42 protein-coding genes (2 of these 42 running past the window's edge) are annotated in these 57,671 nt (G+C 66.4%); 19 read left to right on the forward strand and 23 right to left on the reverse strand.

Annotation, left to right across the window (positions count from 1 at the left end):
• Positions 1-270, forward strand: the final stretch of a protein-coding gene (locus tag LH19_RS22115) for a RelA/SpoT family protein (protein WP_054731872.1). Its footprint begins 1,824 nt before the window's first position; only the last 270 of its 2,094 coding nucleotides appear in the window; the start codon falls outside the window, past its left edge; its stop codon occupies positions 268-270.
• A 105-nt stretch (positions 271-375) separates the two neighbouring features.
• On the opposite strand, the gene LH19_RS22120 is transcribed toward LH19_RS22115, so the two are convergent.
• From LH19_RS22120 to gdhA, 5 genes are read right to left on the reverse strand one after another with little or no spacing between them, the layout of a single operon-like run.
• Entirely contained in the window at positions 376-4,677 is a 4,302-nt protein-coding gene (locus tag LH19_RS22120) for a hypothetical protein (RefSeq protein WP_407696686.1), read from the reverse strand.
• Positions 4,678-6,582 carry a hypothetical protein gene (locus LH19_RS22125; protein ID WP_234716001.1) on the reverse strand — a complete coding sequence of 635 codons (1,905 nt, stop codon included), beginning with the start codon at positions 6,580-6,582 and terminating at the stop codon, positions 4,678-4,680. It lies immediately after the preceding gene.
• A gap of 3 nt (positions 6,583-6,585) precedes the next feature.
• The gene (locus LH19_RS22130) at positions 6,586-8,565 is read right to left on the reverse strand and encodes a heme-binding protein (protein WP_054731873.1); all 1,980 of its coding nucleotides are present in this window, start codon (positions 8,563-8,565) and stop codon (positions 6,586-6,588) included.
• Positions 8,566-8,569: 4 nt separating this feature from the next.
• Positions 8,570-10,027, reverse strand: coding sequence for a multiheme c-type cytochrome (locus tag LH19_RS22135; RefSeq protein WP_054731874.1), 1,458 nt, complete (start codon positions 10,025-10,027; stop codon positions 8,570-8,572).
• 59 nt (positions 10,028-10,086) lie between these two features.
• The gene (gene gdhA / locus LH19_RS22140) at positions 10,087-11,442 is read right to left on the reverse strand and encodes an NADP-specific glutamate dehydrogenase (RefSeq protein ID WP_054731875.1); all 1,356 of its coding nucleotides are present in this window, start codon (positions 11,440-11,442) and stop codon (positions 10,087-10,089) included.
• 157 nt (positions 11,443-11,599) lie between these two features.
• Here gdhA and LH19_RS22145 point away from each other — a divergent pair, with 157 nt between their 5' ends.
• Positions 11,600-12,538 (forward strand): tetratricopeptide repeat protein, encoded by a 939-nt coding sequence (locus tag LH19_RS22145; protein ID WP_054731876.1) that lies wholly within the window; start codon positions 11,600-11,602, stop codon positions 12,536-12,538.
• A gap of 184 nt (positions 12,539-12,722) precedes the next feature.
• Here the strand turns inward: LH19_RS22145 and putA are convergent, their stop codons facing one another.
• Entirely contained in the window at positions 12,723-15,818 is a 3,096-nt protein-coding gene (gene putA / locus LH19_RS22150; RefSeq protein ID WP_054731877.1) for a bifunctional proline dehydrogenase/L-glutamate gamma-semialdehyde dehydrogenase PutA, read from the reverse strand.
• A gap of 97 nt (positions 15,819-15,915) precedes the next feature.
• Here putA and LH19_RS22155 point away from each other — a divergent pair, with 97 nt between their 5' ends.
• The 4 genes from LH19_RS22155 (at position 15,916) to LH19_RS22170 (ending at position 18,810) form a co-directional block, all read left to right on the forward strand.
• The gene (locus tag LH19_RS22155; RefSeq protein WP_054731878.1) at positions 15,916-16,386 is read left to right on the forward strand and encodes an Lrp/AsnC family transcriptional regulator; all 471 of its coding nucleotides are present in this window, start codon (positions 15,916-15,918) and stop codon (positions 16,384-16,386) included.
• 90 nt (positions 16,387-16,476) lie between these two features.
• Positions 16,477-16,908, forward strand: a complete 432-nt coding sequence (locus LH19_RS22160; protein ID WP_054731879.1) for a nuclear transport factor 2 family protein — start codon at positions 16,477-16,479, stop codon at positions 16,906-16,908.
• A 93-nt stretch (positions 16,909-17,001) separates the two neighbouring features.
• Positions 17,002-17,835, forward strand: a complete 834-nt coding sequence (locus LH19_RS22165; protein ID WP_054731880.1) for a ThuA domain-containing protein — start codon at positions 17,002-17,004, stop codon at positions 17,833-17,835.
• An 81-nt stretch (positions 17,836-17,916) separates the two neighbouring features.
• Entirely contained in the window at positions 17,917-18,810 is an 894-nt protein-coding gene (locus LH19_RS22170) for a hypothetical protein (RefSeq protein WP_054731881.1), read from the forward strand.
• 13 nt (positions 18,811-18,823) lie between these two features.
• On the opposite strand, the gene LH19_RS22175 is transcribed toward LH19_RS22170, so the two are convergent.
• Positions 18,824-19,690, reverse strand: a complete 867-nt coding sequence (locus LH19_RS22175; RefSeq protein ID WP_054731882.1) for an arylamine N-acetyltransferase family protein — start codon at positions 19,688-19,690, stop codon at positions 18,824-18,826.
• A 184-nt stretch (positions 19,691-19,874) separates the two neighbouring features.
• Here LH19_RS22175 and LH19_RS22180 point away from each other — a divergent pair, with 184 nt between their 5' ends.
• The 4 genes from LH19_RS22180 (at position 19,875) to LH19_RS22195 (ending at position 22,633) form a co-directional block, all read left to right on the forward strand.
• Entirely contained in the window at positions 19,875-20,336 is a 462-nt protein-coding gene (locus LH19_RS22180) for a glycine zipper 2TM domain-containing protein (protein WP_054731883.1), read from the forward strand.
• A gap of 104 nt (positions 20,337-20,440) precedes the next feature.
• Positions 20,441-21,331: a hypothetical protein gene (locus LH19_RS22185; RefSeq protein WP_054731884.1), complete on the forward strand. Its 891-nt coding sequence runs from the start codon at positions 20,441-20,443 to the stop codon at positions 21,329-21,331.
• 43 nt (positions 21,332-21,374) lie between these two features.
• Positions 21,375-21,947, forward strand: coding sequence for a hypothetical protein (locus LH19_RS22190; RefSeq protein ID WP_054731885.1), 573 nt, complete (start codon positions 21,375-21,377; stop codon positions 21,945-21,947).
• A 101-nt stretch (positions 21,948-22,048) separates the two neighbouring features.
• Positions 22,049-22,633, forward strand: coding sequence for a 2'-5' RNA ligase family protein (locus tag LH19_RS22195; RefSeq protein WP_054731886.1), 585 nt, complete (start codon positions 22,049-22,051; stop codon positions 22,631-22,633).
• Here LH19_RS22195 and LH19_RS22200 read toward each other — a convergent pair.
• On the reverse strand, positions 22,630-23,058 hold the full coding sequence (locus LH19_RS22200) for an OsmC family protein (protein ID WP_054731887.1): 429 nt from the start codon (positions 23,056-23,058) through the stop codon (positions 22,630-22,632). The genes LH19_RS22195 and LH19_RS22200 overlap by 4 nt on opposite strands.
• A gap of 28 nt (positions 23,059-23,086) precedes the next feature.
• Entirely contained in the window at positions 23,087-23,428 is a 342-nt protein-coding gene (locus LH19_RS22205; RefSeq protein ID WP_054731888.1) for a DUF962 domain-containing protein, read from the reverse strand.
• Positions 23,429-23,532: 104 nt separating this feature from the next.
• Between LH19_RS22205 and LH19_RS22210 the strand changes: the two genes are divergently transcribed.
• Positions 23,533-23,754, forward strand: a complete 222-nt coding sequence (locus LH19_RS22210) for a hypothetical protein (protein WP_054731889.1) — start codon at positions 23,533-23,535, stop codon at positions 23,752-23,754.
• An 86-nt stretch (positions 23,755-23,840) separates the two neighbouring features.
• Here the strand turns inward: LH19_RS22210 and LH19_RS22215 are convergent, their stop codons facing one another.
• From LH19_RS22215 to LH19_RS22235, 5 genes are all read right to left on the reverse strand, one after another.
• Complete coding sequence (locus LH19_RS22215; RefSeq protein ID WP_145923569.1) at positions 23,841-24,023, reverse strand: hypothetical protein; 183 nt, start codon at positions 24,021-24,023, stop codon at positions 23,841-23,843.
• Between the two features lie 149 nt (positions 24,024-24,172).
• Entirely contained in the window at positions 24,173-24,631 is a 459-nt protein-coding gene (locus tag LH19_RS22220; protein WP_054731890.1) for a YaiI/YqxD family protein, read from the reverse strand.
• Complete coding sequence (locus tag LH19_RS22225; RefSeq protein ID WP_054731891.1) at positions 24,628-25,386, reverse strand: sulfite exporter TauE/SafE family protein; 759 nt, start codon at positions 25,384-25,386, stop codon at positions 24,628-24,630. The genes LH19_RS22220 and LH19_RS22225 overlap by 4 nt, the downstream gene beginning before the upstream one ends.
• Positions 25,383-26,096: a uracil-DNA glycosylase gene (ung, locus tag LH19_RS22230; RefSeq protein ID WP_054731892.1), complete on the reverse strand. Its 714-nt coding sequence runs from the start codon at positions 26,094-26,096 to the stop codon at positions 25,383-25,385. The genes LH19_RS22225 and ung overlap by 4 nt, the downstream gene beginning before the upstream one ends.
• A gap of 42 nt (positions 26,097-26,138) precedes the next feature.
• Positions 26,139-29,210 (reverse strand): TonB-dependent receptor domain-containing protein, encoded by a 3,072-nt coding sequence (locus tag LH19_RS22235; protein ID WP_054731893.1) that lies wholly within the window; start codon positions 29,208-29,210, stop codon positions 26,139-26,141.
• A gap of 179 nt (positions 29,211-29,389) precedes the next feature.
• Between LH19_RS22235 and LH19_RS22240 the strand changes: the two genes are divergently transcribed.
• The 5 genes from LH19_RS22240 (at position 29,390) to LH19_RS22260 (ending at position 40,119) form a co-directional block, all read left to right on the forward strand.
• Positions 29,390-29,707, forward strand: a complete 318-nt coding sequence (locus LH19_RS22240; protein WP_407696746.1) for a phosphoribosyl-ATP diphosphatase — start codon at positions 29,390-29,392, stop codon at positions 29,705-29,707.
• A 17-nt stretch (positions 29,708-29,724) separates the two neighbouring features.
• Positions 29,725-30,102: a histidine triad nucleotide-binding protein gene (locus LH19_RS22245; RefSeq protein WP_054731895.1), complete on the forward strand. Its 378-nt coding sequence runs from the start codon at positions 29,725-29,727 to the stop codon at positions 30,100-30,102.
• A 107-nt stretch (positions 30,103-30,209) separates the two neighbouring features.
• A complete protein-coding gene (locus LH19_RS22250; RefSeq protein WP_234716002.1) occupies positions 30,210-36,077 on the forward strand; it encodes an alpha-2-macroglobulin family protein in 5,868 nt (1,955 codons plus the stop codon).
• Positions 36,078-36,302: 225 nt separating this feature from the next.
• Positions 36,303-38,447, forward strand: coding sequence for a penicillin-binding protein 1C (gene pbpC / locus LH19_RS22255; RefSeq protein WP_054731896.1), 2,145 nt, complete (start codon positions 36,303-36,305; stop codon positions 38,445-38,447).
• A gap of 106 nt (positions 38,448-38,553) precedes the next feature.
• Positions 38,554-40,119 (forward strand): amino acid permease, encoded by a 1,566-nt coding sequence (locus tag LH19_RS22260; RefSeq protein WP_054731897.1) that lies wholly within the window; start codon positions 38,554-38,556, stop codon positions 40,117-40,119.
• A 61-nt stretch (positions 40,120-40,180) separates the two neighbouring features.
• On the opposite strand, the gene LH19_RS22265 is transcribed toward LH19_RS22260, so the two are convergent.
• The 4 genes from LH19_RS22265 to LH19_RS22280 all read right to left on the reverse strand — a co-directional run bounded on the left by LH19_RS22265 (position 40,181) and on the right by LH19_RS22280 (position 47,066).
• Complete coding sequence (locus tag LH19_RS22265; RefSeq protein WP_234716003.1) at positions 40,181-41,419, reverse strand: multidrug effflux MFS transporter; 1,239 nt, start codon at positions 41,417-41,419, stop codon at positions 40,181-40,183.
• Between the two features lie 178 nt (positions 41,420-41,597).
• Positions 41,598-41,900, reverse strand: a complete 303-nt coding sequence (locus LH19_RS22270) for a hypothetical protein (RefSeq protein WP_054731899.1) — start codon at positions 41,898-41,900, stop codon at positions 41,598-41,600.
• Between the two features lie 25 nt (positions 41,901-41,925).
• On the reverse strand, positions 41,926-44,811 hold the full coding sequence (locus LH19_RS22275) for a M16 family metallopeptidase (RefSeq protein ID WP_054731900.1): 2,886 nt from the start codon (positions 44,809-44,811) through the stop codon (positions 41,926-41,928).
• Positions 44,812-44,909: 98 nt separating this feature from the next.
• Positions 44,910-47,066: an acylase gene (locus tag LH19_RS22280; protein ID WP_201258392.1), complete on the reverse strand. Its 2,157-nt coding sequence runs from the start codon at positions 47,064-47,066 to the stop codon at positions 44,910-44,912.
• 158 nt (positions 47,067-47,224) lie between these two features.
• On the opposite strand from LH19_RS22280, the gene LH19_RS22285 reads away from it, so the two are divergent.
• Together LH19_RS22285 and clpB are read left to right on the forward strand one after the other, a co-directional pair.
• Positions 47,225-48,799, forward strand: coding sequence for a leucyl aminopeptidase (locus LH19_RS22285; RefSeq protein ID WP_054731901.1), 1,575 nt, complete (start codon positions 47,225-47,227; stop codon positions 48,797-48,799).
• A gap of 81 nt (positions 48,800-48,880) precedes the next feature.
• Positions 48,881-51,463, forward strand: coding sequence for an ATP-dependent chaperone ClpB (gene clpB / locus LH19_RS22290; RefSeq protein WP_054731902.1), 2,583 nt, complete (start codon positions 48,881-48,883; stop codon positions 51,461-51,463).
• Between the two features lie 74 nt (positions 51,464-51,537).
• Here clpB and LH19_RS22295 read toward each other — a convergent pair whose 3' ends face one another.
• From LH19_RS22295 to LH19_RS22315, 5 genes are all read right to left on the reverse strand, one after another.
• Entirely contained in the window at positions 51,538-54,540 is a 3,003-nt protein-coding gene (locus LH19_RS22295; RefSeq protein ID WP_234716004.1) for a TonB-dependent receptor plug domain-containing protein, read from the reverse strand.
• Between the two features lie 234 nt (positions 54,541-54,774).
• The gene (locus LH19_RS22300) at positions 54,775-55,371 is read right to left on the reverse strand and encodes an aspartyl/asparaginyl beta-hydroxylase domain-containing protein (RefSeq protein WP_054731904.1); all 597 of its coding nucleotides are present in this window, start codon (positions 55,369-55,371) and stop codon (positions 54,775-54,777) included.
• A 23-nt stretch (positions 55,372-55,394) separates the two neighbouring features.
• A complete protein-coding gene (locus tag LH19_RS22305) occupies positions 55,395-56,018 on the reverse strand; it encodes a sulfotransferase family 2 domain-containing protein (protein ID WP_054731905.1) in 624 nt (207 codons plus the stop codon).
• A 3-nt stretch (positions 56,019-56,021) separates the two neighbouring features.
• Positions 56,022-56,975 (reverse strand): aspartyl/asparaginyl beta-hydroxylase domain-containing protein, encoded by a 954-nt coding sequence (locus LH19_RS22310; RefSeq protein WP_054731906.1) that lies wholly within the window; start codon positions 56,973-56,975, stop codon positions 56,022-56,024.
• 4 nt (positions 56,976-56,979) lie between these two features.
• Positions 56,980-57,240 (reverse strand): hypothetical protein, encoded by a 261-nt coding sequence (locus LH19_RS22315; RefSeq protein WP_054731907.1) that lies wholly within the window; start codon positions 57,238-57,240, stop codon positions 56,980-56,982.
• Positions 57,241-57,362: 122 nt separating this feature from the next.
• Between LH19_RS22315 and LH19_RS22320 the strand changes: the two genes are divergently transcribed.
• Positions 57,363-57,671 carry the 5' end (the start) of a 2OG-Fe(II) oxygenase gene (locus LH19_RS22320; protein ID WP_234716005.1) on the forward strand. The gene runs 411 nt beyond the window's last position, so only the first 309 of its 720 coding nucleotides appear in the window; its start codon is at positions 57,363-57,365; its stop codon lies beyond the right edge, outside the window.

Below are 57,671 nucleotides of genomic sequence, written 5' to 3' on the forward strand. Positions count from 1 at the left end.
GACTGGATCGACCTCAGGTGGCAGGAGGATAGCGAGGGCGGCAATGCGCGGCTGTGCGTCGTCATCCTCAACGAACCCGGCACCCTCGCCGAAATGTCGGGCATCCTCGCCGCCAATATGGCGAATATCACCAATTTGCGCCTGTCGAACCGCGAGGGCGGTTTCCACACCTACGACGTCGTCGTCGAGGTGCGCGACGTCCACCATGTGATGCGGATCCTGTCGGCGCTGCGCGCGTCGGACAATGTGGTGCAGGCCGAACGGCTTTAGGCTGGCCTCAAAATCCGTTCGTGTCGAGCGAAGTCGAGACATCCATCGCCATCGCGCGACCGATGGGCATCTCGACTTCGCTCGATGCGAACGGGATAGGGAAGATCAATTCGCGTAGAGCAGCGGCGGCCGCCAGCCGCTCTGATCGACTTCGTCGCGGACCTTGTAGACGATCCCCTTGCTGTTCAGGAACAGCTTCTCCATCTCGCCGCGCGTGAAGGGCCGCGATCCGACGCGGCCGAACACCGCCATCTGCCCGCCCGTCTCGTCGACCGCGCGGTCGCGGTCGAGGCCCTTCGACAGCGCGAGCGCCGGCGACGGCGTTTTCGCCCAGGCGATCAGTTCGGGGGTCGGTTTCGGCGAGAAGCCATAGAGGCCCGGATTGTCGGGGCTGGTCAGCTGGAGCACCTTGATGCCGTTCCGGCCGTCGGCGACATAGGCGAAGAGCGAGGCGTTGGTCGATCCGACGATCACGTCCTCGGCATCGTTCAGCGCCCCCCCGAAATTGAGCCCCGGCCAGACGATCGGCGCCGCCGGCCGCGTCACGTCGACGATGACGAGGCCGTCCGCCTTCGCCGCGACATACATATAGGTGCGCGCGACATAGATTTTCCGCGCATTGGCAAGCCGCACCGTGCCCGACGGCACCGCGACCGGCTGCGCGAGATTGGTGACGTCGAACAGCTTCACCCCCTCGGCATCGGTGACCCAGAGATAGCGGAACTGCACCGCGCTCGCGCGCGCGTCGGTCAGCGGCAGTTGCGCCGTCACCTTCGGCTGGAGCGGGGTGGTGAGGTCGAGCACGACGAGCCCCGCGTCGGTGGTGACATAGGCGAAGCTGCCCGCGAGCGTCACATGCCGCGCCCCCGCCAGCACATTGCCGTCGTTCCACGTCAGCGCACGGGTGAACTTGTTGTTGCGGAATTCGCCGTCGGCGAGCGTGTCGATGTCGACGAGCACCAGCCCTTCGACGCTGTCCGTGATCACCGCATAGCGATAGATGTCGTGCATCTTCTGCTCGTGGTTCTCGGGGAAATTCTTCACGATATTCTCGTTGCGCGACACGCTGATCGGCTGCGTCGTCGCGAGCGCCATGCAGGTCGCGTTCTTCGTCTTCACATGCGTGTCGTGGCCGAGCGGCGAGAAGGGCGCGCGGACGATGCGTTCGGAGAAACCCTTGTTGCCGATCGAAGCGACGTCATAGACGCGGAAACCGCCCTTGCCTTCCGCGACGAACATATATTCGCCGCGCTGCTGCAGGCAGTTCACCCGGCCGCTGGTGCCCTGGACGATATTGGCGAACTCCTCGAGCGCATGGGTTTCGCCCGAGCCCTTTTTGTCGAAGGTCTTGCCACGCACCCAGTTCTTGAGCTCGCGGCCATTCTGTTCGACGTGGAGTTTCCAGTAATCGGGATAGGCATATTTCTGGAGATAGCTGCCGATCACCGCCTGCGGCTCGTCCCATTCGGTGACGCGCGTCGCCTGGAAGCCGCCTTCGAGCCCCGACCAGACGTTGAGCCCGACGAAGTTGACGAAATTGGTGCCGAGCAGATTGAGCTGTGCCATGATCGCATTATTGTCGTCGGCCGCCGACAGATGGCAGTCGGTGCACTGTTTGGTTTCCGACCGGCGCACCGTGTGCGGGAAGTGCGGCGCGAACGCCTGGCTCGAATAGCCCGCCGAGCTGATCGGCGGCTGCTGCACATAGATACGCTCGCGGTTGATGTTGGTCGAGGAGAGGACAAGCGCCGAGGTCGATCGCACCGGGGTGATGATCCCGCGCACCTCGCCGTCGGGGCCGGGTTCGCCGGGCTTGGTGAGCTGGTGCCGGCCGAGCTGGAACATCTCGTCGCGCGCCACCTGCGGATTATATGTCGCGAAGTTGCGCGTCTCCTCGCCCTCGAAATGGTGCATCTTGGTTTTCCAGTTCGCCTCGATCGGCAAATGGCAGCCGCCGCAACTGGTGGTCCACGACAGGTGACAGGTGAAGCAGGTCATCTTGTCGTCGCCGTGCGCGCGATCCTCCTTCGCCACCCCGGGCCCCCACGCGAATGTCCCGTCGTCGGCGCCCGAACGCGCCATCAGCTTGGCACGCGCCGCCTTGGCGTTGAAATGCGGCCCCGGCGTCACCGCCTGCTTGACGAGACTGACCTGCCATTCGAGCTTGGGATCGACGATCGAACGCTGGATCAGCCCGATCACCTCGGCATTGTCGTCATACTGGAATTCGAAGCGCCGCCGTCCGTCGGGGTTGCGCAGCAGCGCGAGGTTGGTGCCCTGCGGCCGCGCCGCGACGTTCGAGGTCAGGAGGTTGGGCAGCGCGTCGGCGGTGCCGTGGCAATCCTTGCAGCTGATCTCGACCGCGTTCGCGACTTCGCCCTGGATATAGCCGTTGCCATGACTGTCCTGCGCGAAGTGGCAGTCGGCGCATTGCATGCCCTTTTCGGCGTGGATGTCCATCATATGGACCGCCTTGCCGGGGTTGATGCCGGGCGGCACGAACTTGCCCTCGACCCCCGGCTTGCCCGGATCGGCGCTCATCAGGCAGAGGTCGCGCTGCTTCGGGTCGCTGTAATGACTGCAACTCTTGCGCCATTTCTCGGGATCCTTGGGATCGATGATATTCGCGGTGTCGGTGCCATAGGTCGCCATATTGCCGTCGGCGGTCAGCAGATTGCCGTTGCGGTCGCGCTTGAAGATGCCGCGGAAGTTCCAGCCGTGGCCGTGATAGTCGGCGAACTGCGTATCCTTGTTCGTGTCGTTGACGTCATAGACGTCGCGCAGGAACTCGACATCGGCCCAGAGGCCGCGCGCCGCGGCGGCTTCGGGATTGCGTTCGAGTACCTTGTGGACCTCGGCGGCGGTCGGATAGCGCTGCTGCTTGTATTTCTTCTGATATTCCTCGTCGCTCATCCCCGGCGGGCGCGGCGCGGTGTTGTCGGGCCCCGGCCACATCTGCGGCGCGTCCGATTCATAATCCCACATCGTGTAGCCGAGGTAGGAGTTCAGGAAGATGTTCGGCTGGTGCATGTGGCAGCTCATGCACTGCGAGGTCGGGATCGCACGGGTGAACGCATGGCTGATCGGGTGCCCCGATTCGCCCCGTGCGGGCGAGCCGGGGCGTGCCGGCACCTCGGGATCGGCGGGATCGATCAGCGAACCATGACCGCCCCCGGCCTGATGACCGTCATCGGCGCCATGCGCGTCGCCGCCATGCCCGTCGCCGGCTTTCCGCTTCTTTTCCGCAATCGTCGGGTCGACCGTCGCCGTCTCGCCATCGCGGCCGAACTTGGCATAGGTCAGGCTGTGCCGCGGCTCGCGGTCGTTGGCGTAGATGACGTGGCAGCCCGAACAGCCCGAATGGCGATAATCGCCCGGCTGGTCGTTCGTCCCCATGAACCACATGAGCGGGTCGTTGAGACGCGTCTTGTGGATGTTGAGCACCGGGATCGAGACGCGCAGGCCGGTGCCGGGACCGCGGTTCGACTGTTTGAGGTCGGGGCGTCCCGGTTCCTCGAGCCGCTGGATGCTGCCCGTCGGGTTGGGCAGGCCGATCTCGGGGAATTGCGTGTTGATGTTGCGCCCGCCGCGCTCGAAGACACGGAAGACGTCGCCCGGCGGGATCACGCTCCAGCGCGGCAGCGGATACATTTTCGCGAGCGCGCCGCGCTTCTTCTCATCCTCGGTCAAGATCTTGTCGGACGGGAAGCTCGGTTTGCACGCCTCTTTATATTCCTCGGCGGTCAGCCGCGACGACGGCGACAGGATGCAGGCCGATTCGCCTGTGCGGGTATAGGCCTCGCCGAAAATATAATTCTTATAGGGGACGATGCCGTTGTTATACGCCGCCCCGCCCCACAGCATCGCACCGGTCGACATCATCGACCGCTCGGTCGCCTCGATCACCTCGAGGTGGCACGCCCCGCACGCCTCGCGCGCGACGCGATAGTCGCTGGGGTTCACAAAGCGGATGAATTCGGGCGATTCCTTGTTGAGCAACGTATAGCTCCGCTCGGGGTTCGCCGAACTGTCGTGCCAGGCGCCGGGCAGCGTCGGCTGCGGATGCGCGAGCTTCATCGCCGCGAGATTATAGGGGTTCTTGTAGCCAAGTTCGGGCTTGCCGAAGGCGGCGGGCGTCGTCGCGTCGCCGCCATGGCAGTCGGTGCAGCCGAGCCGCACCGCGGGCGTCGTGTGCATCGACGGCTGGTCGGTGCGCGTGTGGCAGCTATAGCAGCCCTCCGATTTTGCCGCGACATCGGCCTCGGTCTGCTCGCGCGGCGCCGGCGGGGTGAAGCGATATTCGATCTTGAGCGGCTTTTCCTCTTCGGACGCGCGCACGATGCTGGCGCCAAAGGCCAGCGTCATCAACGCGAAGGCCAGAAAGGCGAAGAGTTTGCGCGCCACCATCTAGAAACTCACGATCACATTGGCGAGGATCGACAGATAGGCGTCGTCGCGCTGCTTGTTGTCGAACAGATCCTTGAACCCCTTGCCGGGCAGCAGCACCGCAGCGCTCAAGCGCCCGACGATATTCTGCGTCGCTTTCGGGCGCCAGATCGTCGCGACCGACAGGTCCCAGCCGATATCCTTCGGGATCGATCCCTCGCTGCGCAGCACCTGGAGCGACGAGGTATTCTCGAACCACAAATGGTTGAGGTTGGTGCTGAGGCGAAACTCCGGCGTCAGGTCGAAATCGGCCCCGGCGCCGAGAAAGATCGTCCCCGGATTGTTGAAGTTCGACTGGCCCTCTTCCTTCGACGAACGCAGCGAGTTCAAGATGCCATTGCGCCCGCTGATCGAGATGACGCGTCCGCCGCCCGCGAACGGGATCGTCTGGCGGATCCAGTAGCTGGTGTCGGCGCCGCCGAAGATCGGGTTTTCAAAGATGGCGTCAAAGCCGCCCTCGGTGTTGTTATAGGGATCGCCGTCGCCGGTCGCGTAGAGCCCCGACAGGCGGAAACGCATCCAGTCATGGTCGTAGCTGAGTTCAGCCGCAGCGAAACCGGCGCGAATCTCGGCGGGCTTGCTGGTGAAGAAGCTGTTCCGGTCCTCGCCGAGCGCGGCGTAAAGACTTGCGGTCAGGTTGATCCGCCCGATCCGCCCGTCAGCGCTGTAGCCGAGATAGACGACATCATATTCGCGCCCGCGCAGGTCGCCGAGCAGCGCGGGGCGCACGGGGAAACCGTTGTGGTCGATCTGGATGTCGTTCTTTTCGCGGTTCATATTATAGGTCACGCTGACCTGGCTGGTCAGCCCGACGAACGGGAAATCCTGGCGATAGAGATTGCCGGTGAAGATGAAATCGCTGCGCGGCGTCTGGGTGATGTCGTTGAGGCCGCTGTTCGTATCCTTCTCCAGCCGCCAGAAGGCCGCGAGATTATATTGGAAGCGGTTGTTGTCGCGGTTGCCGAACAGGCGGATGCCAAGCTGGCTGTCGTTGAACAGAAAGCCGCGGAAATCGCTCTGGAACGGCTGGATGCCGAGCCGGATCGAATAGAAATCGTAGCGGTCCGATGTGTTGCCGAGATGCTTGTCGATGAAGGCTTCCTGCACCCCGATGAAATGGTCGAAGCGATGGCTGGCCTTCGACGGGCGCACGTCGAGCACGCGCCGTTCGGGCACGTCGACATAATTGGCCTGATAGGCGAGCGTCAGGCGATATTCGACGTCGGGCGGCTTGAACGCGGTCGAGCCCTTGATCAGCGCAAAGCCCGCGATGAAGGTCTGCGCGGCGACGAAGCTGCGGTTCTTGCCGAACACGTCGAGGCTGCCCGGCCGCTCGGTGGTCTGGACGCCGTTCGGGATCGGGAAGGTGCGCGGTTCGAACACCGAATCGGAGACGAGGTTGGCGACGAAGAACCAGTCATCGCCCTTGATCGGCAGCCACGGCACCTTGCTGCGGTCGATCGCGCGGTCGCCCTTCAGCACATTCTGGTGATAGGGATCGAACCAGCGTTCCTTGACCACCCCCAGCGTCTCGATCAGCCGCCAGCGGTCGGGAACGGGCAACTGGTCCTCGATTCCCGGAAAGGCTTCGGGCGGCGGCGGGCGGAGCGCCCCGACATTGTCCTGCGTCAACTGGTCGGGCAGGTCGGGCGTGTAGCCCGGGCGGCGGCGGCCCTCGATGATCTGGGTGACGAGGTCGTCGTCCATCATCTCTTTCCAGTCGACCGGCGGCGGCGGCGGAGTCAGTTCGTCGAGCGCCGGCTCCTCGGCCGCGGGCGGCGGCGGCACGGGTTCGGCTGCGGCCTCCGGCGCGCCCTGCGCCGCGAGGCTCGCGATGATCGGCCAAAGGCTGCCCCCCGCCATCATCGCCTATAGCCCGTCGCAGACATTTTGCTGCGCCGTGTCGAGGAAGGGCGCGAAGGGGCAACTGATATAGCGCAGCCGCACCCCGGCGCCGACGTTCACGACGATCGTATCGGCGCGGATCGCCTTGGGCGCGTTGCCGATGCCGCCGACGCGTGCGCCACCGTTATGTGTGCCCAAAAAGCTGATCATGTCGTCCTGGTCGATGCCGTCGCCCGACACCCCGATCGCCCCGACAAGGCGGTCGCCGCGATAGATGGGGACCGAGCCGGGAAAGATCTGGATGCCGTTCTGGAGCCGGTTCTGTCCCGCCGCGACGTCGGGCAGCGTCGTGCAACGCTGCGGCGTGTCGGTCGCACTGCTGCCGCCGACGAAACCCAGATGCGCGCCGAGATTGCCGATGATCAGCGCCGATTGCAGCCCGGTCGAGAAGGGATTGAACTGCTGGATCGGTCGCGACAGCGGGCCGTGCGGCCGTCCCACTTCGCCGTCGGGGAAATAGGGCCGCGACAGATTGCCGCCCGAGCGGTCGGCGAAGGCGATCTTGCCGGTGAGCGCGGTCGAATCACTCAGGAAAGTCCGCGTCGCGGGCACGAACTGGCGGACATCGGCGCTGGTGTTGGCGCTGAGTTCGGCGCCCGCCTGCGCGCCCGAGAAGAAGGCGGCGGTGCGCGCCTTCTGCAGGCTGACGTCGGTGCCGAAGATCGGCGCATCGGGCGAGCGGACGATCCCGAGCACCGACCCGTGCGTATCGACGACACTGATTGTCACCTGCGCGCGGCTGTCGAGCGGGCGGCGGATCTGCGCGCGCGCGCGGCTCATCACCGCAAAGGCTTCCTCGAGGACCGCGCGCGTCTCGGCGGCGGTGAGCGGCGCGCTGTTCGACGCGCCGTCGGTGCCGGCACGGATCGGATAGCGGTTGGTGCCGCTGCCGTTGGTGAGGACAAAGGCGTCGCGGTTCGAGAATTCGGCGCTGGTCGCGGCGCGGATGCCCGACGCCTCGCTGCCATAAGCGGTTCCCGCAATCACCGCGGCATTGGCATAGCCGGTGACCGCGATCAGGCTGCCCGCACTGCCGTTGACGCTGGCGAAACTGGTCCCGCCGCTGCTCATCACCCCGGCGAAGGTCGCGTCGGAGAAGCGCAGGCTGGTCCCGTCGACGGTGATCTTGTCGGCGGTGATGCTCGCCGGCGCCTCGAAGCCGCGCGTCCCCGCGAGCGCGATAAACTCCTCGGGGTCGGCGTCGATATCGAGCGTGTCGGTGTCGATGCCGTAGTCGCCATCGCCCATCACCCCGATGCCGCCGACGAGCACGCCGTTCTTGTAGAGCGGCAGTCCGCCCGGATCGGCGGCAAGCCCGAGCGGCGAGCGCTTCGGCCCGATCAGCGCCGCCGAACCCGCGGCGCCGAAGCGCGACGACAGGTCGCTGCACGGTAGCTGGCTGAACTGCACCCCGAACAAGGGCCCGCTCTCCAGACCGACGGTGGTCGGTGCGGGCGGAAAATGCTCCTGGACGATCTGGCTCGCGGTGCGGGTCGAAAAGGCGTTGCCGCCGCTCGAGAGGTAAGCGCCCGTCACCGCCTTGGCGATCGCCCCGGCAGCGGCGGGAAAGGGCACATTTTGCGCGTCGATATTGGCGCCGTTCGGCGCTGCAGAGGTCGTCGCTGTGGCGCGTGCGCCGTTCATCCGGAACACCGCGAGGACGTTGCCGACGCGGTCGGTCACCGCGATCACCGACGGCAGGCCGCGCGCCTGCGCCTCGGCGACCGCATTGGCCAGAATCTGCTGCACCTCGGTGACGCTGAGCGATTGCGCGGCGGGCGGGGTATAGAGGCCGCCCGGCGGCGGGGTCGGAGTCGGCGTGGGGGTCGGCGTCGGGGTGGGCGTCGGCGTGCCGCCGCCACCGCCACCGCCGCACGAGGTCAGGAGCAGCGCGCCGATGGCCGCGAAGGTCGCCGAACGGAACAGGGAGGATCGGGTTTTCATATCGTTAGCGCAAAGCCCTGATCGAACGCACCGCGCTGCCGAGCGCGGTCTGGAAGTCGGCGGGTTTATAGGCGTTGGGGTCCTTGACCGCGGTATAGGCACGATCGATGTCGCCGCGGATGCCGGCCGCCGCGCCGACGGTGACCCGTCCCGACGACACCATCGCGTTGAGCAACGTGTCGACCCCCATCACGGCCTGCTGCGATCCCGAATAATCGGTGAAGCGGTCGTTGATCGCCTTCGCCGAGATCGCATCGACCATCGCAAAGGCGTCGGTGCCCGAAAAGCCGCGCGACGCAAAGGCGCTCTTGAGCGCCGCGACCGTCTGCGACAGCTCCGCCGCCGCCTTGACCGCGCTTGCCCGGTCGGTCGCCATCGCCTTGTGGAAGGCGGCAGTACGCGCCGCGAGCTGGTCGGCGAGCGCGGGCGAGGCGAGCCGCGCGGCGGCGGCGAGCATGATCAGATTCTCGTCATTATAGGGCGGCATGCCTTCGGGCAGATTGCGCCCAGGGTTGCTGAGGCTGGTCTTCACCGGCTTCGCCTGATCGAAGATGCGGCGATGGCAGCTGTGGCAGTCGAGGAAATAGAATTCGGGGAACATGCCCTCGGTCCCGCGCCGCGACTGGAACAGCGACAGGCTGCGTTCGATCGCGGTCGCCTGTCCGACCGCCCACATCTGGACATGGTCGGTCCGCCCCGCCGGGGCGCCGAACTTGCGCCAGCCGTAATCGGCATCCTCCTGATGATGCGCCTGCAGCGACGAGAAGAGGTCGAGTTCGAAGCTGATCCTGGGATGCCCGGCCGCCATGATGCGATGGGTAACGAACTGGCCCTCGCCGGCCGAACCGAAATGGCAATCGACGCAGACCCCCGCGCGGACCACCGGGTCTTCGAGCTTTTTCAGCCCGGCCGACAGGTTGGCGAGGTGCTTCTGGCGCATTTCGGCGTCGGGATCGGCGTTGGTGCCGACCCCGGCATAATGGCTCGCGATCCAGCCGCCCGCAGGACCGTGGCACGATTCACAACCGACCCCGTCCTCGATCGGCACCGTGCCGCGCATCGCGCCGCCCGCCGCGTCGATCGCGCCCTTGGTGCTGTGGCAGCCGAGGCACATCGGCGCCGTCGCTGCGTCGCCGATGCCGAGATTTTGCGCGATAAACCGGCTGCGGCTGTTGCTGAGCACCGCCCAGGCGCGGCTGTGCGCGCCGCCGGGGGTCGAGGGCTCCTGCCATTTCATCAGCTCGTCCTGGCGGACGACGGTCCCGTCGCCCTCCATCCGGCCGTGGCAGGTCGATCCGGCGCAAGAGGCAACGCCGGTATAGCGGGCGCCGCTTTCGCCCTGCGAACGCGCGGGCGGCGCGGCGACGATGGCGGCGAGCGCCAGCGCGAACAGCATCGACGCAAGGGCGGCAAATGCCGTCCAAGACCGATCGCCGCGCCCTGAACCCGCGTTCGTCGTCATCGCAGTCCCCTTTTCCCCCGGCCGGGCGCTATTGCGCCTCGGCCCGCCGCGTCAATATCCTAAACCACCCCAAATGCCAGCATCGCGTCGGCAACCTTCTTGAATCCCGCGATATTGGCACCCTTCACATAGTCGACATAGCCGCCCCCCTGATCGCCATAAGTCAGGCAGCGCGTGTGGATGCCGTCCATGATGTCCTTGAGCATCTGCTGCAGCTCGGCCTCGCTCCAGCTACGGCGGCCGCTGTTCTGGCTCATTTCCAGCCCCGAAACCGCAACGCCGCCGGCGTTCGCCGCCTTGCCCGGCGCGAACATGATCTTCGCATCCTTGAAGACATGCACCCCGTCGAGGTTGGTCGGCATGTTGGCGCCCTCGCTCACCGCGATACAACCGTTCGCGACCAGCGTCTTCGCATCCTCGCCGAGCAACTCGTTCTGCGTCGCACACGGCAGCGCGACGTCGCACTTCACCCCCCACGGCGTCTTGCCCGCGGTGAAGCTCGCGCCTTTGAACTCGTCGCAATATTCCTCGATCCGGCCGCGGCGGTGCGTCTTGTGCGTCTTCACCCAGTCGATCTTTTCCTGCGTAATGCCGTCGGGATCGTGGATGAAACCGCCCGAATCGGACAGGGTCAGCACCTTGCCGCCCAATTGGACGATCTTTTCGGCCGCGTGCGTCGCGACATTGCCCGAGCCCGAGATGACGGCGGTCTTGCCGACTAGATCCTGCCCCTTCGCCGCCAGCATGTTGGCGAGGAAATAGACCGCGCCATAGCCCGTCGCCTCGGTACGGATCAGCGAGCCGCCCCATTCGAGCCCCTTGCCGGTGAGCACCCCGGTGAATTCGTTGGTGATCCGCTTGTACTGGCCGAACATGAAGCCAATTTCGCGCCCGCCGACCCCGATGTCGCCCGCCGGCACGTCGATGTCGGCGCCGATGTGGCGATAGAGTTCGGTCATGAAGCTCTGGCAAAAGCGCATGATCTCGCGCACGCTCTTGCCCTTGGGGTTGAAGTTCGACCCGCCCTTGCCGCCGCCCATCGGCAGCCCGGTCAGCGCATTTTTGAACGTCTGTTCGAAGGCGAGGAACTTGAGCACGCTTTCGGTGACCGACGGATGGAAACGGATGCCGCCCTTGTACGGGCCGATGGCATTGTTGTTCTGGACGCGCCAGCCGCGCTGGACGCGGATATTGCCGTTATCGTCTTCCCAGCAGACGCGGAAGGACACGACCCGGTCGGGCTCGGCGATGCGCCGCAATATCTGCTGCGCGTGATATTCTTCCTTGTCCTTGATGAAATCGAAGATGTCCTCGGCGACTTCCTGCACCGCCTGCGCAAACTCGGGCTGCCCCGGGTTGCGCTTTTTCACACCCTCCATGAACGTCGGAAAATCGACGTGATCAGATACTGCCATGCACCCCTCCCCTGATGACTGGAAAGCCGGTGCGACCCCGTTAACGATTTAGTCGTTGACCGACCTTGCCCGATCAAGGCTACACCATCGCGAAGCAAAGGCAATATGACGGCGCGCACAGACGATATTTTTTCGGCGGCGCACAAGAGGGGCAAAAATGAGCGAGAGCAACAAGATGACCGGCGGCATCACGCGCACCAACCGGGCGATCCTGGTCGCCGCCTTCGTCCTGCTGGCGGGAGCGATCGGCTATGCAGCGTGGCGCGATTCCGCGCCGGCGGCGCCCGGTGCGGCCGCCGAAGCCGCCGCCGCGCCGTCCGACCAGCTCGCCGCGCTCGAGGCGCGGACGCAGCGCGAACCGAACAGCGCCGAGGCCTGGACCGCGCTCGGCGCGGCGCGATTCGACCTTTCCGATTTTGCGGGGGCGGCCGCCGCTTATGAGAAAGCGGTCGGGATTTCGCCCGAATCGGCAGGGCTGTGGTCGGCGCTCGGCGAGGCGCGCGTGATGGCGAGCGACCGCGACCCCATGCCGCCGCAGGCGCTGACGGCGTTCGAAAAAGCGATCGCACTCGACGCCAAGGATCCGCGCGCGCGCTATTTCATGGCGGTGAAGAAGGATATCGGCGGCGATCACAAGGGGGCGATCGACGACTGGTTCGCGCTGCTCGCCGACACGCCGCAGGGCGCGCCGTGGGAGGCCGACCTGCGCCGCACGATCGAACAGGTCGGCGCGATCCACAAGATCGACGTCGCCACGCGGCTCACCAATACGCAGGCGCGGCCGCTGACCGCCGACGAAATGCCGGTCGCCGCCCGCGCCATCCCCGGCCCGAGCCGCGCCGACATGGAAGCCGCATCGCAGCTTCCCAAGGGTCAGCAGGACCAGATGATCGAGGGCATGGTGAGCGGGCTCGAAGCCAAGCTGAAGGCCAATCCCGCCGACGTCGACCGCTGGATCATGCTGATGCGCAGCCGGATGACGCTCGGCGAAACCGCGAAGGCGGCGCAGGCCCTGAAGGACGGCATCGCCGCCAACCCCGCGGCGGCGGGGCGGCTGAAGGCACAGGCGCAGCTCTTGGGAGTGCCGGGAGCGTAATTGGCCGTTGGCCCGCGAACGAGAAGCAGATATACTGGCCCTGCTGCTGCGGGGGGAACCATAACAAAGGGTCGCCGCGGCGCAAAGCCGCGGGACGCTTTCGGACGTATTGCCCGGGACAGCCGTCCACTCTGTATCGGGCCTCGTGGTCACCTGATCCCACCGGACAACCGGCGGATTGCTGCTATCCCGCCATCAGCGCCGCATTGCCGCCCGCGGCGGTGACATCGGTGCTGATCGTCTTTTCCTCGGCAAAGCGGTGCAGATAATGCGGCCCGCCCGCCTTCGGCCCCGTCCCCGACAGGCCGCGCCCGCCGAAGGGCTGCGATCCGACGATGGCGCCGATCTGGTTGCGGTTGACATAGACGTTGCCGACCTGCGCACGCGCCGCGACATGCGCCGCCACCCCGTCGATGCGCGTGTGAACGCCCAAGGTCAGGCCATAGCCCGAGGCGTTGATCGCATCGATCAGCTGGTCGAGCTCGCCGCCCTTCCACGTCGCGACGTGCAGCACCGGCCCGAAAATCTCGCGCTTCAGGTCGGTGACATGGTCGAGCCGGATCAGCACCGGCGGCACGAAATGGCCGTCGGCGGGCAGGTTCGTGCGCCCCGCCTCGGCGATGACGCGCCCCGCCGCGCGCGCTTCGGCGACATAGGCGGCAATATTGGCCTGCGCCTCGTCGTCGATGATCGGGCCGACGTCGGTCGCGAGCAGCGCCGGATCGCCGACATTGAGCTCGGCCATCGCGCCCGCGACCATTTCGATCATTCCCTCGGCGACATCCTCCTGCACGCACAGCAGGCGCAGCGCCGAGCAGCGCTGCCCCGCCGACTGGAAGGCGCTGGCGACGGCGTCGCGCGCGACCTGTTCGGGCAGCGCGGTCGAATCGACGATCATCGCATTGGCGCCGCCGGTTTCGGCGATCAGCGTCGCGATCGGCCCGTCGCGCATCGCCAGCCCGCGATTGATCGCGCGCGCAACCTCGGTCGAACCGGTGAAGGCGACCCCGATGATGTCGGCGTGGCCGGTCAGCGCGACCCCGACGGTCTCGCCGCGGCCGGGCAGAAATGCGAGGACATCGCCGGGAATACCGGCTTCGAGCAGCAATTCGACCGCCGCATGGGCGATCAGCGGCGTCTGCTCGGCCGGCTTGGCCAGCACGGCGTTCCCCGCCGCAAGCGCCGCCGACACCTGCCCCAGGAAGATCGCGAGCGGGAAGTTCCACGGGCTGATGCAGGTGAAGATGCCCTTGCCTTCGAGGATCAGCTCGTTGCGCTCGCCGGTCGGCCCGGGCAGCGCGACGGGGTAAGTGAAGTCGGCGCGCGCCTGACCCGCATAATAGCGCAGGAAGTCGATCGCCTCGCGCACCTCGGCGATCGCATCGACGAGCGTCTTGCCCGCCTCGTCGATCGCGAGACCGAGGAACTGCGCGTCGCGCGCTTCGAGCAGGTCGGCGGCGCGTTCGAGCCGTTCGGCGCGGAAGGCGCCGCCGGCGAGGCTCCAGTCGTCCTGCGCCGCGCGAGCGAGAGCCACCGCGTCGGCGACCGCCGCGGTGTCGGCCTCGATCACCTGTCCGACGACGGCGCCGGTCGCGGGGTTGCGCACGGGTTCGGCCTTGCCGCTGCGCGGGCTGCCACCGACGATCGGCGCTGCGACGGCGTCGCTGCGCCGCGCCTTGGCGATCGCGGCCGTCAGCGCCTCGGGCACGCCGGGTTCGCCAAGGTCGTAACCGCGCGAATTGCGGCGCAGCGGATCGAACAGCTGGAGCCCGGTCGCGATCTTCGATGCCGGCTTGCTCGCGACGCTGCGCGGGTCGACCGCAAGCTGTTCGGCGGTGACGTCGGGATCGGAGAACTGGTGCACGAAGCTCGAGTTCGCGCCATTTTCGAGCAGGCGGCGGACAAGATAAGCGAGCAGGTCGCGGTGCGTGCCCACCGGCGCATAGACGCGCACCGGGCGCGGCGGCGGGAACAGTGCGACGAGCGCATCATGCGCGCCCTCACCCATGCCGTGCAGCCGCTGCAGCTCGTAATCGGCGCCCGCGAACAGTTCGGAGACGAACGCCAGCGTCATCGCATTGTGGCTGGCAAAGGCCGGATAGATGCAATCCTGACAGTCGCGCAGCAGCTGCGCGCAGCGAAGGTAATTGAGGTCGGTGTGAAGCTTTTCGGTGAAGACCGGGAAATCGCCGAGCCCCAGCGTCTGTGCGCGTTTGATCTCGGTATCCCAATAGGCGCCCTTGACGAGGCGCATCGACAGCTTGACCCCGCGCCCGCGCGCTTTCGCCGCGAGCCACTCGATCACCGCCGGCGCGCGCTTCTGATAGGCCTGGATGACGATGCCGAGCCCGGTCCAGCCGTCGGCGATTCCGGCATCGAGCAGCGCCGCGAACACGTCCATATGCGGTTCGAGCCGGTCGCTTTCCTCGGCGTCGATCATCAGCGGGATGTTCACCGCGCGCGCCGCCTGCGCGAGTTCGATGACCCGCGGGATCAGCTCGCCCTGGACGCGCGCCGGCTGCAGATATTCGTACCGCGGGTGAAGCGCCGACAGCTTGATCGAGATGCCGTGGTTGGCGTGCGGGTCGCCGGGCTTCGCCGCCTTGCCGATCCGCGCGATCGCACCCGCATAGCTGTCGTAATAGCGCGCGGCATCCTCGGCGGTGCGCGCCGCCTCGCCGAGCATGTCGAAGCTTGCGAGTTCCGATTTCTCCTTGTCGGCGCGCTTGACCGCGGCGTCGATCGTCTCGCCCATCACGAACTGCTGGCCGAGCAGCTTCATCGCGGCGAGCGCCGCCTGACGGATCACCGGCTCGCCCGAGCGGCGGATCATCGACTTGAGCAGGCTCAGCGGGTTCGCCTTGCTGCCCATCGCGCCCAGCATAAGCGTCGCCGACCCCAGCGACAGGCCGCGCGCCGATAGCGCGACGATCAGCGGGCTGTCTTCACCATCGCCCTCGGCCCAGTGGCGTCCGGCGATCTTGTCGCGGATCAGCGCGTTGGCGGTCGCATTGTCGGGCACGCGGAGCAGCGCCTCGGCAAGGCACATCAGCACGACGCCCTCTTCGGTCGACAGGCGATAGCGGTTCATCAACTGCGCGACGAGCGTCTCGCGCTCGCCCTCGTCCTTGGCGCGGCGGATGATCGTCAGCCCGCGCTGCGTCACCGCGGCGACGCTGGCGGACGATGTCGCCAGCATCGCGCGCAGCTCGGCGACGATATCGGCTTCGGGACGGCGGGCGAGGGTGCGCAGCGCGGCGCGATCGTTGGTCTGGGTCATGGCGCATGATAGCGTATATCGTTTAGTCGATCCGACTTCATATTTGGCCTAGATATTATGATTTGACCTATTTCATGATTAACTTTAGTCCATTTGCATGAAGAATGAAGCTTCTATAGTCGATATGGACGAGTTCGACCGCAAGATTCTCGCGATTCTCGGCCAAAACGGCCGCATCACCTTCACCGAGCTTGCGCAACGCGTGGGCCTGTCGAAAACCCCGTGCCAGCAGCGCGTGAAGCGGCTGCAGGAAAGCGGGCTGATCATCGGCTTCCGCGCGATCATCGACCCGGCGAAGGTCGGGCTCGACCATGTCGCCTTTGCCGAGGTCAAGCTGTCCGACACGCGCGAGGAGGCGCTGCGCCAGTTCAACGCGGCGGTCCGCCAGATCGCCGAGGTCGAGGAATGCCACATGATCGCGAGCAGCTTCGACTATCTGCTCAAGGTGCGCACCGCCGACATTCGCCGTTACCGCATCGTGCTGGGCGAAAAAATCTCGAGCCTGCCGCATGTCGCCAGCACCTCGACCTTCGTCGCGATGGAAACGATTCTCGAATCGGCGCGCTGACCGTCAGCGTCGATCTTCGATTGCGCTTTCATGGGTGACAGCGGCCGCGAGGGCGCTAGCCTGCGGTCCCGACCAACGACCGGAGCCACCATGCTGTCACCCCTCCTTGCCCTCGCCGCCGCAACTGTTGCTCCAGCCGCCGCCACCGATCATGCGGCGATCGAGGCGACCTGTTTCGATTATGTCGACGGCCAGCTCGAGGGCGATCCCGAACGGGTGAAGCGCGCGCTGCACCCCGATCTCGCCAAGCGCCGCGTGATCGGCGACACCCCCGACGAACGCCTCGGGCTGCAGCGGATGAGCCGCGAGGAACTCGTCGATCTCACGAAACGCGGCGCGCTCAAGACGCCGCGCGAAGCGTGGAGCCGCTCGTGCCGGATTCTCGACGTCACCGGCGACGCCGCCGCCGTGCGCGCCGAAACGCCATGGTTCGTCGACTATTTCCACGTGGGAAAATTCGGCGAACGCTGGGTGATCGTCAACGCACTCTGGCACATGAAGCCGCGCCCGGACGCGCAATAGCCTGTCCCCGCCCGGTTCGAACCTCCCCGTCGCGCGGCGCTTGCAAAAGACACCGGTATCATTAGCAAGAGGCAAGAGCAGGGAGATACGATCATGATCGCCGCCCCATTCGCCGCCGCGCTGCTGCTGACGCTCGCCGCCCAATCGTCGGGTACGGCGGCCGCCCCCGACCCCCGGCGCCCCGCACCGGTTTTCGACAGCGTCCCGCCCGAACTGCCCGCGCTGACCCGCCCCGCCGTGCTGATCGTCAGCAAGACCAACGGCTATCGCCACGACAGCATCGCCGAGGCGGTTCCCGCGATCGAAGCGCTGGTCCGTGCGCGCGGCTGGAGCAGCTTTGCCACCGAAAATGCCGCGATCTTCAACCCCGAACAGCTCGCCCGCTTCGACGTCATCGTCTTCGCCAATGCCAGCGGCGACATTTATACCCCCGGCCAGCGCGCCGCCTTTCAGGCGTGGATCGCCAGGGGCGGCGGCTTCGTCGGCCTTCACAGCGCGGGCGACGGCAGCCACCCCGGCTGGTTCGTGCGGCTGCGCGGCAACGGGAATTTCACCGGTCATCCGGGCGGCGCCGACCAGTTCCAGCCCGCCGATCTGGTGCTGACCGACCGGAGCTACCCCGCGACGCGCCATCTGCCGCCGCGCTGGCGCTGGACCGACGAATATTATGCGTGGGACGCCCCGCCCGCCGCCGACGCACACATCCTCGCCCGGCTCGACGAAAACAGCCTGCGGCTCGACGCGGCATATCGCATGGGCGATGGCCATGCGCTCGTCTGGTGGCGCTGCGAAGGCCGCGCCCGCATCTTCTATTCGGCCCTCGGCCACCGGGCCGAGGCCTGGTCCGACCCCGCGCATCTCGAAATGCTTGATGGTGCGATCGGCTGGGCGGCTCGGGCCGAAGGAGAGGGCTGCGGCGACCCGTGACGAACCGTCACCGTCGCTTGCGTATCGCGCGCCGTGGCCTAAACTGCCGTAACCGCTTTCCGCCATACGGAAGAAACGACGATGCGTCCGCTGACGAGCCTCATTCTCGCGCTTTCCTGCATTGCCGGAGCGACAGCACAGGAAAGCGCGCCGGCAACCGGCAAATCCGACATCGTCGTAATCGGCGAGAACGACCGCGAGCAGCGCGAGCGACAGATCCGCGCCTTTGTCCGCGACCTCACCGACACGCAGGGGATCGATCCGGTCGCGCGCTTCGATCGCGACGCGGTGTGTCCGGCGGCGGTCGGGCTGAGCGAAGCGCAGGATGCCGCGGTGACCGCGCGGATGCGCCGGGTCGCCATGTCGGCGAAGATGCGGGTCGCCGTCCCAGGCTGCCGCCCCAATGCGCTGATCATCTTCGCGCAGGACAAGGAAGAATTGGTCCGCGCGCTGCTCCGCGCGCATCCCGCCTATTTCAAGGGCGACGAAAACCGGCCGGTCGAACTCGCCAGCCGCCCCGGCCCTGCGGTCGCCTGGTATCTGGAGGATGTCGTCGATCGCAACGGGACGTCGGTGCCGATGAACAACCAGCGCGGCTATCGCATATTGAGCTCCACCGATACGCCGTCGCGGATCGCCCCGACGACGCGGCCGATGATCGTCGCATCGGTTGTCGTGGTCGAATATCGTGCGCTCGCGGGGCTCACGACGACGCAGGTCGGCGATTATGCCGCGATGCGCGCCTTCACCCGCGCCGATCCCGAACGGCTCGAAGGGTCGAAGGCACCGACGATCCTGACCATTCTCGACGCGCCGATGGGCAGCGAGGTTCCGCCGACCCTCACCCATTGGGATCTCGCCTATCTGCGCGGCTATAATGCGATCAGCACCGGACGGTATGCGCCGCAGCAGCGCCACGAAATCGGCAAGGCGATGACCCGCGATCTCGAACGCACCGCGCCGCCGGAAGAATGATCCCGCAACCGGCCTAGGCCAGAACCGCAATCTCCGCAGTCGCGGCGCGCTCGATCGCCGTGCGCCAGTGCGGGCGCACCGGCAGCAGGAAAATCGACGCCAGCGTCTCCTCGATCTCGTCGGCACCTAGATAGCGCCGTTCGCTGCGCCCGTCGGCAAAGCGGATCGACAGCCGGTTGTCGCGCAACCCGTAACGCGCCTCTGCGGTCGTGCGCGCGGCGATCAACTGGTGGCGGAAATGCGAATCGGGGTGCGTCGCGGTGTACCAGTTGCCCACTTCATAATCGATCGCCGGGGGCGATGCGTCCTCGATGGCATAGAGCGTCCGCCATTCATCGTCGATCAGCGCCGCAAGCCGCCATTCGGCGCCGCGCCGCGCGATGCGATAGGTTTCGTGCGGCGTTTCCTGCGGTGCGGCGACATCGAACGCAAGCGGCGCGGGCGGTACGGCGGCGCCGAATCCGACATCGGCCAGCCACGCCCGTCCGTCGAGCATCACCCGCACCGCCATATGCGTCCGCGCCGTCGGCGGCGCATCGTCGGGCAGCATCCAGCGGACGCGCGCGATCAGGCCTTCGGCAGCAAAGCCGAGCGCCCTCAGCACGCGCAGGAACAGCCCGTTCTGTTCGAAGCAATAGCCGCCGCGACGCGCGGCGATCAGTTTGGCATCGACCGCCTCGGCGCCGATATCGACGCCGGCGCCGGTGAGCGCGTCGATCGCCTCGAACGGGATCGCGGCGATATGCGCCGCCTGCAATGCGGCAAGCACCTCCAGCGTCGGCGCCAACGGCCCGTCATAACCGATACGCGCAAGGTAGCGCGGCAGGTCGACGGCGGGCGGGGCAGCAAAATCTGCGGTGGGTCGGGTGTCGTGCGGCATGCCATTCTCCGGTCTCGCGAATCGTTCGCCGCACCTTATGAAAGCTCAACCTTGGTGGAGATCAAGCGATAAGCGGGAACCTGCAGGCGGTCTCGCGGGTCTATCCGGCATAAGCTTCCCCGCATGCCGCGCCAAACCCGGCCGGCACGCCGGCGCTCGCCGGCCCCCATCAGGAGTGAAGCAGATGAACCGACTGATGCTTTCCCCCCTCATCGCCGCGACGATGCTCGCCGGCGGCTGCGCCTCGACCGGCGGCTATGGCGCCTATGACGACGGCGGCTATGGCTATTATGATCGCGGCTATTACGACCAGAATGGCCGTTACGACTATGACCGGCCCGATCCGCGGCGCGGCGGCTATTATGCCGACGATTATTATCGCAGCGACCGCCGTTACAAGGAACGCCGCCTGTCGGACAACGACCGCATCTATCGCGGCCGCAACGGCCAATATTATTGCCGCCGCAGCGACGGGTCGACCGGGCTGATCGTCGGCGGCGTAGTCGGCGGGATTGCCGGTAATGTCATTGCGCCGGGCGATTCGAAGACCCTCGGCACCGTGCTCGGCGCGGTCGGCGGCGCGGTCGCGGGCCGGGCGATCGACCGCAGCGCCAGCAAGGAAAAGGACGGCGTGCGCTGCCGCTAACGCTGCGGTAACGCGCGGCCTGCCCGTCGGCAGCCGTCATCAAACTATTGGAACCCGGCTGTTTCCGGCCTATCGTCGGCCGGCAACGGTCGGGATGATGGCGGATGACGACGACGATCCTGTTGGCAATGGCGCTGTCCGCCGGGCCCGCTCCCGCCGTCGTGCCGCCCCCTTCTCCCGTCGATCAGCGCGAGCTGGTCGTGACGGGTCAGCGCGGCCCCGACCGGCGCAGCGAGACCTTCGTCGACGCCATCGCCACGCCCTCGCAAAAGGACCAGATCGCTCGGTTCGAGGATCCGCTGTGCCCGACCAGCATCGGCCTCGCCGAGCGCGATGCCGCGATCGTCGCGCGCCGTATCCGCGCCGTCGCCAAGGCGGCCGATATCCGCACCGCGAGAGAGAACTGCCGCCCCAATCTCGTCATCCTCGTCGTCGATGACCGGGCCCGTGCCATCGCGCACTGGCAAAAGACGCGCCCCGATTTCTTCGACACGCTCCCCAAAGCCGAGATAGCGGCGCTGGCGAACGGCGACGGCCCCGTCGCGGCGTGGCAGATCGTCCGCCTGAAAGGCGCCGACCGCCGCCCTGTCGGCCGCACCCAGGATGGCGCGGTCGATTATTATGTCCAGAACCAGGTCGTGCCGACGCGCATCGGTACGACGATCCAGTTCGAATTCGGCGGCGCCTTCCTGCTCGTCGAGGCGTCGGCGCTCCGCGACATGACGCTGACCCAGCTCGCCGACTATGCCGCGATGCGGACGCTCGCGCGAACCGATGACGGTCGCGGCGCCGCGCAGGCGATGCCGACGATCCTCTCGCTCTTCGGCCCCGGCGGCGCCGAGGCCGCGCCGCCCAGCCTGACCCACTGGGATCTCGGCTTCATCACCGGGCTTTACCGGCTCGACCCGGCCTTCCGCTCGAACGAACAGCGCAAGGCGATCGCGCGCGTCGTGCGCCAGCATGTCGGCAGCGCCCGCGACGATGCCGAGGATTGACCCCGTTTCACCATCACCCGGCCCACCCCACAGGAGATATGACATGATCCTTCGCGCCTCCCGCCTGCCCGCCGCTGCCCTGATCGGCGCGGCCGTCCTGACGCTGACGGCGTGCGACGGCAGCAGCCCGGAAAAGCAGGCGGCCGCGGCGCCGGCCGGCGAGGCGAAGGAACAGCCCGCCGCCTCGCCGACGCCCGAAACCGCAGCGCCGGCGGCAGCCCCGCCCGCTGCAACACCCGCAGCAGGCGCCCCCGACCTTGCCGCCTATGTCGGCAAATATCCGTTCGACAAGGTCGACAGCGTGGCCTTCGACGACCATCCGCTGGTCAAGGCCGGCATTGCCACCACCGTCAAGGATGCGCGTATCCGCAAGGCGATCATCGACACGCCAGGCCCCGCAGCGCCGATCGAGTTGATCGACGGCAAGGTTGCCTCTTGGGCCTGCCAGCAGCATAAATGCGGCGAGCATCAGTGGATGGTCCTCGTCGATCCGAAGACCGGCGCCACCGACGTCTGCTACATGAACGACCCGGAGATGGTCGACGATGCACGCTGGTTCCTCGCGAACGGCAAGGAAGAAAAACGCGACGGCGATTGCGCGGCGAAAAAGGGCTGACCGCAGCGAGGGAGGGCACGCCCTCCCCGCCCCCTCGCGATTCGACTCTTCCGGCAAATGAGAACATAATAGGAACATTGATCCGATTCGGAGGAAGGACGATGGACCCGATGTTCCGCTATTTCCTGGGCTTTCAGGTTGCCGCCGACCGCGCGGGCTGGCTGGCGCGCCAGTTGCCGTCCGTCGCGGGCGACCTGTTCGCGGGGCTGAAGCCGCAAAATTATCACCTGACGCTCTGCACGATCGCCGAAACAGCCGAGCCGCAGTCTTTCCTGCGGCAGCGCGTCACGACGGCGTTTGCATCGGGGCTCCCCGCTGCGAGTCCCATTCCCTTCGGGCGGATCATGAGCCGGGAGATGGGGGCCGAACTCACCACGGTCGGCAGCATCGGCGGCGTCCGCCATCTCTACGACGGCATCGTCGCGCTCCTGGCGGCGCAAGGCGTCGAACCGATGCATCGAAAGTCGGGGCTGCGGCCGCACATCACGCTCGGCTATGGCGCCTGTGCCTTCGACCCGGTCCCCATGGCCTGGCGGTGGACGCCGCGCGAGCTCGTCCTGATCGAAAGCCATGTCGGCCATCGCCGCCACCGCGTGCTGCAAAGCTGGTCGCTGCTTCCGCCGGCGCAGGGCGCCTTCGCCTTCATGGAAGACGAACTGCCGCCGCCGCCGCGCCGCGCCGCCTAGCTTTCGAGGCTGTGCTCGAGCGTGATCTCGCAGTTCAGCAGCTTCGACACCGGGCAATTCTTCTCGGCTTCCTCGGCGATCTTCGCGAACTCGTCGGCGCCGATCCCCGGCACCTTGCCGGTCAGCGTCAGCGCCGATTTGACGATCGCAAAACCGCCGTCCTGCTGCTCGAGCGTCACCGCCGCGCTCGTCTCCAGCGTGTCGCCCGAATAGCCGGCGCGCGCGAGCCCGAACGACAGCGCCATGGTGAAACAGGCAGCATGCGCCGCCGCGATCAGCTCCTCGGGGTTCGTTCCCGGCTGGCCCTCGAAACGGGTGCCGAAACCATAAGGCTGCTTGTCGAGGACGCCCGACTTCGTGGTGATCGATCCCCGCCCTTCCTTGCCGAAGCCTTCGTAACGGGCGGATGCGCGATTGACGGTCATCGATATATCTCCTTGGCCAAAACCTTTTTCAGGACGCGCCGCGCGCGACTCCTGCTTTGTCGAGTTCGCGGCCCAGCCGGCCGGTGAGCCACAGCGCCCACATGCGGAAGTCGGCGGCGAGGCTCCACAGCGGATAGGTGAAGGTCGCCGGCCGGTTCTTCTCGACCCCGAAATGCGCGACCCACGCGAAGAAATAGCCCGCGAGCGGCAGCGCGGCGAACCAGCCCCAGCGCCCGCTCGCCACCGCCGCGACGGCGATCAGCACGACCAGGCTGGTGCCGACATAATGCAGCGCCCGCGTGCGCGCCTTGCTGTGTTCGCGCAGGTAAAAGGGCCAGAATTCGGCGAAGCTGGTGTAGCGTCCCGGCATGGCGCGAGGATGCGGCGGCCGGCGGGCGAGGTCAAGCAGCGCCTTCGAGACGCGAGCCCCCCATCGTGATAGGCTGGCGAGGCTCTGAACAGAGGGGGGAATCTATGAAGAAATCGACGCGCGCGCTGCTCGGGCTGGTCCTGCTCGATGCGATCATCCTCATCGGTGCCTGGTATATGGTCGCGCAGACGAAGAGCGGGGCCTGGAATTCGAACGATCCGGCGGCATCGATCGAGATGATCTCGACCGGCGCGGGCGCGCTGGTCGGCTTCAGCTCGGTGATCCTGCTGCTCGCCTTCGTCATGCACCGCCGCGCGGGCAATTGACGCAAAGACCCTCCCGCCGGGGTCGCATCGGCGGGAGGGTCATCCGGACCGGCCGGAGGGACCGGCCCGAAATCGGCAAATGTGGATCAGCGGTTCGCGGCCTCGCGCACCTTCTGCACCGCGGGCAGCAGCAGGCCGATCAGGATCTGCACCGGGTTGGTGGTGATCGTCATGCCCTGCGAGGGCTGCGCCGACTGCGCCATTGCGGGGGTCGCCGACGCAAGAACGGTCAGCGCGAGAACGGGGGCGAGGAACATCTTCCGGGTCATCGTCATTCCTTTCAAAGCGGGTTGTCGGTTCGAAACTGGCTCGGGTCGTTCCCGATGCCCCGCTTATGCCGCGACGCCGGGCACACTGCGGTGATCGCCGTCACTGGCGCGAAACAATTTCACAAGCCTCTGAAAAGAAACGGAAGAAATTACGCCTGACGCTTCAGCCGGACCAGCGCGGTGTCGAGCGCCTGCAAAAATTGCGAGCGATCGGCCTTTGAAAAGGCCGGCGGGCCGCCGATCTGGTCGCCCCCGGCGCGCAGGTCGGCCATGATCGCGCGCGTCGCGATCGCGGGACCGATCGAGGCGAGCGTGAACGGCTTGCCCGTGGGCGCCAGCACCGTCGCACCGGCCTTCAGCGCCCGGTCGGCGAGCAGGATGTCCGAGGTGATCACGATGCTCCGCGCGTCGGCGGCTTCGGCGATCCAGTCGTCGGCGGCGTCGAAGCCGTCGGAGACGACGACCCGCTCGATGAGCGGGTGGTCGGGGACGCGCAGCCGGCTGTTGCTGACGATCGTCACCGCGACCTCGTGCCGCCAGGCGACGCGATAGACCTCGTCCTTCACCGGGCAGGCGTCGGCGTCGACCAATATCCGGATCGCGCTCATGCCGACACCCCGTCCCAGAGCAGCTTCGCGCCGAGCAGCACCATCAAAACATAGATGAGCACATAGAAACGCGCCGGGTTCATCCGCTTCATCCAGCGCACCGTCACCAGCGTCGATACGATCGCGAGCGGCATCAGCAGCAGCGCCGCGATGATCACCTCGTGCGGAAAGGCGCCGAGCGCGAGATAGGCGGGCACCTTCATCCAGTTGACGATCGCGAACAGGATCGCGCTGGTCCCGATGAAAGTCAGGTGCGGCAGCTTGCGCGGCGTGACCCACATCTGGAACGGCGGTCCGCCGGCATGCGCGATCTGGCTGGTCAGCCCCATGATGCCGCCGAAGATCGTGCCGACCCAGCCGGGCGACGTCGACGGCGCGACGATCCGCCCGCCGCGTTCGACCCACAGCCGATAGACGCCGAACGCCAGCGTGATCGCGCCGAGCGCCATCATCAACTGCCCCTCGTTCACCCGCTCGGCATAATACCAGCCGGCCGCAATGCCGGCGGCCGCGCCGGGCAGCATCCAGCCGATGATCCAGCCGTCCCACGTGTGGCGAAACGACCAGACGCTGATCACGTCCTGCACGATCAGGATCGGCAGCAGGATCGCCGCCGCGGTTGCAGGCGGGAGGACGAGGGCGACCAGCGGCGTCGCAAGCGCGCCGACCCCGGCAAGCCCGCCCTTTGCCATGCCGACCAGAACCACTGCGATGATCAGGACCGCGAGCGTCGCCGGGTCGGCCAAAATGCTCATCCCGCGGCGCGCCCGGGGTCGTCGGGAAGCCGCCAGTTGATCGCGCCGCGTCCATGGGCTTCCAGAAAGGCATTGGCCTGACTGAACGGCCGCGATCCGAAAAAGCCGTTGTGCGCCGACAGCGGCGACGGATGCGGCGCACGCAGGATCAGGTGCGGGCTCCCCGCCCCCAGCCCCGGCACGTTCGCCGCCTTCTTCTGCGCATGGCTGCCCCACAGGATGAAGACCTTCGGCGCCGGATCGGCCGCGATCGCCGCGACCGCCGCGTCGGTGAACTTCTCCCACCCCTTGCCCTGATGCGACGCCGCCTGTCCCGCCTCGACGGTCAGGCAATTGTTGAGCAGCAGCACGCCCTGTTCGGCCCAATGCTTCAGATATCCATGGCGGGCGCGGGCGATGCCGAGGTCGCTTTCCATCTCCTTGTAGATGTTGACGAGGCTCGGCGGGGTGCGCACCCCCGGCTGGACCGAAAAGCACAGGCCGTGCGCCTGCCCCGGGCCATGATAGGGGTCCTGTCCGAGGATCACGACGCGCACATTCGCGGGCGGCGTCGCATCGAGCGCGGCAAACCAGTCGCGCGGGCGCGGATAGATCGCCTTGCCCTTTGCCCGCTCGTCCGCGAGAAATTGCTTGAGCGCCGCCATATAGGGCTGTTCGAACTCACCGCCGATACGGGCGAGCCAGTCGGGATGGAGTTTGACCTCGGCCATGCTGCGCGCTTCACCAGAGGAGCGCGGGCTTGTCCAGTGCGCTTACAGCTTCCCGCGCACGCTGAGGAAGAAACGCCGCCCCAGATAATCATATTGCGTCCCGAACGCGGGCGCCTGGCCGATCACCGGCGGGGTTGCGGCGACGACGGTCGACACGCGCGGTGGCGGGGTGTCGAACAGGTTTGCGACCCCCAGCGTGATCCGGAAACGTTCGGCAACGTCGCGGCTCAGCGACAGCGAATGATAGAAGGTCGCGGGCACGCTGACGTCGGGACAGAAGCGGCCGCCCGGCCGGAAGCTCGACGTGCGGCAGGCATCGCCGCCCTGCGCGCGCAGCAGATCTTTCATGTTCGACGCCGCGCCGGTGACGTCGAGGCCATAGAACAGCGTCCACCCCCCCTTGGTCCAGCCGAGGTTGAAGTCGCCGACCCATTTTGGGTTGCCGATCTTGCCATTATCGTCGATTTCGGTGCCGGGGAACAGCGCGACCTTGTCCTCGACCTGCCACGTCATCTGCGCGCGGAACGTCAGCGCGCCAAGATTGCCGAGATCCTGATCGATCGCCAGCGACAGGTCGACGCCGCGGTTCCGCTGGCGGCTGATATTGACATAGCGGTCGGTCACGGTCGCGATGCTCTGCGCATCGGGGCCGGCGGTGGCGCGCGTGAACAGGTCGCACAAGGGTTCGTCGGCGAAATCGGAATCATAACAGCCGCGCAGGATATTGCCCGCACCGAGCAGGGTGATCTCGTCCTTCACCCGGATGTCGAAATAATCGACCGCGAGCCGCGCCTTGAGCCCGCCCCACAGCGCCCCCGACAGGTCGGGCGTCAGGATGACCGACACCGTCTTCGCGGTCGAGGTCTCGGGCTTCAGCCGGCCGATGCCGCCACCCGACACGATTGTCGCGGGCCCGATCCCGCCCGCATAGTCGGGTGCGATGCCGGCGGCGGCGCAATTGTCGAAAATGCGCTGGCTGATCGCGCCGGCCGCGAGCCTTGCGCCGGTCTGGATGCACGGATCGATGTCCTGTTGGCCAAGGAAACCCGTCTGGTCCTCAAGGAAGAGTTCGAACAGCGCCGGTGCCCGGAACGACGTGCCCCAGGTGCCACGGAAACGCAGCCAGTCGGTTACCGCCCAGTCGGCGCCGACCTTCCATGTCGTATCGCTGAAGCTGTCTTTCACCCCGCCGCGCGATGTCGCGGCGACATGCGTATAGCGCGCCGCGCCCGACAGCGTCAGCCGCTCGATCATCGGCACGCCTTCGAGCAAGGGGATTTCGACCTCGCCGAAGATTTCCTTCGACACGGTACGCCCGGCGGTGATCCCCGAGGTGGTGAAATTGGCGACGTTACCCGCCAGCGTCGCTTCGCCGGGCGTGTCGTCGATTTCGTCGCGGCGGATATTGGCGCCGAACGCCGTGCTAACGGCACCCGCAGGCAGATCGAACAGCTTGCCGGTGAGCAGCACCTCCGCCGAGCTCTGCTTGAACAGCGTGCGGCCGGTGTCGCGGCCGGTCAGGAAGGCGCGCTCCTCCGGCGTGAAATCGCCGCGCAGCACGCGCGGGTCGGTGAAGTCGATGTCGATGCACGGAACGCCGCGGATCGCGGTCTCGGTCCCGGCGCACGAACGCGTGCGCAAGGTCTGCGATGCGACCGCGTCGCGATAGATGACGTCCTGCGTATAGCTGGCGTCCGAACGGCTGTGCTGGCCGCTCACATCCCATTTCCAGCCGCCACCCAGCGTGCCGCGCAAGCCGAGCACGCCGCGATAATAATCGACGTCGGCGCTGCTTTCCGATTTCACCAGCACGCGCGGGCGCAGGATGATGTTGCCGGCAAACTCGCCGTTGAACGGATCGCCCATGTCATTGGGGTCGCAGTTGTTCGCCGCGGGGTTGCAGAGGAAAAAGGGCAGCATCGACGCGCCGGTGAACTGTTCGAGTTCGATCCGCTGGAAACCGTTGCTGTGCGACTTGCGGTTGCTGAACAGGAATTCGCCATAGGCGGTGATCGCGTCGGTGACGTCATAGGCGCCTTCGACGAAGGCGCTGACGCGGCGCACATCCGAAAACACGTCCATATTCTGCTCGACCGGCTCGAACTGGTTGAGCGCGCCGGTCGACGGGCCGTCGAAATTGACCCCGAAGAAATCGGCCGGGCCGAACACGCCGATCGGGTTGTACGTATTGATCGGAATGCCGACGCCGGCGAATTGATTGCCATATTGGCCCGCGAAGATCGCCTGCCCGTTCGGCGCGATCAGCCCGGGGCCGAAGGTCGGAAAGCCGTTCTCGTCGATCCCCGAAAAATCGCTGAACACGATCATATTGGCCTGCGTGCTGCTACACGCCGGGCGTCCGGTGCGGAAATCGACGATGTCGGCGCGGCTGCCGTCGGCCTCGCGCTTCAGATATTCCTCCGAGCAGAACAGGAAACCGCGGTCGCGGCGGGTCAGGTTCTGCTGGCGGAAATAATCGACTGTCGCGAAGATATGCCCGCGGTCGAATGTCTTGCCGAAGCTCGCATCGACGCCATGGCTTTCGCCGCCGCCATGCTGGGTAACCGACGAAAAGCCGCCGCCTTCGAAGCCGTCGAGGTCGTTGCGGGTCAGGATGTTGACCACGCCGGCCACGGCGTCCGAACCATAGATCGACGAAGCGCCGGTCTTGAGCACCTCGACCTGCCGGACGACCGACAGCGGCAGCACATTGAGGTCGAAGGGCGCGACCGAACCGCGGATGCCCGCCGGGCCGGCACGGCGGCCGTTGATCAGCACCAGCGTCCGCTCGGCGCCGAGGCCGCGCAGCGACACCGTCTGCACGTCGTTGCCGCCATTGGCGACGAAGCGGTTCGAGATCGCCGAGGTGATCTGGATCGATCCCTGCGCGGCCGGGGTCGACTGCAGCACGTCGGCAAGCTGGACCTGCCCCTGCCGTTTCGCCGTTTCGGGGTCGATGACCTGAATCGGGTCGGCGCTGGTGAATTCATTCTTCGCGATGCGCGATCCGGTGACGATGATCTCGTCCTCGCCCGTCTGCGCCGCAGCGGGCGTCGCGGCAAATGCAATCGCCGCGGCTGTGGTGCTCAGAAACGCCAGGGAGGTGGCATCCATTTTCATGATCTCAGTCCGATTTGATAAAGTCGATCCCGTGCCCCCGCGCCGGAGATTAGGGCCAAGGGCGTTTCGATATGGTTTACGCCGCGGTAAACTCTTGCCGCGCGGGTTGCGCTTGTCCGGGCGGTGCGCCGCCGCTAGGCACGCTCTCGAAAGGATCGGGTATGGCACAGGATATCGGCGGGGCGCTGGCGCTGCTCGAAGCGGTGGTGAAGGAACGGCTCGCCGCGAACGATGCGGGCGCCTCCTATGTCGCCAGCCTTGCCGCCAAAGGCCGTGGCAAGATCGCGCAGAAACTGGGCGAGGAAGCGACCGAGACCATCATCGCCGCGCTCACCGAGGACGATGCCGCGCTGACCGGCGAGGCGGCCGACCTGATCTTCCACCTCACCGTGCTGCTCGCCGAACGGGGTATCGCCTGGGGCGACGTCGCCGCCGAGCTCGCCCGGCGCCACGGCACCTCGGGCCACGCCGAAAAAGCCAGCCGTCCGTAATAACAGGAGTTTCCTTCATGGCGATCGACGCGACGCTTCCCTATGACGACAACAATATTTTCGCGCGCATCCTGCGTGGCGATCTGCCGTCGAAGACCGTCTATGAAGACGAGTTTGCGCTCGCCTTCCACGACATCAACCCGCAGGCGCCGCTGCACATCCTCGTGATCCCCAAGGGACCCTATGTGAGCTGGGACGATTTCTCGCAGCGCGCGAGCGAAGCGGAGATCGCCTGCTTCGTCCGCGCGGTCGGCACCGTCGCGCGCGACAATGGCCTCGTCGTCCCCGGCTACCGTCTGCTCGCCAACGTCGGGCCGCACAGCGGACAGGAAGTCCCGCATCTCCACGTCCATCTTTTCGCCGGACAGCCGCTCGGACCGATGCTCGTCCGCTGACTTTCCCGCCTGTCTATGATCGCGGTCACAGCGCCGCGCGCGAATACGACTAAGCGTGCACGATGCGCGGTGGACTCTTGTCCCTGTTTCCAGCAGGATAGTCGCGCATGTCAAAGCGGGGAGACGGTGCGATGAAGACGGGATGGCGCGCGCTGGCGGAGCGGCTGGCCGGCAAGGCGAAACTGGCGCTCATCATCCCCCTGAGCCTCGCGATGGCGGCGACCGCCGCCGCCGATACCGTCCCGCAGGTCACCCTCGCCACCCCCGGCAGTTCGGGCACCGGCGACGGCACGATCACCCGCTTCACGCTGCGCTTTTCCGAAGACATGGTGCCGCTCGGCGATCCGCGCGCCAAGGCCCCGGCGACCAACGACTGCAAACTCCCCGCCGACGGCCGCTGGGTCGATACGCGCACCTGGGTGCTCGAATTCGAAAAGCCGCTCCCCGGCGGCCTAAGCTGCCACGTCCAGCTCCGCTCCGACCTCACCACCGCGCGCGGCGTCGCGGTCGGCGGCAACGACCGTTTCGCGCTCGACACCGGCGGCCCGTCGGCGCGCGCCGTGCTCGCGGGCGGCATCTACGACGGGATCGAGGAGGACCAGATCTTCCTCGTCGCGACCAATGTCGCCGCCGACCGCGCCTCGGTCGGCCGCTTCGGCTATTGCGCGGTCGACGGGATCGGCGAGAAGATTCCGCTCGACGTCCTGCCGCGCGAGACCGCGACCGAGATCCTGACCGGGCTCGGCGACAACAACTGGTCGCGCCAGTCCTTCGCCTATGACGCCGGGCTGCCGCTGCGCCTCCCCGCCGCGGGGGCCGACCGCGAGGCGGCGCTCGACCGCGTCGTGCCGGTCAAGTGCCGCCGCCCGCTGCCCCCCGGCCGCGACATGGCGCTCGTCTGGGACGCGCGCATCAGTCAGGCCGGCGTTCCGAGCCGCACTGCGGGGCGCGACCAGCGCTTCGACTATGACATCCGCCCTGCCTTCACCGCCAAGATGTCGTGCAGCCGCGTCAATCCGCAGGCGGGCTGCAACCCGATTAAGGATGTGACGCTGAGCTTCGCCTCGCCGGTTGCACGCGAGACCGCGCTCGCCGCGACGCTCGCCACTGCCGACGGCAAGCGGCTGACGCCGAAGGTCGACGACGACGACAAGAATGATGCGTATCTGACGCAGGTCCGCTTCACCGGCCCGCTGCCGCAGAATGTCGACGCAACGCTGACCTTGCCCGCCGATGTCACCGACCAGAGCGGCCGACGGTTGCAAAACCAGACGAACTTCCCGCTCAAATTCCACATCGATCGCGCCCCTCCGCTGGTCAAATTCGCCGCCGAATTCGGCATATTGGAAGCAAGCGAGGGCGGCGTCCTGCCAGTCACCGTGCGCGGGGTCGAATCGTCACTGGTCCAGGCGAACCTCAAGATGCCCGCCACTGCGCTCAAAGTCGGCGACGACGATGCCGCGATCGCGCGCTGGCTGAAGCGCGTCGACGATGCCGACGATAGTGATTATCGCGAGGAAAAGGACCGGACCGGCAAGGAGGTCACGGTCAATTACACCGGCACCAGATCGGTGTTCGACGGCGCCCCGGCGGGCGGCGAGCGCCGCGACCTCCAGCTCTCGCCCCCGGCGGGCGGCAAGGAGTTCGAGGTCGTCGGAATCCCGCTCACCGAAAAGGGTTTCCACGTCGTCGAGATCGCCAGCCCCGAACTCGGTGCCGCGCTGCTCGGCCGCAAGGCGACGCGCTATGTCGCGACCGCGGCGCTCGTCACCAACATGGCGGTGCATTTCAAATGGGGCCGCGAAGCCTCGCTCGCGTGGGTCACTTCGCTCGACACCGGCCTCCCCGTCGCGGGCGCCGAAATCCGCGTCTCCGACAGTTGCACCGGGCGCCTGCTCGCGCGCGGCACCGCCGACAAGTCGGGCCGCCTCGCCTTCCCGAACGGGCTGCCGCAGCCCGAAACCTATTCGAGCTGCGAGGACGATCCGAAACCGGACAACAGCGAGGGCCATGCGCTGATGGTCACCGCGCGCAGCGGCGACGATTTCAGCTTCACCCTCACCGACTGGGGCAATGGCATCCGCCCCTATGATTTCGACCTTCCTTACGGTTGGTCGGACCGCGAGGACATCCTCCACACCGTCTTCGACCGCGCGCTCGTCAAGGCGGGCGAGACGGTCCATATGAAGCATCTGCTCCGCCGCCCGGTCGGCACCGGCTTCAAGACCCCCGAAGCGCTGGCGGGCAAGCTCCGCCTCGTCCACCGCGGCTCGGACACCGAATTCGAGATGCCGTTCAGCATATCGGCGACCGGCAGCGGCGAAACGACATGGAACGTCCCCGCCTCGGCGCCGATGGGCGATTACGAGCTCGTCTTCGTCACCAAGGACAAGGATGGCGAGGACAAGACGATCTGGTCGAACCAGTCGGTCAAGGTCGACGAATATCGCCTACCAACAATGAAGGCGACGGTGACCGGCCCGAAAATGGCGCCGGTGCGCCCCACCGCGGTGCCATTGTCGCTGTTCGTCGGCTATCTTTCCGGCGGCCCTGCCGCGAGCCTGCCGGTCGAACTGCGCACCAATTTCCGCCCGAGCTGGTCGCCGCCCGAAGATTACAAGGACTGGGATTTCGACGGCCAGCCGGTGAAGGAAGGCACCGTCCAGCTCGACGACAGCGGCGACGAACCCAGTGCCGAAATGCCGCTCGCGCGCTCGGTGCCGCTGTTGCTCGACGCCAATGGCGCGGCGACGGCGAATGTCGCGGTCGACCAGCCGATCACCGAACCGACGGTGATGGCGGCCGAAATGGATTATGAGGATGCCAATGGCGAAACGCTGACCGCCAGCCGCCGCATCACCCTCTTCCCGTCCGCCGTCCGCCTCGGCCTCAAGACCGACGGCTGGCTGATGCGCGACAACGATCTGCGGCTCAACTTCATCGCGCTCGACCTCGACGGCAAGCCGATCCGCGGCCAGCGCGTCCAGGTTGCCGTCTACAACCGCGAGATCATCACCGCGCGGCGCCGCCTGATCGGCGGCTTCTACGCCTATGACAACCAGATGCGGACGACCAGGCTCGCGGCAAATTGCGCGGCGACGACCGACAAGCTCGGCCGCGCGAGCTGCACGATGGCGCCGGGCGTTTCGGGCGAGGTCACCGTCGTCGCGACGACCGTCGATGCCGACGGCAACGAATCGCGCGCGGTGCGCTCGGTCTGGCTCGCGGGCGACGACGACTGGTGGTTCGGCGGCGACAATGGCGACCGCATGGACGTCATCGCCGAACAGCCCCGTTACGCCGCGGGCGATACCGCGAGCTTCCAGGTCCGCATGCCGTTCCGCGAAGCGACCGCGCTCGTCACCGTCGAGCGCGAGGGCGTGCTGTCGAGCTTCGTCGTGCCGCTCAAGGGCACCAATCCGGTGGTCAAGGTCAAGCTGCCCGCGACTTACGCGCCCGATGTCTATGTTTCGGTGATGGCGGTGCGCGGCCGTGTGACCGGCGGCGAAAGCTGGTTCCGCAAGCTGAAACGCGCCGCCGGCTTCAAGATCGAGAATAGCGAGGGCGCTCCTCCTACGGCTTTGGTCGACCTCGCCAAACCGAGCTACCGGATGGGCGTCGCGCGGATCAAGGTCGGCTGGGAAGGCCACCAGCTCGGCGTCAAGGTCAAGGCCGACAAGGAAAAATACGCCGTCCGCGAAACCGCGAAGGTGGCGATCGAGGTCAAGACGCCGAACGGCAAGGCGCCCGCCAACGCCGACGTCGCCTTCGCCGCGGTCGACGAAGCGCTGCTTCAGCTTGCCCCGAACGAAAGCTGGGACGTTCTCGACGCGATGATGGGCGAACGGACGCTCGACGTGCTCACCTCGACCGCGCAGATGCAGGTGGTCGGCAAACGCCATTATGGCCGCAAGGCGCTCGAACCCGGCGGCGGCGGTGGCGGCGACCTTTCGGGACTGACCCGCGAGGATTTCCGCCCGGTGCTGCTGTGGAAAGGCAATGTCCCGCTCGACAGCAAGGGCCGCGCGCTCGTCGATGTGCCGCTGTCCGATAATCTGTCGGGCTTCCGCCTCGTCGCGATCGCCACCGACGGTTCGCAATATTTCGGCACCGGGTCGACCAGCGTGCGCACCGTGCAGGATCTGTCGGTCTTCGCCGGCATGCCCGAACTCGTCCGCACTGGCGACACCTATGACGCGCGCTTCACCCTGCGCAACGGCACCGATCAGGAAATGACGGTCACCGCCAACGCGACGCTGTCGCCCGCGGTCGCGACCGCGCCGCCGCTGACCGTTACCATCCCGGCGGGCGGCGCAGTGCCGATCAGCTGGTCGATGACCGCACCGGAACAGACCGGCCCGATCGAATGGACGGTCGAAGCGGTGTCGAAGAACGGCAAGCAGCGCGACCGCCTCGTCGCGCAGCAGGTCGTCGAACCGGCAGTGCCCGTCGAAACCTGGGCCGCCAGCCTGTTCCGCGTCGGCCCCGCAACGACGCTGCCGATCGCCATCCCCGCCGGCGCCCTGCCCGGCGGCTATGTCGATGTCGCGCTCGCCGGCACGCTCGCGCCGCCGCTGTCGGGGGTGCGCGATTATATGGCGATCTATCCCTATAATTGCTTCGAACAGTCGACGTCGCGCGCGATTGCCTTGGGCGATATCGGCCGCTGGCAGGCGCTCGCGGAGGCGATGCCGACCTATCTCGATGACGACGGATTGCTCCGTTACTGGCCGAACGACCGGCTCGAAGGCTCGGCCGAGCTTACCGCCTATGTCCTCGCGATCACCGCGGCGAACGGCTATGCGATCCCCGAAGCGTCGAAGGCGAAAATGATCAAGGCGCTGCAGGCGGTCGTCGACGGGCGGCTGACGCGCAGGGGCTATGGCCCCTATGACATCCGTCCGGTCCGCATCGCGGCGCTCGCCGCGCTCGCGCGCAACAATGCGTCAAGCCCCGCGCTCGTCGCGGCGATCGACGTCGCGCCGGTCGATATGGCGACCGGCACGCTCTCCGACTGGCTGGTCGCGCTCGAAAAGACGCCCGGCGTGCGAAACGCCGCCGCCCTGCGCACCGCCGCCGAAGCCGAACTCAGGAAGCGGCTCGTCTACGAAGGCACGCGGCTCGATCTTGTCGACGATGCACGCGCGCCCTGGTGGATGATGACGAGCGGCGACGAAATGGCGATCAAGGCGCTCGAAGCCGTGCTCGGCCGCAAGGGCTGGGAAGACGACGCCGGCAAGCTGATGGTCGGCGTGGCGCAGCGCCAGCGCAAGGGCCATTGGGACACCACCCCCGCCAACGCATGGGGCGCCACCACCGTCCGCCGCTTCGCCGAGCTTTATCCGGCAAGCGCGATCACCGGCGTCACCAATATCGCCCTCGCGGGGAACAGCGCGTCACAAAGCTGGCCGCTGCCCGCCGAGGCACCCTCGCCGCTGCGTGTCGCGCTCGCCGCGGCGACGATGAGCCTCAGCCATGAAGGCACCGGTGCGCCGTGGGCGACGGTCAGCGTCAAGGCCGCGGTGCCACTCAAGGAACCGCTCAACGCCGGCTACCGGATCAAGCGCTCGATGAGCATCGTCAAGGCGGCAAACAAGGACCGGCTGACGCGCGGCGATGTGGTCAAGATCCGCATCGAGGTCGTTGCTGCCGCCGGGCGGACATGGGTCGTCATCAACGATCCGGTCCCGCCGGGCGCGACGATCGTCGGCAACCTCGGCGGCCAGTCCGAAATGCTCGCCGAGCAGGCGGGCGGATCGGGCGCGCAGCCGAGCTATGTCGAACGCGGCAAGGATAGCTGGCGCGGCTATTTCGGCTGGATGCCCGCGGGCACCCATGCGGTCGAATATGTCGTCCGGTTGAACGGCTCGGGCCGCTTCTCGCTGCCGCCGACCCGCGTCGAGGCGATGTACTCGCCCGCAATCCGCGGCCAGTGGCCGAACGCCCCGGTCATGGTGGGGAATGTGGGTTCTTAATGAATAGGCGCCCTCCCTCTTTCCGCTCGTGTCGAGCGAAGTCGAGACACCCCGAAGGCATATAAGACGATGGGCATCTCGACTTCGCTCGATGCAAGCGGGAATGAAAAGCTCCGTTCCTGCAACCATGGGCCCCCGCGAAGGCGGGGATCCATCTCCGGTGGGTTCAAACTCGCACCAGCAGGAGATGGGCTCCCGCCTTCGCGGGAGCACGTGTTAATTTAGATGGCGAGTTTACCCCGCAAATGCCGCTGGTTCGACGCCCTTGCCTGGCTCGCGCTCGCCGCGCTGATCCTCGTCACCGTCGCCCACCTCCTCACCCATCCGCCCGCGATGCCCGCCTACGAAAGCGTCCGCGCGCACTGGCAGCCCAGCGAAGCGTGGCTCTACGACCGCGACGGCCGCCTGCTCGACAGCGAGCGCGTCAACTTCGAACGCCGCCGCCTCGCATGGGTGCCGCTCAAAGACATCAGCCCCGCCGTCCGCGATGCGGTGGTGCAAAGCGAGGATCGGCGGTTCTGGTCGCACGGCGGCGTCGACTGGCTCGCGGTCGCCAGCGCCGTTCGGGCGCGCCTGATGAGAGGGGGGACCGGCGATCGCTCGCGCGGCGCCTCGACCTTGGCGATGCAGCTCGCCGCCTTTCTCGACCCCGGCCTCGCGCAGCCGGGCAAGCGCGACTGGCGGACCAAGCTTCGCCAGATGCGCGCCGGGCAGGCGCTCGCATCGGCATGGACGCACGACCAGATGCTCGAGGCCTATTTCAACCTCGTCCCCTTGCGCGGTGAGGCGCAGGGCATCGGCGCGGGCGCGCGCAGCCTGTTCGGCAAGCGCCCCGCCGACATGACACGCACCGACGCGGCACTCTTCGCCGGGCTGCTCCCCAATCCCGCCGCGGGCGCCGAGGCGCTCGGCCGCCGCGCCTGCCGCGCCGCCAAGGCAAAGGATTGCACCGCGATCCGCGCCGCCGCCGCGACTCTGGTATCGGGCGAGCGTGCCGCGCAATTCGACCCGGCGCTCGCCCCGCACCTCGCCGTCCGCCTGCTCGACAAGCCCGGCAAGCGCGTCACGACAACGATCGACCGCCGGATCCAGACGGCGGCGATCGTCGCTCTGCGCCGCCAGCTCGCCGGTCTCGGCTCCGACCGCGTCCGCGACGGCGCGGTGGTCGTGCTCGACAATGCCACCGGCGACGTCATTGCCTATGTCGGCGGCGTCGGTCTCAAATCGACCGCGGCGGCGGTCGATGGCGCCAACGCGCGGCGGCAGGCGGGCTCGACGCTGAAGCCGCACCTCTATGCGCAGGTGATCGAACATGGCTGGCTCACCGCGGCGTCGATCCTCGACGACAGCCCGGTCCAGCTCGACACCGCCTCCGGCCTCTATGTGCCCAAGAATTACGACCGCAGCTTCAAGGGGCCGGTCAGCGTCCGCAACGCGCTCGCTTCCTCGCTGAACGTCCCCGCGGTGCGCACGCTCGTCATCGACGATGTCCAGGAGTTCCGCGACCGCCTCTGGGCGCTCGGCTATCACGGCCTCGTCGAGGACGGCGAATATTACGGCTTCAGCCTCGCGCTCGGATCGGCCGAGGTCAGCCTCGTCGAACAGGCCAACGCCTTCCGCGCCTTCGCCAACGCGGGGCGCTGGTCGCCGGTCCATTTTACGCCCGGCAAAGCGCTGCAGGACGAACGCCAGGTCGTCAGCCCCGCCGCCGCCTTCATCGTCGGCGACATCCTCGCCGACGCAACCGCCCGCGCCGATGCCTTCGGCGCCGACAGCGCACTCCGCCTGCCCTTCTGGGCGGCCGCCAAAACCGGCACGTCGAAGGGCATGCGCGACAATTGGTGCATCGGCTGGTCCGATCGCTTCACCGTCGCGGTGTGGGTCGGCAATCTCGAGGGCGATTCGATGCGCGCCGTCTCGGGCACCTCGGGCGCCGCGCCGGTGTGGCGCGACGTCATGCTCGCGCTGCATGCCGGCCACCCGGGCAAGCCGCCCGCGATGCCAGATGGCGTCGAAGCCCGCCAGATCAGCCTTCCCGGCACCCGCGAACCGCCACGCCGCGAATATTTCCTGCGCGGCACCGCGCAGACCGAAATGGCCGCTGCACCGCAAGTCGCGCGCCGCCCGCGCATCACCAGCCCGCTCAGCGGCAGCGTCTATGCGCTCGACCCCGATATCCCGATCGACCGGCAGCGGCTGGCGGTGACCGTCAGCGGCGCGGTCGCCGGTTACCGGCTGATCCTCGACAAGAAGCCCGCAGGCGACGCCGATGCCGGGCTGCAGCTCCTGCCGCGCCCCGGCATCCATATCCTGACCCTTGTCGATCCCGGCGGACGCACCATCGACCGCGTCCGCTTCACGGTGCGATAGGCGGGGTAGGCCTAGCGAAATTAAGTTGCGCTGTCCGGGCGAGCGGCTAGTCTGAGCGGTCAGGAGAGGGGCGCCGGTCCAGGGACGCCCACAAGGGGATACACACATGATATTTGGACGCGTTAAACCGCTCGCCGCCATATTGGCGGCCGCGGAAAAGAAGTCACTTCCTCGTACGTTGGGTGCCTTTCAGCTGATGTTGTTCGGCATCGGCTGCGTCATCGGTACCGGCATCTTCGTGCTCACCGCCGCCGGCGCGCAAAAGGCCGGCCCCGGCTTGATGCTCGCTTTTGCCATCGCCGGGCTGATCTGCGTCGTCGCCGCGCTCTGCTATGCCGAAATCGCGGCGATGATCCCGGTCGCCGGGTCCGCCTACACCTATACCTATTCGACGATGGGCGAGATTCTCGCCTGGACCGTCGGCTGGGCGCTGGTCCTCGAATATGCGGTCGCCGCGTCGGCGGTGTCGGTCGGCTGGTCCGGCTATTTTACAGGGACCATATTAAACCAGTTCCTCGGGATACAATTGCCATCCTTCCTCGCCGGCGCACCGCTGGCGCTCGGCGGAATCGAGGGCGGTTTCATCAACCTGCCCGCCGTCGTCATCGCGCTGCTGATGACCTGGCTGCTGATGATCGGCACCACCGAAAGCGCGCGCTTCAACGCGGTCCTCGTGACGATCAAGGTCACCGCGCTCTCGGCCTTCATCCTCTTGACGCTGCCGAGCGATCAATTCTCGACCGACAAGTTCAATCCCTTCCTGCCCGCTGGCGTCTTTGGCGGTTTCGGCTCGGGCATCGGCGCGATCGGCGCCGCGGCGACGATCTTCTTCGCCTATGTCGGCTTCGATGCGGTTTCGACCGCCGCCGAGGAAACCAAGAATCCGCAGCGCAACGTTCCGATCGGGCTGATCGGGTCGCTGCTGTTCTGCACCATCTTCTACATCCTCGTCGCGGCCGGCGCCGTCGGGACGATCGGCGGCCAGCCGATCATGGGTCCGAACGGCATTCCCTTCCCCGCCGGGTCCGAAGAGCTGGCGCGCCAGTGCGCGACCTTTACCGAGGACAATCTGCCGCTCGTCTGCTCGAACGAGGCGCTGGCCCATGTGCTGCGCCAGATCGGCTGGTCGGGCGTTGGCAACATGCTCGGCATCGCGGCCTTCGTCGCGCTGCCGTCGGTCATCCTGATCCTGCTGTTCGGCCAGACCCGTATCGCCTTCGTGATGAGCCGCGACGGGCTGCTGCCCGAATCGTGGAGCAAGGTGCACCCGAAGTGGAAGACGCCGCATGTGATCACCGCGGTCACCGGCATCGTCGTCGCGTTCGCCGCCGCCTTCCTGCCGGTCGGCAAGCTCGCCGACATCGCCAATGCCGGCACGCTCTATGCGTTCATGATGGTTGCCATCGCGGTGATGATCCTGCGCAAGACCGCCGCCGACGCACCGCGTGCGTTCCGCACCCCGGCGCTGTGGCTGGTCGGGCCGCTCACCATCGCCGGCACGATCTTCCTCTTCTTCAACCTGCCGCTCGACGCGATGCTGGTGCTGCCCCTTTGGGGCATCCTGGGTCTCGTGATCTACTTCGCGTACAGCCGCAGCCGCAGCCATCTCGGCCGCGGCATCGTCGAACTGCATGAGGACGATCTCGAACCCACCGCCCCGATCCACGAATAGGACGGGGTCCGGAAAAAATCAGGGCCGTCGCAGCACCCGCTGCGGCGGCCCTTTTCGTTGGTTAGTAGGGACTTTTCGGCGCAGTTCCCGGCCGGGTAAACAGCTTGCCGCGTTCGGCCCACAGCACCAGCAGCAGGCCGGCAATCGCGCAGCCAAAGAAGGCATAGGCGAGCGGCAGCGTCGAACCGTCATATTGCTGGCCGATCAGCGCGCCTGCGGTCGCCGCGAGCAACGTCTTGGCAAAGCTCTGATACGACGATGCGACGCCTGCCATATGCCCGAAATCCTCCATCGCGATCGAACCGAAGTTGCTGCCGATGAAGCCGATCAGGCCGACGTTGACCATCATCAGCCCCGTGAACATCGCGAGCGTCTCGACCCCGCTCAGCGCCGCGGCGATCTGGGCGATCGAGGTCGCCATAAAGGCGAACACTGCCGTCTGCGACACCCGCCGCGCACCGAAGCGCTCGACGATCGCAGCGTTGGAGAAATTGGCGATCGCGATGCCGATCGCGACGCAGGCAAAGACGAGCGGGAAAAGCGCCCGCGAGCCGAACACTTCGGCGATGATCTGCTCGCTGCTGTTGAGGTAGCCGAACAAGGCGCCCTGCATCACACCGGCGGCGATCATATAGCCCGCGGCGCGCCGGTGGCGGGTCACCGTCGCCCAGCCGGCGACCAGCGTCCGCCAGTCGAGCGGGCGCACATCCTCGGCCGTCAGGGTTTCGGGCAAGCGGCGCAGCCAGACGAGCATGACGACGCCCATCACCGCAAGCACAAGGAATATCCAGCGCCAGCCGGCGATTGCCGCGACCCCGGCGCCGATCGTCGGCGCGATGATCGGGACGATCATGAAGACGAGAAAGATCAACGACAGACGCTTCGCCATGGCATCGCCCGCGAACAGGTCACGAATCACCGCAACAACGATGACCCCCAGCGCGGCGCTCACCATCCCGTGCGCGAAACGCAGCGCGAGCAGCATCGGGAAACTGGTCGCGAGACCGCAGCCGATCGCGAAGACCGTATAGGCGACCAGCGCCGGGACGAGCACGCCCTTGCGGCCGAAGCGGTCGGCGAGCGGGCCGTAGACCAGCGAGCCTATCGCGGTACCAAGCAGGTAGATCGAAATGACGAACTGGCGGTCGTTGGCGACAGCCACGCCGAGCGTCGTGCCGATGGCGGGCAGCGCGGGGAGCATCGCATCGATGGCGAGCGCGTTGAGCGCCATGACCATCGCCATCATGAACACCATTTCACGGTCGCCCGGGAGACCCGACCGCTGCGAGGACTGAGTCATTTTGTGCATTGCAGCGGCGCTATGCGCCTATGCCGCTGCTTTGGATAGCCCCCGCATGCCTCCGGTATCGATTGGCAATGCTATTCAATGAAAAAGACAAAGCTGTATGGGGCGGCCCCAAAACAGAAGAGCCGCCCCGCACGCGGCAGGACGGCCCTTCTGCAAATCGTCCCGGCGATCAGCCCTGGCGGGTGCCGGTCATCGCCATCGAACCGAAGGCGCCCGCCTTGATCGTGCCGGTCAGCGCGTCGCCGTCGATCGTCGCTTCGCATTCGAGCGTCATCGGCATCGGCACCTTCATGTTCATCGTCCAGGTCAGCTTGTTGCCGTCGACCTTGCCGTTTTCGACATCGAGCGAGCCCATCGCGCCGGCATTCTGGCCGGTGAAGCTGTCGCCATCGCTGCTCACGGTGAACACCGACTTCTGGTCGCCCATCGGCGACTTGGTCACGCAATCGTAGCTGCCGTCAACTTGGGCCATCCTATCTCTCCTACTGAAACAAATGTTAATTAGCTGGAGGCACCGTTTCCACCGCCAGACCCAATCCGTCAAGCTGCGGTTTGACCACGGCGGCATCGCCGACGACGACATAGACGAGATCGTCGGTGCTGAGCGCCTTGCGCGCCGCGGCGTCGATCTCGGCCGCAGTCATCGCTTCATAGGTCGCGGGCAATGTCTCGTAATAGTCGTCCGGGCGCCCGTATTTGACGATCGCGCGGAGGCCGCCGAGCACGTCGCCCGAGGTTTCGAAGCTGCCGGGCAGTTCGCGGACGCTGCCGTTGATCGTGCGCTCGAGTTCCTCCTTCGTCACGCCCTTGTCGCCGAGGAAGCTTTTGAGGTCCTTTTGCAGCTCGCGGATCGAATCGCCGGTGCGGTCGGCCTGGACCGGCGCCGCCGCCACCCAGTTCACGCGGTCCTGCTCGCCCGAGATGCGGCTACGCACGCCATAGGACCAGCCCTTGGTCTCGCGCAAATTGGTGTTGAAGCGCGACAGGAAGTTGCCGCCGAAGATATCGTTCGCCGATTGCAGCACCTCGAGTTTGTCGCCGCCCTTGGCGTCGAGCACCTTGCCCGCGAGGATCACCGACTGCGGCGACTTGGGGCGGTCGAACAGCAGGATACGCGGTTTCGGCGCCGGGATCGCGATATCGAAATGCTTGACCGGTTTCGCCGTTGCCGGCGCCTTCCATGCCCCGAAGCTCGCATCGAGCTGCTTCTTCACCTCGGCAAGCGTCGTGTCGCCGACGACGAAGATCCGCGCCGTGTCGGGACGGACCCATGTCGAATGAAAAGCCGCAAGCTGGTCGCGCGTCGCGGCTGCCACCGACTTCGCATCGCCGAGCCCCGACGGCGGGATGCCATAGGGATGATCTGCGCCGTACAGCACCGGCATCAGCACCCGCGAAGCGATCGCGTTCGGATTGTTCATCTCGGCCTTCAGCCGGTTGAGCTGTTGTGCGCGGACGCGCTCCAGCTCTTTCGCATCGAACGCAGGGTTGCGGATATAATCCGCGAGCAGGGTCAGCGAGGCGCCGAGGTTCGGCTTGAGAGCGAACAGGCTGAACACCGTTTCGTCGGCGTTGGCCGATCCGTCGATCTGCGCCCCGAGGCGCTCCTTCGCTTCGGCGAAGGCGATCGAATCGAGGCTGGTCGTGCCCTCGTCCATCAGGCTGAGCATCAACGACTGGGTGCCGAGAGCATTGTGCGGATCGGCGGCATAGCCGGCGTCGAAGCTCACCGCGACATTGACCGTCGGTACCGTCGCGCGGCGCGCGAACACGACTTCGATCCCGTTCTTGAGCTTCGTGCGTTCGATCGCCGGGAAATCGAGCGCCTTCAGCTCGGCGACCGCAGGCAATTGCGACCGGTCGGCGATCGATGTCGCGTCGCCGATCCCGGTGTCGGGGCCGATGTCGCCGAGCGCAGCATTCCAGTAACGATCAGGCTCGATCGCTCCGGCAATCTTGCCTGCCGTGACCGCGCCGCCGCGCGCCTCGCCGCCCTCGGTGCGTTCACCGGGCGTGTAGGTCAACGAAAAGGCAGGGCGCGACAACCACTTGTTCGCAACCGCCTTCACCTGTTCGGGCGTCGCCTTCGCCATCCGGTCGAGCTCGACCTTGTAATAGGCGGGATCGTTCGAATAGAGCGCGCCCTCGGCCAGCGTCACCGCCTTGCCACCAAACCCGCCGACTGCCTCGAGCCCCGAAATCGTCCCGCCGAGATAGCTGGCGGCCGTCCGCTGCAGTTCGTCGGCGGTCGGGCCGCTCGCGAGATAGGCGGCGATTTCCTCATCCAGCCGTTTCGCGACATGCGCGGGGTCGACGCCGTCCTTGACGTCGGCCTGGACGATCAGGATGCCGGCATCCTCGAACGACTGGGCATAAGCGGCGACCGCAACCGCGACCGGGTCCTTGCGGACCAGCGCATTGTCGAGCCGCGACGACGACAGGCCGCCGAGCACGCCCATCGCCATCTGCAGCGGCACCGCCTCGGGATCGTTGAGCCCGGGGATCGCCCACATGCGATAGAGGCGCGTCGTCGGGATAAGGTCCTTGACCTCCTTGGCGAGCGGGGCGGGCAGGTTGGGGACCGATGTCTTCGGCGCCTGCACCGCCGGACCGCGGGGGATGTCGCCGAACCATTCCTGGACCTTGGCCTTTGCTGTGGCGAGATCGACGTCGCCGGCGAGCACGAGCACCGCATTGTTCGGGCCGTAATTGTCGGTGAACCACTTCTTCACATCGGCGAGGCTCGCCGCGTCGAGGTCGGCCATCGAGCCGATCGTGCTGTGATGATAGGGGTGGCCGGTCGGAAAGAGATTTTCGAAAATCTCGTAGCGCAGCAGGCCATAGGGATTGTTGTCGCCCTGGCGCTTCTCATTCTGGACGACGCCGCGCTGGTTATCGAGCTTTTCCTGCGTCACCGCGCCGAGCAGATGCCCCATGCGGTCGCTTTCGAGGAACAGCGCGCGGTCGAGCGCGCCGGTCGGCACCGTCTCGAAATAATTGGTGCGGTCGACGTTGGTCGTCCCGTTGCTGTCGGTCGCGCCCACCTGTTGCAGCGGCTCGAAGAAATCGCCGGGCGCATTTTCCGACCCGTTGAACATCAGATGCTCGAACAGGTGCGCAAAGCCCGTCTTACCCTTCGGCTCGTGCTTCGACCCGACGCGGTACCACACCGACACCGCGACGACGGGCGCCTTGCGGTCCTCGTGCACGATGACCCGCAGGCCGTTGTCGAGCGTGAAGCTCTGATAGGGGATATCGACCGCCTTCACGAGGTCGGCGATCGGCGCCGGCGCGGCGGCCTTCGATTTGGCGAGCGCGGGCCCCGCGGCGACGAGCGAGGTCGAAAGCGCGAGGGCGATAGCAAGGCGGGGAAAACGGGACATGGGCATCCTCTTGAAGACGCGAGGCAGGGGACTGCCAGCGCGCGGCGTTGCGCCGGAAAGGCACTGTATCAGCGGTTTAGGACAGCGGAATGCGCCTTTCAAGGTCGATAGAAGCGCGCGCCGCTGGCCTTCAGCGCTGCCGGGTCGAACAGCACCGGCTTCAGCTTGTGCGCCACGAACAGCGGCGCCTGATCGTTGTAATGCGGGCTTTCGGGCCGCGTCGTTGCGGCGCCGAAGGGCTGAATCGATTCGGAGCGGACGCGTCCTGCCCTGTCCCAGGTCACGAACATGATGAAGCTGTCGCCGTGGCGCACCTTCAGCCGCCCGTCGGGCTCTTCGTCCCACAAGGTCGAGGCGCGGATGGTGTCGTTGCCGCCGTCGAGCGGCAGGTCGATGCGGTTCGACCCCTCGCCATGGCGCAGCCGCAGCACCGTGCCGAGCTTGGGATCGAGCCCCGCGAAATGGTCCTGCAAATGCGCGACGACCTCCTTCAATGTCGTCAGCGGATCGGGTTCGGCGCGGCGCTGGTAATGGCTTCCGTTCGCGGGGCGGAGCAGCATCAGCGCGAGCGCGTCGCCGTGGCCCTTGCCGTCGAGGTTCCAGTCCCATTTGCCGAGCAGCCGCTGCGCCTCGACGAGCGCCGGATCGCCCTTGACGTCGAGCGCGAGGATGCGGTCGATCCACGCCTTGGCATAGCCGGTCTTCGCATAGCTGGTGTCATATTTGATCGCCTTCAGCCGCGCCTCGTCGATCTGCCCCGATGCCTCGAACAGGTCGATCAGCCGCGAGGCGCGATTGGTCATGTCGTCCTCGATGCCGAGCAAAGGCGAAAAGGCGGCGGCGTCGAGTTCGTCGCCCGGTCCGGCCGCGACCCACGGCGTGTTGTTGGCGTTCATCACATAGCCCGAGCGCGGATTGACCAGCGCGGGAACGCGGTCGAACGGCAGCGTCTTCATCCAGACGTCGGCCGAGGTATCGCCGGGCAGGATGCCGCGCCAATTATATCCCGCCGGCCGGTCGGGGAACATCGCATTATAGAACATGCCGATATTGCCCGCGGCGTCGGCATAGATGAAATTGGTCGCGGGGACGCCCTGCCCCGCCATCGCGGCGCGCCACTCGGCGAAATTCTTCGCCTTGTTCAGCCGGTAATATTGGGTGACCATATTCGCCTGGTCCTGCCCCGCGTAGCGGATCGCGAACGCCCCTTTGGCATTTTTGATCACCGGTCCGTGAACCGAACGCCAGATGGTGCGCGGCACCGGCAGGACGAACGGCCCGAACTTCACCTTCAGCCAGATGCGCTTTTCCTCGAGCGGCAGCCATTTGCCGTCGAAGCGGTAGTTCTTGCCCGCGTCATCGAGGGCGAGCCGGTAGACGTCGATCAGGTCGGGCCGGTTCACCGTGTTCGTCCAGCCGAGATATTTATTGTGGCCGAGGAAGGGATAGGGCGAGCCGGGGAAATTCGCCCCGGCGAAATCCCAGCCCTCTTCCGAATGGACGACGAGTTCGTACCAGGCGACTCCACCGGTCCACGGCTGGTGCGAATTCGAGACCAGCCGCGTCGCGCCGTCGGTCGACCGCGCGGGCGCAACCGCCATACCGTTCGATCCGTTATCGGCGGGATCGGTGCCGACCGGCGTCAGCTCGCGCGGCACCAGCTTGCCTGTCGCGTCGAGCTCCGGGCCGCCCTCGCGACCGATCGGCGTATCGCCGACGAGCGATCCGAGCACCGAATCGAGCCCGAAGAAGAAGGGCGAACGCAGCACGAAACCCGCAACCACATCCTCGCCGGTCACCGGGAACAGCCCCGACAGCCGTACCTCGCCCGGATGCTTGTCGGCATAATGGTTGAGCCCCGCCGCATAGGCGGTGAAGAGCTTTTTCACATCCTCCGGCAGCCGCGGCCAGTCGCGCGCCGTCGTCGCCCGGATATCCAGCAGCGCCGCGGCATAATCGACCTTGGCGCCATCCTCGCCGAGCATCGCCCCGGCCCGGCCCCGCGTCATCGCCAGCACTTCCTGCAAGGTCGAAAAATCATCCTCGGCATGCGCATAGGCGACGCCGTACGCGACATCGGCGTCGGTCTTGCCGAAGATATGCGGGACGCCGAACGTGTCGCGCGCGATCCGGACATCGGCGGGCTTATAAACCGGTGCCGGCGGCGCGCTGGCGGTGAGCGGCTCCCAGACGGCGAGCGAGACGGCCCCGACGACAAGCAGCAACAGCAAAGCCAGCAAAGCCCGTCGCAGCATGGTCCATTCTCCCGTCGGGGCATGTTTCAAAATCGCGCCTGTGTGGCGACCCTGTCGTCGGATGGCAAGCGGCTGTCGTTCGTCGAGTGCGGTTTGCGCGGCGGGCCGGTCCCGCTATGCAGGCAGCATCATTCGAAAAAACAGGGAATTATCGTCCAATGCGCACCAAGAGCCTGCTCCTCGCTGCCTGTCTGTCTTTTGCCCCGGCATCCGCCGCGCTGGCCCAGACCGTTACCGGTTCGGGCGTCGTTCCGGCGACCGCCGCGAACAGCGCCGGCCGCGCGATCGGCTTTGCGGCCGAGGCACCGGCGGGGGGTGCGCTGGTCATCGTGATGACCGATGCGGTGCTGCCGCCCCTCGATGGCGCACCGCTGACCGGCGCCGAGCGGCAAGCCGTCACCGCCGCGATCGCCGCCGCCGATTACAAGGGCGAAGCCGGATCGACCCTGTCGCTGCGCGGGATCGGGGCGCATTCGCGCATCCTGCTTGTCGGCGCCGGCGCTGCGCCCTCGTCGCTCGCGCTCGCCGAGGCCGGCGGCAAGGCGGCACAGGAACTGGCGAACGAAGCCCAGCCGGTGACGGTCGCGGGCGCCTATGGCGACGCAGCGGCGGCCGACGTCGCTTATGGCTTCGCGCTCGGCCAATATCGTTTCGACCGCTACAAGACCGTCGACCGGAAAGCGGTGCCGACGGGCGCGGTGACGCTGCTCGGCGCCAATCCCGCTGCCGCCAAAGCCGCCTTCGACGGACGCTGGCAGCCGCTCGCCGACGGGGTGCGCCTGTCGCGCGACCTCGCCAACGAACCGGCGAACATCATCTATCCCGAAAGTTTCGTCGCGCGCGTCCGCGAAGCCTTTGCCGGTGTCGGCGGCGTCAGCATCGAAGTGCTCGACGAAGCGGCGATGCGCAAGCTCGGCATGGGCACGCTCGTCGGCGTCGGTCAGGGCAGCCCGCGCGGGTCGCGGCTGCTGCTCGTCCGCTATCGCGGCGGCGGCGCGTCCGACTCGCCGCTGGCCTTCGTCGGCAAGGGGATCACCTTCGATTCGGGCGGCATTTCGCTGAAACCCGGCGCGGGCATGTGGGACATGAAGGGCGACATGTCGGGCGCCGCCTCGGCGGTCGGCGCGGTGCTGTCGCTCGCCAAATCGCGCGCGCCGGTCCATGTCGTCGGTGTCGCCGCGCTTGCCGAGAATATGCCCGACGGCAATGCCCAGCGTCCCGGCGATATCACCCGCACCATGTCGGGCAAGACGATCGAGATGCTCAACAGCGACGCCGAAGGCCGCCTCGTCCTCGCCGATGCGAACGAATATGTCGCCGGCGCTTACAAGCCGCGGGCGATCGTCAATATCGCGACGCTGACCGGCGCGATCGTCGGTGCGCTCGACGATCAATATGCGGGCCTGTTCGCGCGCGACGAGAAACTCGCCGCCGCGCTGCTCGCCGCCGGCACGGCCAGTGGCGAGGAATTGTGGCGCATGCCGCTCCACAAAAATTATGCCGAGAAGATCAAGTCCGACATCGCCGACATCCGCAACATCGCACCGAGCCAAGGGCCGGGCGCGAGCATCGGGGCGCATGTCATCGGCTTTTTCGTCGACGAAGCGACGCCGTGGGCGCATCTTGACATCGCCGGCGTCAACCAGGCCGACAAGGCGACCCCGCTGGTGCCGAAAGGCATGTCGGGCTTTGGCGTCAGGCTGCTCGACGAGCTTGCGCGCAGCGGTGCCTAGGCGTTCGGCGGAACTTCCCGGCGCCTCTTGTGTTGCCAAAGTGCAACACTATCTTGCTGGGCAAGAAAGGGGCGTTCTTCCATGAACCTCGAAAAATTTACCGATCGCGCCAAGGGCTTTTTGCAGGCGGCGCAAACGATCGCGATCCGCATGAACCATCAGCGGATCGCGCCCGAGCATATCGCGAAAGCGCTGCTCGAAGACAATGAAGGCATGGCCGCGGGCCTGATCGCGAAGAGCGGCGGCGACGCGGCGCGCGCGGTCGCGGGCATCGACGCGTTGCTCGCCAAGGTGCCCGCGGTGTCGGGATCGGGCGCGCAGCAAACGCCCGGGCTCGACAATGACGCGGTGCGCCTGCTCGACCAGGCCGAACAGGTCGCAAGCAAGGCGGGCGACGGTTATGTGACCGTCGAACGGCTGCTGCTCGCCATGGTGCTCGCGGCGAATACGCCGGTGGGCAAGGCGTTCGCCGACGCGGGCGTCAGGGCCGACGCGCTCAACAAGGCGATCAACGATCTGCGCGGCGGGCGTACCGCCGACACCGCCTTGGCGGAAGACCGTTATGAGGCGCTCAAGAAATTCGCCCGCGACCTCACCGAAGTCGCGCGCGAGGGCAAGCTCGACCCCGTCATCGGCCGCGACGAGGAAATCCGCCGCACGATCCAGATTCTCGCGCGCCGGACCAAGAACAACCCGGTGCTGATCGGCGAAGCCGGGGTCGGCAAGACCGCGATCGCCGAAGGCCTCGCGCTGCGCATCGTCAACGGCGACGTGCCCGACAGCCTGAAGGACCGCCGCCTGCTGTCGCTCGACATGGGCGCACTGATCGCGGGCGCCAAATATCGCGGCGAGTTCGAGGAGCGGCTCAAGGGCGTGCTCGACGATGTGAAGGCCGCCGAGGGCGAGATCATCCTGTTCATCGACGAGATGCACACGCTCGTCGGCGCGGGCAAGGGCGAGGGCGCGATGGACGCCTCGAACCTGCTGAAACCAGCATTGGCGCGCGGCGAGCTCCACTGCATCGGCGCGACGACGCTCGACGAATATCGCAAGCATGTCGAAAAGGACCCCGCACTCCAGCGGCGCTTCCAGCCGGTGTTCGTCGGCGAACCGACGGTCGAGGATTCGATCTCGATCCTGCGCGGCATCAAGGAGAAATATGAGCTGCACCACGGGGTGCGGATCACCGACGGCGCGATCGTCGCCGCCGCGACGCTGTCGAACCGTTATATCTCCGACCGTTTCCTGCCCGACAAGGCGATCGACCTGATGGACGAGGCGGCGAGCCGCATCCGTATGGAAGTCGAATCGAAGCCCGAGGAGATCGAGGGCCTCGACCGCCGGATCATCCAGATGAAGATCGAGGAAGCCGCGCTCGGCAAGGAGAGCGACGCGGCGTCGAAGGACCGGCTCGCGACCTTGCAGTCCGAACTCGCCAATCTCGAGCAGCAGTCGGCGGGGCTCACCCAGAAATGGCATGCCGAGAAGGACAAGATCCACGCCGAGGCCAAGATCAAGGAAGAGCTCGACGCGGCGCGTTCGGCGCTCGACCAGGCGCAGCGCGCGGGCGATCTCGCGAAGGCCGGCGAGCTGTCCTACGGCACCATCCCCGGGCTCGAAAAGCAGCTCGAAGCGGCGCAGGCCGCGGCGGGCAATGCGATGCTCCGCGAGGAAGTTACCGCCGACGACATCGCCGCGGTGGTCAGCAAATGGACCGGCATCCCCGTCGACCGGATGATGGAAGGCGAGCGCGAGAAACTGCTCGGCATGGAAGCGACGCTCGAAAAGCGCGTGATCGGACAGGATGAGGCGGTGCGCGCCGTCTCGACTGCGGTCCGCCGCGCGCGCGCCGGCCTGCAGGACCCCAACCGCCCGCTCGGCAGCTTCCTGTTCCTCGGCCCCACCGGTGTCGGCAAGACCGAGCTCACCAAGGCACTCGCGCGATTCCTGTTCGACGACGACAATGCGATGGTCCGCATCGACATGTCCGAATTCATGGAAAAGCACAGCGTCGCGCGGCTCGTCGGCGCACCGCCGGGCTATGTCGGCTATGAAGAGGGCGGCACGCTCACCGAAGCAGTGCGCCGCCGGCCCTATCAGGTCGTGCTGTTCGACGAGGTCGAAAAGGCGCATCAGGACGTGTTCAACATCCTGCTGCAGGTGCTCGACGACGGGCGCCTCACCGACGGGCAGGGCCGCACGGTCGACTTCACCAACACGCTGATCATCCTGACGTCGAACCTCGGCAGTCAGGCGATCGCGGCGCTCCCCGACGACGCACCGGTCGAGCAGGCCGAGCCTGCGGTGATGGAAGTCGTGCGGGCGCATTTCCGCCCCGAGTTCCTGAACCGGCTCGACGAGATCGTGCTCTTCAACCGCCTCGCGCAGCAGCATATGGGCGGCATCGTCGACATCCAGGTCGCGCGGGTCCAGAAACTGCTGACCGACCGCAAGGTGACGCTCGACCTCACCGATGCCGCGCGCGCGTGGCTCGGGCGCGTCGGTTACGATCCCGTCTATGGCGCCCGGCCGCTCAAGCGCGCGGTGCAGAAATATCTGCAGGACCCGCTCGCCGACTTGATCCTGAAGGGCGAGGTCAAGGACGGGTCGACGATCAAGGTCGACGAAGGCGACGGGGCGCTGATCCTGACACCGGCCGGCTGAGCCCCGCTTCAAGGCAAAAGAAAGGGGCCGGAGGGATATTCCCTCCGGCCCCTTTTTTATCCCGTTCTGCCGGATCAGAACACCTTGGCCTTGATCCCGACGTAGAACGACCGGCCGACCGCGCTGATCGGATAGCCGACCGCGCCGTCGTCGGGCTTGCGGTCGAAGAGGTTGTTCACGCCGCCGTAGAACTGGAACTTGTCCGCGACGTCATACGCCATGTACAGTTCATGCTCCCACTTCTGGCGGTACCAGATATATTGCGCGGGCGCATAATCGGGGTTCGCCGCCTGCTCCTCGCGGGTAACGCGGCGGGTCTTGTCCCACCAGTCGATGCCATAGTTGAGCGTGAACGGGCCCTTGTGCCAGGTCAGGTCGAAGCTGGCGCTGAACTTGGGCGCCGGATAGACCGAACTGTCGCGCTCGTTTTCGGGATCCGCACCGAGCGACGGCACAAAGCTCAGCTTGTCGAGATAATTGCCGACGAGCCGCAGGTCGAGATTGCCCGCCTTGTCGCCGAGGTCGATCCGGTAACGGATGTTCGCATCGAGACCCGCGGTACGGAACGAAGCGACATTCTGGGGAATGACCTTGTAATTGTTGACGAAGCCGGTCGTGCCGCTGCGGCTGATCAGCGCGCAATAGTCGTTGTCGAGCGACGGCTGATCGTAGCAGAGGTCGACGATATCCTGCGCGGTCGAGTACTGGATCGCCTTGGTCAGCTTGATGTCATACCAGTCGAAGCTCATCGTCAGGCCGGGCAGGAAGCTCGGGTTGAGCACCACGCCGGCCGTCCAGGTCTTCGCCTTTTCGGCGCTGAGGTCGGGGTTGCCGCCCTGCTGGCCCAGCAAGCTGCTGTTCCCCGGCGACGCACCATTGTTCGCCGGGTCGAACAGCGGATCGCCGTCGCCGTCGACGGCATCGATGTCGATACCCAGCGCATCCAGCGCCGCACGGCAATTGGCCGCGCGCGGCGCCTTGCCTTCGGCGATCCGGTCGGGACCGCACGGATCGTCGATGAATTCGAACGACCCGTTGAGCGGCGAGAACAGCTCGGTGATGTTCGGCGCGCGCACCGATTTCGAATAGGTGCCGCGGAAGGCGATGTCGCGCACGGGCGCATAGGTGCCGTTGACGTTCCACGTCGTCGTCGTGCCGACCGTCGAATAGTCGGAGACGCGGATCGCGCCGCCGACCGACAGGTCCTTCGCAAAGGCCATGTCGGCGAGGATCGGCAGGCGGATTTCGCCATAGACCTCCTTGACGTCGAAGCTGCCGCGTTCGACCTGGGCCGCGCTATTGTCGATCAGGTCGCCGCCCTGGCTATATTCGGACGGCCGCGAATAGCTCGTTTCCTTGCGATATTCGGCACCGAGGGCAAAGCCGACCGGGCCGCCCGGCAGCTCGAAAAAGGCGCCCGTGTCGCCCGACAGCGCGAAGCTGGCGACATATTGGCGCAGGCGCGAATAGTCCGAATGGTCGGCGAGGACGAAGGCCAGCGCCTCCTTCGACGGCGACCCATTGCCGAGGATATTGAGCGGCACGCACTCACCCGGCCGGAACGTCTTCGGCGGACCGTTGAACACCACCGGATTGCCGAAGCTCGACCCGAAGATGTCGGTTTCGCCGGGCAGGTTGATGCGGCAGGTGATGTTGCCGTCGGCGTCGTACACCGAATCGAGCGCCGCATAATAGCGGTCGGCGATCCGGTCGCCATAGTTGGTCGAGCGCTGCGTCGCCTGACCGAACACGAACGACGCGTCGTAGTTGAGGTGCGGCGTCAGTTCGCCCGTCGCGCTGATCACGCCGCGCCACAGTTCGCGGTCGAGTTCGTAACGGCGCTGGCCGAAGTCGAAATTGTCGCGGCTGAACAGCGCGCCCTCCGACGCCAGATCCTCGCCGAAACGCTCGATCAGGAACGCGTTGTCGGGTGCGAGCTCGGTATAGAGGTCATAGGTCGGCTGCGATTCGGTCCACGCCTTCGACTTCACATATTTGACCTCGGCGTGCAGCTTGAACGCCGGATCGAACTCGTAACTCGCCATCGCGTTGGCGATGTGGCGCCGGGTATAGGGCGTGTAGTCGCCATAATAGGTCTCGCGCGGCGTGCTGTCGCCGCCGATGGTGAAGGCGGTGCCGGGAACATAGCTGCCGAGGTCATAGGGTTTGCCCTCGCCGGTGAATTCGGGAACGCCGTCGCCGGTGAAATCGATCGCACCGCCCATCGAGCTGTCGGCCCAGCGCAGGCCGGTCAGCAGGATGCGGTCGGGCACGTTCGGATCGTCATCGGCCGAATTGGGATCGCCATCGTTCGGATTGCGCACGAGCGCATAGGACGGGCCGGTGCGCCCATAGTTCAGGCGCTGCTTCTGGCTAAACCGATCGGTTTCGTTGAATTCATAGGCGACCGTGACGTTGCCGCGGCCGTCGGCGAAATTCTTGCCCGCGGTCGCCGCGATATAGCGCTCGCCGGCGTCGCCGCGCTGCGAAATGCTGTTCTGGGCGCGCAGGCTCAGGCCCTCGAAATCCTTTTTGAGGATGAAGTTCACGACGCCCGAAACACCGTCGGCGCCATAGATCGCCGACACCCCGCCGGTCAGCACGTCGACGCGCTCGACGAGATCGGTCGGGATCGTGTTGATATCGACCGCGGCCGTCCCGGGATAGCCCGCGACATGGCGCTTGCCGTCGACGAGGACGAGCGTCCGGCTGGTGCCGAGGTTGCGCAGGTTGAGCAGATTGACGCCGACCGATTGCGCATTCAGCAGGTTCGAACCGCCGGTGTTGATGTTGCGCTGCGAACCGAGCAGGGCGGGGTTGTCCGACAGGAATTCGGTCAGGTTGGTCTGGCCCGACTGCTGGATCGTCGTCGAATCGACGGTGACCACCGGGTTGGGATTGCTGAAATCGGGACGCGCGATACGCGTCCCGGTGACGACGATGGCATCGCCTTCTTCGGCGGCTGTTTCATCGGCGGGCGCATCCTGCGCGATCGCCGGAACCGCGATGAGCGCAATGCCCATAGCCAGAGGGGCGGCGCTAAGGCGAAGGCGCCGCGCATCGATCAGTTTTTTCACGTTTGAAGTTCCTTGCTCGTGGATCATAGCGGCATGCGCCGTGGGGGTGTTGGTACGCCACGAGCACACCCCCATGCAGTGGTGCTTGGCAACCCCCGCATCAGGAGTAAAGAAAATCTCCAATCATTTCTGTCATTTCTGGCGCCACTGTGGCCATGATGCAACAAGCGGGCACGATGCCGGGGCCGACCGTCTCAGCCTGTCCCGGACGCGGCACGGCTCGCCGGTGAAGGGTCAGGCACCGACCGCCTCGCCGATCCATGCGGGGTCCGCCTGATCGGCATCATAATATTCGAAGATCAGGTGGATGCGCGAGTCGGCACCGCGATTGACCACCGCATGCATGTCCATATTGTTCACCTCGGCCGCCTCGCCTTCGGCGATATGGTGCGTCTCGCCGCCGAGGCGGAACAGCACCTCGTCGTTGGTCTGGATCGGTACGTGGATCTTGTGCGGCCATTTGGCTGCCGGGTTGGCATCGCGGTGCGGCTGGATGATGCCGCCGGCGGGCATGCGCGCGAGCATGACGCGCGGGAAGACCCCGTTGGTATAGCCATAATCGGCGGTCGCGGCGCGCAGCACCGGCATGATCGTCGGCTCCCAGGCTTCCCAGATCGGCCGCGCGAAGGAGGCGCGCCAGTCGCGCACGTCCGACACGAAGCGGAAGACGATATGCGCGGTCGCGTCGAGCGCCTCGAAACGGTTCGGCTTGTCGGCATTTTCCGCCTGCCAAATGTCTTCGGGAATCGCGAGCACCGCGGCCTTCAGCGCCGCGATATCGACTGCGCCGAGCCGGCGGATGCTCTTGGTCTTGCGAGGGTTCGGATACATGGCGCGCGCCTCAATTTTACCGGTCAATATTCATAGCCGAAGAGGTCGAGGTCGCGGGCATAGATTTTCGCAACACCGTCTATCAGTTCCTGATTATAATAGTCGCGATAGGCGCCGCGCTGCGAACGGTTGGCATGATCGAGCGGCGTCGACGCGATGCCGATGCGGGCGCAGATCGCATCATAGGATTGCTGCATCTCCTCCACCTTGCCCAGCATATCGGCGAGCAGCGTTCCATCGCGGTCGGTCAGGAACAGATGTTGGGGACGAAAGATGATGTGCTGATGCGGCGGCGCGACAAACAGGAAATGGCGCATCACGCGTTGCGGGTCGCGCGCGAACGTCCCCTCGCGACTGGTCGCAAAAGCGCAATAGGAGACGAAGCGGTCGAACGGATTGCGGACGAAAGCGAATTTCAGATAGTCCGAGAACATCTCCTCGCCGAGGAAAGGGCGCACTTCGGCAAGGCTGATATGCCCGTGGCCGAGCCGCGCGAGTTCGGGAATCGGGAACTTCTTTTCGACGAACAGGCGGGCCTGCTCGATATCGTCGGGGCCCATATGCTCGCGCAGGCCATGCCGCACCGAATGCGTTCCGGTTTTCGGAATCGCGGCGAAAATGAAGCGATGCTTGTACGAAACGATCATCGGTCAGGCAGCAGCAGCGACCGGCGATGCCGCGTCGGGCGCGGCGACCATGAACACCAGTTCGGCAAGCGCGCGGTCGAAGGGGACATTATTCGGGAGCAGCATACGCTGCGCCTCGAGCCGCTGGAGGTCGCGCTGGACGTCGCCGATCAGCCGCCGATAGGCCGGAAGCCCCGCCGCCGCGGTACCATATTGCGCCCATAGCGCACCCCAGGCGTTGGCGAACTGCTCGAGCCGCGCCGCGATCGCGCCGCGCGCTTCGGTATCGGCGCATTGCGCGAGCAGAAAATCGATATGGCAGCGCACTTCCCACACCGACATCACCGCGGGCAGGTTGACCTGTTCATAGGCAAGCGGCACCGGCGCGACCGATCCCGGCGCGATCCGCTGGACCGGCTGCGCATCGCGGCCCATGGTTTTGGCTTCGGCAATCAGCCCCCACAGTTTTTCGCCGCCGACGGTATCGAGCACCAGATGGACGCGCTTCTGGTCGCCGTCGTTGCGGACATTGTGCAGGCAGAAGCTGTCGAACAGCCAGCATTCGCCCGGCGCCATATGGACGGTCTCGCGATCGCAGCTGAAGGCAACGCCGGGGTTGGTGACCACCGGGATGTGGATGCGGATATGGGTGCGCCAGTAATAGCCGACGTCGACATGTTCGGGCACCACCGCCCCCGGCGCCAGCCCCATCAACCGGCTACGCCCCCACACCGCGCCGAGATCGGCAAGGATTTCGGTGATATAGGGGCATTGGCGCAGCGCTTCGGTCGGCGCCATCGGGCCGCTGAACCCGTTCGACACTTGTCCCGCCGGCGTGATCAGCGGCACCGCATCGTTGCCGGGCAGGCGGCCGGGGTGCGGCAACCACGCAGCCGCAGGCAGGGCCGCAACCTCGGCGGCGAGCGTTTCCGCACAATATTGCCGCGCCAGCTTGACCAGCGGCATTCCCAGCTTCATCGGGTCACTCGCGCCGGATCTCGATCTGCGGGCGGTCGATCAGTTCGCGCGCATTGCGCTTCTGCTCCTCCTCCAGCGCTTCCCATTGTCCCGCGGTCTTGCAGATCTGGCTATAAAAACGCGTACCCGTCCGCTGGGTGCGCTTGCAGACCATCTTGTCCTTGGCATCGACAGCCGCTTTGTCGGTCGAAGGGCTGGCGAACGCGGGGGTTACGGGAAGCAGCAAGGAGGCAGCGGCGAGGCTCAACAGATGAATTCCGCGCATGACAGTCCAACTCCAAAGCAATATCGCTATGCAAGGAATATATTCGCTTGCCCCCGTCACTGTCAATTCGACCCCGCCGGAGACCGGGCGGGAAAACCCTTGGGAACCAAAGGATCATGGCCTTGGATTTTCGGCTTTCGGACCGGATCGACCACGATGCGCTGCGGCGGCAGTTCCTGCGCAACGGGCGCGTGGAAATCGAGGGCTTGCTGGCGGAGGACCAAGCCGAAACCTTGCGGCATTACCTGCTCGCGCGCACCGACTGGAAACTCGTCATGAACGCGGGCGACAAGGTCTATGAGATGACCCGCGAAGCCTATGTAGCGATGGACCCCGCCCAGCGCGGCCAACTCGACCAGCATATCGTGAACGCCGGCCGCGAGGGCTTCCAGTATCGGTACGAGGCCATTCGCGTTCCCGATGCCGGCCGC

Origin of the sequence: Sphingopyxis macrogoltabida (assembly GCF_001314325.1) — a bacterium.
GTDB lineage: Bacteria > Pseudomonadota > Alphaproteobacteria > Sphingomonadales > Sphingomonadaceae > Sphingopyxis > Sphingopyxis macrogoltabida.

Coding starts and splice junctions, on each gene's coding strand:
- LH19_RS22120 (WP_407696686.1), bottom strand. CDS start 4,677: ATGGTGGCGCGCAAACTCTTCGCCTTTCTGGCCTTCGCGTTGATGACG.
- LH19_RS22125 (WP_234716001.1), bottom strand. CDS start 6,582: ATGATGGCGGGGGGCAGCCTTTGGCCGATCATCGCGAGCCTCGCGGCG.
- LH19_RS22130 (WP_054731873.1), bottom strand. CDS start 8,565: ATGAAAACCCGATCCTCCCTGTTCCGTTCGGCGACCTTCGCGGCCATC.
- LH19_RS22135 (WP_054731874.1), bottom strand. CDS start 10,027: ATGACGACGAACGCGGGTTCAGGGCGCGGCGATCGGTCTTGGACGGCA.
- gdhA (WP_054731875.1), bottom strand. CDS start 11,442: ATGGCAGTATCTGATCACGTCGATTTTCCGACGTTCATGGAGGGTGTG.
- LH19_RS22145 (WP_054731876.1), top strand. CDS start 11,600: ATGAGCGAGAGCAACAAGATGACCGGCGGCATCACGCGCACCAACCGG.
- putA (WP_054731877.1), bottom strand. CDS start 15,818: ATGACCCAGACCAACGATCGCGCCGCGCTGCGCACCCTCGCCCGCCGT.
- LH19_RS22155 (WP_054731878.1), top strand. CDS start 15,916: ATGAAGAATGAAGCTTCTATAGTCGATATGGACGAGTTCGACCGCAAG.
- LH19_RS22160 (WP_054731879.1), top strand. CDS start 16,477: ATGCTGTCACCCCTCCTTGCCCTCGCCGCCGCAACTGTTGCTCCAGCC.
- LH19_RS22165 (WP_054731880.1), top strand. CDS start 17,002: ATGATCGCCGCCCCATTCGCCGCCGCGCTGCTGCTGACGCTCGCCGCC.
- LH19_RS22170 (WP_054731881.1), top strand. CDS start 17,917: ATGCGTCCGCTGACGAGCCTCATTCTCGCGCTTTCCTGCATTGCCGGA.
- LH19_RS22175 (WP_054731882.1), bottom strand. CDS start 19,690: ATGCCGCACGACACCCGACCCACCGCAGATTTTGCTGCCCCGCCCGCC.
- LH19_RS22180 (WP_054731883.1), top strand. CDS start 19,875: ATGAACCGACTGATGCTTTCCCCCCTCATCGCCGCGACGATGCTCGCC.
- LH19_RS22185 (WP_054731884.1), top strand. CDS start 20,441: ATGACGACGACGATCCTGTTGGCAATGGCGCTGTCCGCCGGGCCCGCT.
- LH19_RS22190 (WP_054731885.1), top strand. CDS start 21,375: ATGATCCTTCGCGCCTCCCGCCTGCCCGCCGCTGCCCTGATCGGCGCG.
- LH19_RS22195 (WP_054731886.1), top strand. CDS start 22,049: ATGGACCCGATGTTCCGCTATTTCCTGGGCTTTCAGGTTGCCGCCGAC.
- LH19_RS22200 (WP_054731887.1), bottom strand. CDS start 23,058: ATGACCGTCAATCGCGCATCCGCCCGTTACGAAGGCTTCGGCAAGGAA.
- LH19_RS22205 (WP_054731888.1), bottom strand. CDS start 23,428: ATGCCGGGACGCTACACCAGCTTCGCCGAATTCTGGCCCTTTTACCTG.
- LH19_RS22210 (WP_054731889.1), top strand. CDS start 23,533: ATGAAGAAATCGACGCGCGCGCTGCTCGGGCTGGTCCTGCTCGATGCG.
- LH19_RS22215 (WP_145923569.1), bottom strand. CDS start 24,023: ATGACCCGGAAGATGTTCCTCGCCCCCGTTCTCGCGCTGACCGTTCTT.
- LH19_RS22220 (WP_054731890.1), bottom strand. CDS start 24,631: ATGAGCGCGATCCGGATATTGGTCGACGCCGACGCCTGCCCGGTGAAG.
- LH19_RS22225 (WP_054731891.1), bottom strand. CDS start 25,386: ATGAGCATTTTGGCCGACCCGGCGACGCTCGCGGTCCTGATCATCGCA.
- ung (WP_054731892.1), bottom strand. CDS start 26,096: ATGGCCGAGGTCAAACTCCATCCCGACTGGCTCGCCCGTATCGGCGGT.
- LH19_RS22235 (WP_054731893.1), bottom strand. CDS start 29,210: ATGGATGCCACCTCCCTGGCGTTTCTGAGCACCACAGCCGCGGCGATT.
- LH19_RS22245 (WP_054731895.1), top strand. CDS start 29,725: ATGGCGATCGACGCGACGCTTCCCTATGACGACAACAATATTTTCGCG.
- LH19_RS22250 (WP_234716002.1), top strand. CDS start 30,210: ATGTCAAAGCGGGGAGACGGTGCGATGAAGACGGGATGGCGCGCGCTG.
- pbpC (WP_054731896.1), top strand. CDS start 36,303: ATGGCGAGTTTACCCCGCAAATGCCGCTGGTTCGACGCCCTTGCCTGG.
- LH19_RS22260 (WP_054731897.1), top strand. CDS start 38,554: ATGATATTTGGACGCGTTAAACCGCTCGCCGCCATATTGGCGGCCGCG.
- LH19_RS22265 (WP_234716003.1), bottom strand. CDS start 41,419: ATGACTCAGTCCTCGCAGCGGTCGGGTCTCCCGGGCGACCGTGAAATG.
- LH19_RS22270 (WP_054731899.1), bottom strand. CDS start 41,900: ATGGCCCAAGTTGACGGCAGCTACGATTGCGTGACCAAGTCGCCGATG.
- LH19_RS22275 (WP_054731900.1), bottom strand. CDS start 44,811: ATGTCCCGTTTTCCCCGCCTTGCTATCGCCCTCGCGCTTTCGACCTCG.
- LH19_RS22280 (WP_201258392.1), bottom strand. CDS start 47,066: ATGCTGCGACGGGCTTTGCTGGCTTTGCTGTTGCTGCTTGTCGTCGGG.
- LH19_RS22285 (WP_054731901.1), top strand. CDS start 47,225: ATGCGCACCAAGAGCCTGCTCCTCGCTGCCTGTCTGTCTTTTGCCCCG.
- clpB (WP_054731902.1), top strand. CDS start 48,881: ATGAACCTCGAAAAATTTACCGATCGCGCCAAGGGCTTTTTGCAGGCG.
- LH19_RS22300 (WP_054731904.1), bottom strand. CDS start 55,371: ATGTATCCGAACCCTCGCAAGACCAAGAGCATCCGCCGGCTCGGCGCA.
- LH19_RS22305 (WP_054731905.1), bottom strand. CDS start 56,018: ATGATCGTTTCGTACAAGCATCGCTTCATTTTCGCCGCGATTCCGAAA.
- LH19_RS22310 (WP_054731906.1), bottom strand. CDS start 56,975: ATGAAGCTGGGAATGCCGCTGGTCAAGCTGGCGCGGCAATATTGTGCG.
- LH19_RS22315 (WP_054731907.1), bottom strand. CDS start 57,240: ATGCGCGGAATTCATCTGTTGAGCCTCGCCGCTGCCTCCTTGCTGCTT.